The organism is Arthrobacter sp. 01N444, assembly GCF_056399305.1.
The window spans coordinates 1-57671 of the sequence record NZ_JBFTRB010000006.1; the positions used below are offsets into that span (position 1 = coordinate 1).

A 57671-nucleotide genomic window follows, 5' to 3' on the forward strand; every position below is an offset into this window, starting at 1 on the left:
CGGTACGCGGCGGCCCGGGCCGCGGCGACCAGGGACCGGTCACCGGCCCCGGCGAACGTCCCGGCGTCGGCGGCGAGGTCGGCGTCGACGGCGGCCCGGTCCGCGGCGCTCAGGCACGCGGTTTCGCGCACGAGCAGGGTGGCGCGCCATTCGTTCAGCTGCCCGGTTTCCAGGGCGGTGAGGGTGTGCGGCATCTCGGTGACGAGGGCTTTGGCCAGGCCCAGGAGCCGGCCGCCCCTGGCGGGGGATTCGTGCCGGGCCAGGGCGATCTGCGCGCCGATCCCGGCGCCGAGATTCTCGGGCGGGACCCCGAGCCGGGCTTGTTCGCGGCGTTGGAGCAGGTCGAAGGCCACGGCGAGCCGGGCCTGTTCCGCGGACGCGGCGGATTTCCAGTCTTCCAGTTCCCGGATCCGGTCAATGATCCCGGCACTGTCCGTGGGCGGACAGCCTAAGCCCACGGGCCCGGCGGCCGCGCCGCTCCCGGCGCGACTCAGGCCACCGTCGCCGTGTCCTGCCGAAGCCACTTCGGGCCCCTGATTGCCGTCCATGAATCCAGTGTTTCAGGGACCCCCGACAATAATGGCCACAGAGGTCCGCCCCGGGTGCCAACTGCCCGGCGGCGGCCAATTCGTTAGCGAATGATGGAGGCTGTCGGTGCGGAAGTCTTGGACGCAGTTGAGTGTCCGGCCTTCCGGCCGGTTGCTCGGACGGCGTCCCCAGGGTGCCCCCGGTTCGTTGACGCTCGACCAGTTGGGCAACGTGCCCGACCTGAACGACGAGCCCTCGCCAGCGAGCCACCCCAAAGTGGAATACATCCCGGGACCGGGGGTAGCGTCAACGTATGACACCTGGACGTCCCGTACCCCCGCCCCTTGCCAAGCCGTTGCCGGATTTGAACACCACAGACACCAAATCCGCCACCGCGGACAGCGCCGCGCAGAACGCCGGCCCCACACTCGCTGCTGCGTATGGTGCCACCTCACCGGACAGCGGGCTCGTTCCCTTGACCGTGTCCCGACGGGCGCCGAAGGCGGACGACGTCGAGATCGCCGTCGAATTCTGCGGACTGTGCCACTCGGACGTGCACGCCACCCGGGGCGAATGGGGCGGCGACACCTACCCGTTGATCCCGGGCCACGAGATCGTCGGCCGGGTCACCCGGCTCGGTTCCGCCGTCGACGACTTCACGGTGGGTGAGCGCGTGGGCGTGGGCTGCATCGTGGACTCCTGCCGCGAGTGCGACAGCTGCCTGGACGGCCTCGAGCAGTACTGCGAAAACGCCGCGGTGGGAACCTACGGGGCGAAGGATGCCCGCAACGACGGCGCCATCACCCAGGGTGGGTATGCCACGTCGATCGTGGTGGACCGCCACTATGTCCTGCGGGTGCCGGAAGCACTGGACCCCGCCGCCGCGGCGCCCCTGCTGTGCGCCGGCATCACCACATATTCGCCCCTGAACCACTTCGAAGTCGAGGAAGGCGACGTCGTCGGCGTCGTCGGACTGGGCGGTCTCGGCCATATGGCCGTCAAGATCGCCAAGGCCATGGGGGCCGAGGTCAAGGTCTTCACGACGTCGGAGAACAAGTTCGCCGCAGCGCGCGAGCTGGGCGCCGACGACGTCATCCTCTCCACCGACCCGGCCGCGATGGAAGCCGCGAACCGCAGTATCGACGTCATCATCGACACCGTCGCCGCACCGCACGACCTCAACCCCTACTTCCGCACGCTGGGCCTGGACGGTGTGCTGTTCCAGCTGGGCCTGCCCGCCGAAGCGATGCCGCCCGTCAACCCCGGGGTGCTGATCCGGCGCAGGATCGCCTATGCGGGTTCGCTGATCGGCGGCATCGCCGAGACGCAGGAGATGCTGGACTTCTGCGCCGAGCACGGCGTGGTGTCCGACGTTGAGGTGGTCGGCGCGGACCAGCTCAACGAAGCCTACGACCGCATGGTGGCAGGCGACGTCAAGTACCGTTTTGTCCTGGACGTCAGTACCCTGGGGTCCCCGGCAGAAAAGGCGGACGCATGAGCACTCTCTTCACCAAAATCATCAACGGCGAGATCCCGGGCCGCTTCGTCTGGCGCGAGGACGGCGTCGTGGCGTTCCTGACCATGGGCCCGCTGGCCGACGGCCACACCCTCGTGGTGCCCACCGAGGAAGTGGACCGCTGGACGGATGCCTCGCCCGAGGTCCTCGGCCGGGTCATGGAGGTTGCCCGCAAGATCGGCGCGGTCCAGGTGGAGGTGTTCGACGCCGCCCGGGCCGGGCTGATCGTGGCCGGCTACGAAATCAACCACATGCACGTCCACGTGTGGCCATCGAACTCAATGGCGGACTTTGATTTCGGCTCCGTGGACCAGCACCCGGATCCGGCCAGGCTGGACGCCAACGCGGAGAAGCTCCGCGAAGGCCTCCGCACGGCCGGCCACGCGGAGCACGTCCCGGCCGCCTAGGTCCCGCCCGGACAGGCCCGGCCGCCAGTGCTGGCGCCGGCGCAGCACCCTCAGGGGTCTACGCCGGCGCCAGCACTTTGTTAAGGGCGGCCCGGATACGCTTTTCGGACACCGAATAGGCGGTCCCGAGTTCGACGGCGAAGAGGCTCACCCGCAGTTCCTCGATCATCCAGCGCACGTGGGTTAACTCCGCGCCCGCCCGCCGCCCGGGCAGCAGCGCGGACACGGCGTCGTCGTAGTCGTCCTCCAGGGCCTGGACCGCGGCCATGTGCTGGGCGTCCCGCTGCACGTTGCCCGGCAGCTTCTCGAGGCGCTTTTCGATGGCCGTGAGGTAGCGGGGCAGCTGGCTGAGCTGGGCGTAGCCCGTGCGTGCCACGAAACCCGGGTACACCAGCTGCTCGAGCTGGCTCTTGACGTCGTTGAGCGCGCTGATCAGGGCCAGGCTCGTGGTGCCCTTGAGCTGCTTTTCGATCCGCCGGGTGCTGGCCAGGATGCGTTCGACGACGGCGGTGACAGTAAAGACGGTGTCGATCAGCTCCGCCCGGACGCTCTCGTAGAGCGCCTTGAACGATCCCTCGTCCCACGGCAGCGGGGCCGGCGTGAGTTTGTCGATGGCGGCCAGGGCGCAGTCGGCGATCAGCGCGGCCACGGAACCATGCGGGTTCTGGCTGAACGTCAGTTTCTCGGTGTTGTTCAGGTGCTCCAGGACATAGCGGTCCGGCGGCGGCACTTTCAGGGCCAGGAGCCGGATGACCCCGCCGCGCATGGCTTCCTGCTGTTCCGACGGCGTCTGGAACAGCCGCAGCGCCACGGACGTTCCCTCGTCCACCAGGGCCGGATAGCCGGTGACGGTGTGCCCGCCAACGGTTCCCTGGACCTGGCGTTGGACGGTTCCAAAGGTCCAGTCCTTGAGCCCGGACATTTCGGTGAAGCCGCCCGGCGCCGCGGCTGCGGCAGCGGCCAGGGCCGCCGACGGGGACGCGCCGGCCCGTGATGAACGCGCGCCATCCTTGCCGTTCGCGCCGGCTTTCGCCTTCGCCGCTGCATTTCCCTTGGATTGGGGTCCCGTGGTGCCCGGGGTGGCACCGAGGGATTCCGCGATGGCCCGGCGGGTGGCCGGGGCCAGCCGCTCCTGCAGCGCGGTCAGGTCCTTGCCCTCATCCAGCAACTTGCCGCGGGAATCCACCACGCGGAAGCTGACCCGCAAATGCGACGGGACGGCGTCCCAGTTCCAGGAGCCCGGCGGAATGACCTGTCCGCGGATCCGGCGCAGCACCAGTTCCAGCGACGGTTCGAGCTCGTCCGTGGCGGGATCGAAGTCCGCTTCCAGTGCCGCGACGGCCTGGCGGGCCACGTCCGGGGCAGGAACAAAGTTCTTGCGGATCTGCTTCGGCAGCGACTTGATCAGCGCCGTGACGAGTTCCACGCGCTGCCCGGGGATCAGCCAGCGGAACGCGGCATCGTCGAGCTGGTTCAGGAACAGCACCGGCACCTCGGCGGTGACGCCGTCGGATGGATTTGGCGGCGAACCGGGCGCCACGGGGTGGAACTCGTAGCTCAGCGGCAGCTCGAAGCCCTTGTGCAACAAGGTCTTGGGATAGGCCGAATCGTCCAGGGCCGCGGCGTCCTCGCTGATCAGCAGGGACTGGTCGAAGTCGAGCAGCGTGGGATCCTGCTGCCGTGCGTCCTTCCACCACTTGTCGAAGTGCCGCTCCGAGACGACCTCCGCGCCGATCCGGGCGTCGTAGAACTCGAAGAGTGTCTCGTCGTCCACCAGGATGTCGCGGCGCCGCATCCGGGCCTCGAGTTCCTCGACTTCGTGCAGCAGCGCGCGGTTGCGGTGGAAGAACTTGTGGTGGGTCTGCCAGTCGCCTTCAACCAGGGCATGCCGGATGAAGAGCTCGCGGCAGAGCTCCGGATCCACCTTGCCGTAGTTGATCCGCCGGCTCGGGATGATGGGCACGCCGTACAGCGTGACCTTTTCGTGGGCCATCACCGCGCCCATCTTCTTGGACCAGCGCGGCTCGCTGTAACTGCGCTTGACCAGGTCGGGGGCCACCTGTTCGGCCCAGAGCGGATCGAACTTCGCCGCGACGCGGGCCCAGAGCCGGCTCGTCTCCACGAGCTCGGCGGCCATCACGAACGTGGGTGACTTCTTGAACAGTGCCGAACCCGGGAAAATCGCGAAGCGGCTGCCGCGGGCTCCGGCGTACTCGCGCTTGCGCTCGTCGAGGATGCCGACGTGGCTCAGCAGCCCCGAGAGCAGGCTGATGTGGATGCCGTCGTGGTTGCCCACCGGATCGGCAAGGCGCTTGTTGTCCAGGCTGATGCCCAGCGGGCGGGCCAGCTGGCGGAGCTGGGCGAACAGGTCCTGCCACTCCCTGACCCGCAGGTAGTTGATGAACTCGTTGCGGCAGAGCCGGCGGAACGCCGTGGAGGACAGTTCCTGCTGCTTCTCCTGCAGGTAGTTCCACAGGTTCAGGTAACCGGTGAAATCCGAGTTCTCGTCCCGGAAGCGGGCGTGCTTCTCCGCGGCGAGCTGCTGCTTGTCTGTTGGACGCTCGCGCGGGTCCTGGATGGTGAGCGCGGCGGCCAGGATCATGACCTCCCGGACACAGCCCCGCTTTCCGGACTCCACGATCATCCGGCCGAGCCTGGGGTCCACCGGCAGCTGGGCCAGCTGCTGCCCGACGGCGGTGAGCCCGCTTCCGGGACGGCCGGAACCGCGGCGCTGCCCGCCGTCGCGCTGCCCGCCGTCGTCCGTTGGCTCCTGCCGCGCGGCGGTCAGGGCGCCGAGCTCGCGCAGGAGACTGACGCCGTCGTTGATGGCGCGCGAATCCGGCGGCTCGACGAACGGGAAGTTCTCCACGTCCTTCGGTCCACGGGCCACGCCCATGGCGGTCATCTGCAGGATGACGGCCGCGAGGTTGGTGCGCAGGATCTCCGGATCCGTGAACAGCGGCCGCGACTCGAAGTCCTCCTCGGAGTACAGCCGGATCGCGATACCGTCGGAAACGCGGCCGCAGCGGCCCGAGCGCTGGTTGGCCGAAGCCTGGGAGACGCGCTCAATCGGCAGGCGCTGGACCTTGGTCCGGTGCGAGTAGCGCGAGATCCGGGCCGTGCCGGTGTCGATCACGTACTTGATGCCGGGGACCGTCAGCGAGGTTTCGGCGACGTTGGTGGCAAGTACGATCCGGCGCTTGCTGCCGGGGTGGAAAACCTTGTGCTGCTCCTGCAGGCTCAACCGGGCGAAGAGGGGAAGGACCTCGGTGCCCGCGAGGCGCCGGTTGGACTGGATGCGGGCGTTGAGGGCCTCCGCCGCGTCGCGGATTTCGCGCTCGCCGGAGAAGAAGATCAGGATGTCGCCGTGGGCTTCCAAGGCGAGCTCGTCGACGGCGTCGCACACCGCATCGAGCGGGTCGCGGTCCTCCTCGAGTTCGTCGTCCGCCGCGGCACCTTCTCCGGCTCCATCTTCGGCGCCGCCGGCCGGCTGGGAAAGCGGCCGGTAGCGGATTTCCACCGGAAAGGTCCGGCCCGACACCTCGATGATGGGGGAGGGCTCCTCGTCGCTGCCGAAGTGCTTGGCGAAGCGCTCCGGATCGATGGTGGCCGAGGTGATGATGATCTTCAGGTCCGGGCGCTGCGGCAGGATGCGCTTGAGGTAGCCGAGGATGAAGTCGATGTTGAGGCTGCGCTCGTGCGCCTCGTCAATGATGATGGCGTTGTACTTCCGCAGCAGCCTGTCGCGCTGGATCTCCGCCAGCAGGATGCCGTCGGTCATGAGTTTGACCTTGGTGGACCGGCTGACCTCACCGGTGAAGCGGACCTGGAAACCGACTTCCTGGCCGATTTCGACGCCGAGTTCCTCCGCGATGCGCTCGGCCACGGTGCGGGCAGCGAGACGGCGGGGCTGGGTGTGGCCGATCAGCCCGTTCTCGCCCAGGCCGAGCTCAAGGCACATCTTGGGGATCTGGGTGGTCTTACCCGAGCCGGTCTCGCCGGCGATGATGGTCACCTGGTTGGCCGCGATGGCGGCCATAAGATCTTCGCGGCGCTCGGAGACCGGCAGCTCGGCGGGGTAGGAAATATGCAATGTCATGGCTGGAGACAGTCTACTGGGGTGGACTGTCCGCTGGGGTGGCGGCGGCTGTGCGGTCCTACTATCGGGTCCGGTTGCTGCAGCCGGGCTGTTCCGTTGCTGCTTCAGGCCCGGCGCATAGTGAGGGCCCGGCTTGATGAGCCGGGCCCGATGGGCGTGTGGGCAAAACGTGCGCGGACTTAGAAGTTCCGCAGGGTGTAGTTGACGCTCGGCAGGTCCCGGGCCATCCAGTACTCTTCCGAGCGGACGGGCGGGGTGTGACCGAGGCCGTCCTTCCGCAGGGCGGAGATGGTGGCTGCGAGGCCGGCGATGATCAGGACGATGACGGCGATTCCGAGGAGTTCCATACCTCTATGGTTCTCCGGTCCAAGAACTAAAAGAAGTGGCAGAAATGCCCAAAAAGCTATAATTTCTGCCACTGTTCTGTCAGGATGAAATCATGATCAAATCAGTGGCAATGATCGTGGTTCCCAACTTCTCGATCTTCGAGTTCGCGACGGCTTTCGAGGTCTTCGGCATCGACCGCTCGGACCGCGGAAACGGCGTGCCCGCGTTCGATTTCCGCGTCTGCGCGCCCGAGCCGGGCGACGTCCCGCTCAAGTCCGGCCTGTCCATGCACGTCGGTCTCGGGCTGGAAGCAACTGCCGACGCCGACCTGGTGGTGATGGCGCCGTACGGCCGGGACGAGGACGTTCCCGAATCCGTCTTGGAGGCGCTGCGGGCGGCCCATGCCCGGGGCGCCTGGGTGATGTCCATTTGTTCCGGTGCCTTTGCCCTGGCCCGGGCAGGCCTGCTCGATGGCCGCCGATGCACCACGCACTGGCATTACTCCCAGGAACTGGCCAGCCGATACCCGGCCGTGCTGGTGGATGAAAATGTCCTCTACGTCGAGGACGGCCGGATCATCACGAGTGCCGGCACGGCCGCGGGGATCGATGCCTGCCTGCACCTGGTCCGCGTGGAGTTCGGCGCCAAGGTGGCCGCCGCCATCGCCCGGGACATGGTGGTCCCTCCGCACCGGGACGGCGGCCAGGCCCAATACATCGACCGGCCCATTCCGCAGTGCGGCTCGGAACCCATGGAGCAGCTGCTGCAGTGGATGGTCCGGCACCTGGACGAGGAACACGCAGTCAACGAGCTGGCGGCCAGGGTCCATATGTCGCCGCGGACATTTGCGCGGCGCTTCCGTGCGGAAACGGGGGCCACCCCGGCGGCCTGGCTCAATTCCCAACGGGTGCTCCGTGCCCAGGAGCTGCTGGAAACCACGGAGCTCAATATCGACGAAATCGCGAGGGAATCCGGCTTCGGACATTCGGTCCTGTTGCGGCACCACTTTACGAAGGCGCTGGACACCAGCCCGCAGTCCTACCGGCGCACGTTCCGCGGGCACCTGGCCACGGCGTAGCGGGCCCCGGCCCGGCAGGAGCGTCTAGGCAAAGCCCGGCGGCGCCGATTCCTCGGCCGCGGCCCGTGCGCATTCGACGAGGTCGCGCCACGGGCCCGTCAGTTCACGCTCGGGCAGGACCGCCCGCCGTTGATCGGCCCGGATGCTGTACATGAACCGGTCCGGCTGGCCGGATGTCCCGCTGGTCCCGGCGACGTCGTCCCAGGGGCAGGCCTCAATCAGCGGCTGCCACCGGTCGGTGTCCTCGGGCGGCTCGGGCCGGACGGTCCACGTCCTTTTCATTCCGGCCACGCCGCCACTGCGCTGGACAGTTATCTTCATCGGACTCGGACCTTCATCGGACTCGGATCTGCAGGGGCCTGGGCTTATCGTCGGGCTCCCGGGAGCTTGACCTTCACAGTTTCCCACGCGGAGCGCACGGCGTCATGTTCCTTGGAATCCTCGCCGAAAAGCTCCTTGGCAGAGGCGGCTGTTGCCTTGGCGAAGGCACCGAACGTGGCGGTGGGGGACAGCTTGCCGCCCGTCAGGGTCTCGTACCAGATCTGTGCCGGTGCGTCCCAGGCATTGCCGCCGAGGGCGGTGGCCACCAGGCAGAACGCGCGGTTGGGGATGCCGGAGTTGATGTGCACGCCGCCGTTGTCCGCGCTTGTGCGCACGTAGCCGTCCATCGAGTCCGGCTGCGGGTCTTTGCCGAGCACGTCGTCGTCGTATGCCGTTCCCGGAGCCTTCATGGAACGCAAGGCGGCCCCCTGCACCTGGTCCGTGAAGAGGCCTTCACCGATCAGCCAGCTGGCCTCCGCCGTCGACTGCTTCCGCACGTACTGCTCAACGAGGGCACCGAAGACATCGGACATCGATTCGTTCAGGGCGCCGGCCTGGTTGCGGTAGACCAGCCCGGCCGAGTACTGGGTCACGCCGTGGGTGAGCTCGTGGCCAATGACGCTCAGGGATTTCGTGAACCGCCCGAAGACCTGGCCGTCACCGTCGCCGAAGACCATTTGCTGGCCGTCCCAGAATGCGTTGTCGTACAGGCGGCCGTAGTGGACCGTGGCATCAAGGTGCAGGCCTTTGCCGTCGATCGAATTGCGTCCGAAGGCCTCGGCGTAGAGGCGGTGGGTGTGCCCCAGCCCGTCATAGGCCTCGTCGGCGGCGGGATCGCCGGTGGGCGGTTCGCCTTCTTTGCGGACCACGCTGCCGGGCAGCTTCTCGGTGGACTTGGCGTCGTAGACCGTCCGTTCCGGCGGGGACGGCTTGAGCTCCCGCAGGCCCGGGCGGCTGCCGGGCCCGGGCACTGCGCGGGAGGCCTGGAACCCCGGGACGTGTTGCAGGGCCTGCTTTGCCCCGTGGGCGGCCCTGGAGAGCTCCGGCTTTTGCTGTGCGGCCAGCCTGCGGAGCAAATAGGGCGGAACGATGGAACAGGACGGAGTTGGATAGAACATGTGAGACCCCCTTCACGCTTCGGAGCCGGCAGGGTAGCCCGCCACCGATGAAAACAGCCTACGAGGGAGCACCGACAATCGGCAGGGGCAAAGCCGCTGGATTTCCGCGGTCTTTTGGCGGGATTCAGGGCACAAAAAAACCCCGCCGTTTCAATGAAACAGCGGGGTTTGCCGGCGATGCCGGTATTTTGTGCCCTCGATTGGAATCGAACCAACGACCTTCTGCTCCGGAGGCAGACGCTCTATCCCCTGAGCTACGAGGGCAGTCAGGGTTCCTGCCGTTACCGGCGGGACGTCCTAGAGCTTAGCAGGAAGGTGGCCTCCAACGGAAAACCATGGAAAACGGTCGCTCATTTGTGGAGTCAAGTGGCGGTCCAACGCGGCCTATGTGCGGGGTCCTCAGCTTGGCCGATCCCGCGGATTGGCCGGTCCGCTCAGTAGCGGCGTCAGTAGCCGGTGAACGTATCCACATGGACCCGGCGGGCGCCCGCGCCACGCGCCGCGGCCCGCAGCGAACGCACGCTGGCGGGCGAGCCGGAGATGAAGACTTCCCGGCCGCCGATGTCCGGCACCAGGTCCTTGAGGGCCGCCGCGTCAATTCTTCCGGCGCCTGCGTCCTCCATGTTGGCCGGCGGCGCCGAACCGTCGGCCAGCCGGGCCACGATGCGCGCCCCCGAGCGCTGGAGCTCCTCGGCGTAGCCCAGTTCGGCGGCACTCTTGGCCAGGTACAGCAGGACAACGTCGCGGTCCCCGGCCGGGTTTCCGGCCGACGCCCCGGCCAGCTGGGCCACATACGGGGTGATCCCGATTCCGGCCGCGACGAGCAGCACGGGGGTGGCCGGGTCCCGGGGCAGGACGAAGTCGCCGCTCACCGTGGTGGCGGTGAGCCCGGCGCCGGGTGCCAGGGACAGCAGCGATCGCTTGGCTGAGGACACCGGCTCGGCCGTCCCCACCCCGATCGTCAGCAGGGAGGCTCCGGGTGCGCTGGTCAGGCTGAACACGCGCCGGATTCCCTTGCCATCACCCTTCCCATCGCCCCTGGCGGCGCCAGCGTCGCCGGCCGTGTCCGGGGGCAGGTGCAGCTCCAGGGCCTGTCCGGGAGCGAAGCGCACCGGACGTTCCGGGCGGAAGCTGAATTCCGTCGTCGTGGGCGTCAGCGGACGGCTCGCGACGAACGCCAGCCGGACCCCGCCCCGCTGTCCGACGGCGAAGGCAAGCGCGTTGCCCGCGAGCAGCGCCAGCTCGGGGGAGTTGGCCACAAACCCCAGGTTGTAGGGGACGGCAAACAGTGCCCCGACGACGGCGGCCAGCGCCAGCTGCTGCCAGCGCCGCGGGGGCAGGGTGAGCGGCTCGGTGAGCATGAACCCGACGAAGAACAGCACCGGCCGCTGCGCGAGCGTCTGCCACAGGGCCTCGGGGAGATTCATCCCGGCCTGGAGCAGATCGGCGGCCACGATGGACACGGCAACCACGGCGAATACGGCGGCCATGGCGAACTTCCGGGTCCGGTAGAGCACCAGCAGCACCCCTGGCAGCACCAGCCAGAGCATGGCCGGCGTCGCGGCCCACCAGGTGGCAATGTTGAGCCCGGTCAGCCCGGCCAGGAACGCGCCCGCCGCGGCCGGATTGAAGATGTGCCGGCCGCGCCAGGCCAGCGCATACTTCGAGGCCGAGGCCAGTACGCAGGCCAGGGCGACGCCGGCGATCTCCGCCAGCTGGAGGCCCTGGGTTGGCTGGCTGGGCCAGAAAAGCTCGCTGGGCCAGAAAAGAAAGTACAGCAGCAGGCCGGTGATGAGTGAGGACTCCGTGTGCGGCCGCACACGGAACAGTGCGGCCAGCCCCTGGCTGGAGGCGTACGTCAGGCCAAGGCACAGGGCAAGGTGGGCCAGCATTTCCGGCAGCCCGAACGTCAGCCAGCCCAGCACATTGAGCAGCAGGCTGTAGCCGGCCAGGACGGCCAGGACCCACAGCACCAGCCGGTACATCGTGAGCCGGCCCAAGGCGGTGTCCAGCCTCGAACCGAGGGCGGTGGCGGTGATGGCAGTCATGAGAACAGGGCCCCTTCGAAGTCGGCTGAATATTCCGCGTGCCCGTCCGCATAAACCGTGAGCCAGGCGCAATCGAACTCCTGCTCCAGCCGCGGACCGTCGACAAAGAACAACGCAGTGGCCAGCGCATCCGCCACCATCGCGGTCCCGGCCATGGCCCAGCTGGCGACAACGGTACGCACCGGCGCTCCCGTGGTGCCGTCCAGGACATGATGGAACCCGTCGCCCCAGGCGCGCCGGTTGGCGGCGGAAGCGCACAGGGCACCGGCCCCCAGCTGGACGGTGCCGATTGCCCGGGTGGGATCGTAGGGGTGCTCGAGGGCAACCGCCACCGGATCCGGCCCCGGATTCAGCAGGTCCCCGCTGGCATCGATGAAATGCCCGGCGCAGCCGCCGTCCCGGAGCTGGGCGGAGAGCAGATCGGCCAGCTGGCCCTTTCCGGCCGCGCCGACGTCGATCACCACCGGAACCGTGGTGGTCAGCGCGGTGCCCTGCCAGTCCAGCGCATCCTCCCACCGGGGCGCGGGAAGCGGCGCACCGCCCGGGCGCAGGGTGTAGGTGGCGTCGTAGCCCAGGCGCTCCAGGCTCCCGCCGATGAGCGGGGTCATCGCACCCCCGGTGAGCCGGTACAGGGTGCCGTACAGCTCGCCCAGGGCGGCCCCTTCGGCGGGCAGCTCAAGGCGGCCAGGCGTCCGGGCTGCGTCGGCAACGAGCGCATCGGGGCGGAACCGGGACCACACGGCGTCGTACTCCGCCACCGTGGCGAGCAGGCCACGGCGGAGCTCGCCGGAGAGCCGGGACGGGGTGGAAATCTCCCAGCGGGTCCCGATCCCGTCAAAGCTGAAGTGCGCCCAGCCCGGATGCGCCACGATTCCTCTGTTCCCTTGTTGCGCTATTGGGCCTGTGACTTGATCTTCGCCACGGCCTGGTTGAAGCCGCCGCTGGTCAGCGAGGATCCGGCCACTTTGGAAACCTTGATCTCGTCGAGCTTCTTGCCAACAACCTGGGACTGGATGCCGCCGGCGAACTCGCCCTGGAACTTTCGGGTGTTCGGATTCGAGGGGTGCTGCGTGATCTTCACGTCGGACACGGCACCGCCGGCCAGCGTCAGCTCCACGCCCACGGTCTCAGTGCCGTTGGGGGAGGTGTAGTTCCCGTCGGCGCTGTACGTGCCGTCCTTGTAGGAACCGGCACCGGCGGTCCCGGAAGCTGCGGGCGGCGCGGCCTCTGCGGCCGGGGCCTGCGCAGAAGGGGCGCAGCCAGCCGCAGTTCCGGCCACGGAGAGGCCGGCAATGCCGACGAGGACGCTTTTGCGGAAGGCGGTATTCATGCGGGACTCGATTCTTTGCGGGGATCGGACAGCGAACAATGTGGAGGCACTGACACGGTTGCAGACGTTGAATTCAGGGTAACGGTTCACCCTTGGTGCGAGGCATCGAAGACCTTGGGTATTCCCGTAACCGGCCCCGCCGTCATGCCGGGTGCCAGATTCCGCCGCACTCCGGGCCCACCGGTAGGCTAGAACTGTGACCCCAGAAGAACTCTCCCTCGCCATATCCGCCTGCCTGAAGGACGCCGTTGCCGCCGGTGACATAGCCCTCTCCGCGGCCGACATCCCGGATGAGGTGCGCGTGGAGCGCCCCAAGAACAGGGACCACGGGGACTGGGCCACCAACGTCGCCCTCCAGCTGGCCAAAACGGCGGGCACCAACCCGCGGGAGTTCGCGTCCGTCCTGAGCGCCCGGCTCAAAACGATCGACGGCGTGTCCGCGGTGGACATCGCCGGCCCCGGCTTCCTGAACATCACGGTGGACGCCGCTGCCGCCGGTGCCCTCGCCAAGGCGATCGTCGAGGCCGGTGCGGCCTACGGCACCAACACCGCGCTCGCCGGGCACGTGGTCAACATGGAATTCGTCTCGGCCAACCCCACCGGCCCGCTGCACATCGGCCACACCCGCTGGGCCGCCCTCGGCGACGCGATCGCCCGCGTCCTCCGGGCCTCCGGTGCCGACGTCACTGCCGAGTACTACATCAACGACGCCGGTTCCCAGATGAACGTGTTCGCGAACTCCGTGTTCGCGAGGCTGCACGGCCTGGACGTGCCCCAGGGCGGCTACCCGGGCCAGTACATCGCGGACCTCGGCCACGAGGTGCTCACCGAGCACCCGGACATCCGCGAACTCACCGAAGTGGCGGCCCTGCCGGTGATCCGGGGCGCCGCCTACAAGGCGCAGATGCATGACATCAAGCAGACGCTGGCCGAGTTTGGCGTCGACTTCGATGTCTACTTCTCCGAGCAGGAGCTCCACGACGCCGGCGCGATCGAGGACGCCGTCGCCCGCCTGCGCGAACAGGGCCACGTGTTCGACGACGGCGGCGCGGTCTGGCTGCGCACCACCGACTTCGGCGATGACAAGGACCGCGTGATGGTCCGCGCAAACGGTGAGCCCACGTACTTCGCCGCCGACGCCGCCTATTATCTGTCCAAGAAGGACCGCGGCTACACCGAGAAGATCTACCTCCTCGGTGCCGACCACCACGGCTACATCAACCGGCTCAAGGCCATCGCGGCAGCCGCCGGGGACGACCCCGAGATCAACATCGAGGTCCTGATCGGCCAGCTGGTCTCCGTCAACGGCGCCAAGCTGTCCAAGCGCGCCGGCAACATCATCGAGCTCAAGGACCTCATTTCCTGGCTCGGCAAGGACGCCGTCCGGTACTCGCTGGCCCGGTTCCCCGCCGATTCGCCGCTGACGCTGGACCCGGAGCTGCTGAAGAAGCACAGCAACGAAAACCCGGTGTTCTACGTCCAGTACGCCCATGCCCGCTCCCGCGGCGCCGCCCGCAACGCCGTGGCCGCCGGCGTGGAGCGCCGCGTGGACGGCATAGACAGCTTCAACGCCGCCCTGCTGGAGCACCCCACCGAAAACGAGCTGCTCTCGCACCTGGGCAGCTATCCCTCGATCGTGGCCAAGGCCGCTGAGCTGCGCGAGCCGCACCGCGTGGCCCGCCACCTCGAAGTGATCGCCGGCGCCTACCACCGCTGGTATGACGCCTGCCGCGTGGCGCCGCAGGGCGAGGAACCCATCACCGACACCAACCGCACCAGGCTGTGGCTCAACGACGCCACCAGCCAGGTGCTGGCCAACGGACTGGAACTGCTGGGCGTCTCGGCGCCGGAACGGATGTAACCGCCATGACCGCAAATTCAGGACAGTCCCCGCTCGCCCCGGACTGGCTCGAGGTCCCCGCCGACCTCAATGCCCTCCACGAACCGCTGTGGGCGGGCGGTGTTGCGCGCAACGACGACGGCGAGCTCACCATCGAGGGGCTGACGGTCAGTGAGCTTCAGCGCCAGTACGGCACGCCGCTGTTCGTGCTGAGCGAGACCGACTTCCGGGCCCGGGCCCGGGCGTTCAGCGACGCCTTCAACGACGCCTTCGCCGATATTTGCGGGGGAGTGGACGTCTACTACGCCGGCAAGTCCTTCCTGTGCACCTCCGTGGTCCGCTGGGTCGAGGAAGAGGGGCTGCGCCTGGACACGGCGTCCGGCGGCGAACTCGCCGTGGCCTTCCGCGCCGGCATCCCCGGCGCCGACGTCGCCCTGCACGGGAACAACAAGTCCGACGGCGAAATCCACCGGGCGCTGGACATGCAGCTGGGACGGATCGTGGTGGACAGCCTCGATGAGCTCGAACGCGTCGCGGCGATCGCCGCCAACCGGGGCGACACCGCCAGGGTGATGCTGCGGCTGACCCCCGGAGTGCACGCCCACACCCACGAATTCATCGCCACGGCCCACGAGGACCAGAAATTCGGCCTGTCCATGGCCGGGGACTCCACGGACCAGGCCGGACTGTCCGCCGCAGAGGAAGCCGTGGCCGCGGCCACCGGGCACGCCAGCATCGAACTGCTGGGCCTGCACTGCCACATCGGCTCGCAGATCTTCGAACCGGACGGCTTCGCCCTCGCCGCCGAGCGGCTGCTGGACTTCCTGGCAGCGATGCAGTCGAAGTACTCCATCGTGCTGCCCGAGCTTGACCTCGGCGGCGGCTACGGCATCGCCTACACCCCCGTGGACACCCCGCGCCCGGCCGCCGAAATCGCGCAGGCGATGGCCGCCGTCGTCCGTTCCAAATGCGCTGCCCTCGGCATAACCGCCCCCCGGATTTCGATCGAACCGGGCCGCGCGATCGTCGGAAGCACCACCTTTACGCTGTATGAGGTCGGCACGCTCAAGACCGTCCGGGTGGATTCCCCGGCCACGGCTGGTGCCGCGGCCGGCGACGACGGAGCCGGGGACGTTACGCACCCCCGCCGCTATGTGTCGGTGGACGGCGGGATGAGCGACAACCCCCGGCCGGTGCTGTACGACGCGGATTATTCGGCGATTCTCGCCTCGCGGAGCTCCGACGCGGCGCCGCAGCTGTCCCGAGTGGTGGGCAAACATTGCGAGAGCGGCGACATAGTTGTTAGAGATGTATATCTGCCCGAGGACGTGGCAGCCGGTGATCTGCTTGCTGTACCGGGGACCGGCGCCTACTGCTGGGCCCTGTCAAGCAACTACAACTATCTGGCCCGGCCGGGCGTTATCGCTGTCAGCGACGGATCTGCCCGGCTCATTGTCCGCGGGGAAACCGAAGAAGATTTGCTCAACCGCGACATGGGAGTCTGAATGTCTGAATTGCGAACCCTGAAAGTGGCCCTCCTGGGCTGTGGCAACGTTGGGGCCCAGGTTGCGCGGATTCTCATTGACGACGCCGACGCCCTCGCCGCGCGCACCGGCGCCCGGCTGGAACTGCAGGGCATCGCGGTGCGCAACCCCGATGCCAAGCGCGACGTCGAGCTGCCGCAGGAGCTGTTCACCACTGACGCCGAAGTCCTCGTCAAGGACGCCGACCTCGTCATTGAACTCATGGGCGGCATTGAGCCGGCCCGGACCCTGATCCTGACCGCCATGCGGCACGGTGCCTGTGTTGTCAGCGGCAACAAGGCGCTCCTGGCCCAGGACGGCCCCACCCTGTACGAGGAAGCGGACAAGGCCGGGGTGCAGCTGTCCTACGAGGCCGCCGTGGCCGGCGCCATCCCCATCCTGCGGCCCATCCGCGACAGCCTGTCCGGCGACCGGATCACCCGGGTGCTCGGGATTGTCAACGGCACCACCAACTTCATCCTCGACCAGATGGACTCCACCGGCGCGCAATTCGCCGACGCGCTGGCCGAGGCCCAGCGCCTGGGCTACGCGGAAGCCGACCCCACGGCCGACATCGAAGGCTACGACGCCGCCGCCAAGGCCGCGATCCTCGCCTCACTGTCCTTCCACACGCGGTTCGCCCTGGAAGACGTCTCGTGCGAGGGCATCACGTCGGTCACCGCGGCGGACATCGCCGCCGCCAAGGAAGCCGGCTTTGTCATCAAGCTGTTGGCCATTGCCGAGAAACTGGTTGACGAGGACGGCAAAACCGGCGTCTCGGTCCGTGTCCACCCCACGCTCCTGCCCCGCGAGCACCCCCTCGCCGCTGTCCGCGGTGCCTTCAACGCCGTCTTCATCGAAGCCGAGAACGCCGGGGAGCTCATGTTCTACGGCCAGGGTGCCGGCGGCACCCCGACGGCGTCCGCCGTGCTGGGCGACCTCGTCTCCGCGGCCCGCCGCATTGTCCTGGGCGGCCCCGGCCGGACCGAAACGACCACGGGGCACGTGCCATCGCTGCCCATCGACGCGGCCGTCACCAGCTACTACATCGGACTCGACGTCGCGGACCAGCCCGGCGTCCTGGCCAGGATCGCGCAGCTCTTCGCGGAGCACGGCGTGTCCATCGAAATCATGCGGCAGACCATTCACCGCGACGCCGACTCCAACGTGGAATCGGCCGAGCTGCGGATCGTGACACACCGTGCACGCGAAGCCGCACTTGCAGCAACCGTCGAGGCCGTCAGGCGCCTGGACGTCATCAATTCCGTCACATCCGTACTCCGGGTAGAAGGAGTCTAAGTGGCTCACCAATGGCGCGGTGTCATCCGCGAATACGCCGACCGTCTTCCTGTCACGGAAGCGACCAAGGTCATCAGCCTGGGCGAGGGCGGCACCCCGCTCGTGCACGCCCGCCACCTCTCCGAGCTGACCGGCAGCACCGTATACCTCAAGGTCGAAGGCATGAACCCGACCGGTTCCTTCAAGGACCGCGGCATGACAATGGCCATGACGGCAGCTGTGGCTGCCGGCGCCAAGGCCGTGGTCTGCGCCTCCACCGGCAACACCTCCGCCTCCGCCGCGGCCTACGCGACGGCGGCCGGGCTGCAGTGCGCGGTGCTGGTCCCGGAGGGCAAGATCTCCATGGGCAAGCTCAGCCAGGCAGTCGCGCACGGGGCCACGCTGCTGCAGGTGGACGGCAACTTCGACGACTGCCTCGACATCGCCCGCAAGCTCGGCGAGTCCTACCCGGTGTTCCTGGTCAACTCCGTCAACCCGGCCCGGATCGAAGGCCAGAAGACCGGCGCCTTCGAAGTGGTGGATTCGCTCGGCGACGCCCCCGACTTCCACGTGCTCCCGGTGGGCAATGCCGGCAACATCAGCGCGTACTGGAAGGGCTACAAGGAATACGCTGCGGCGTTTGAGTCGCCCACCGCCGGGTCGCTGCCCGCCGTGTCCACCAAGACACCCGTCATGTGGGGCTTCCAGGCCGCAGGGGCGGCACCCTTCGTGGCCGGCCACCCCATCACCGAGCCCGACACCATTGCCACCGCCATCCGGATCGGCAACCCGGCCTCCTGGGACACCGCCGTGGCGGCCCGGGATGAATCCGGCGGCGTGATCGAGGCCGTCACGGACGAGGAAATCCTGTCCGCGCACCGGTGGCTCTCCGCCCGGGAAGGCGTTTTCGTGGAGCCCGGCTCCGCTGCCGGCGTCGCCGGGCTGATCAAGAAGCACGCGGCCGGGGAGGTGCCGGCAGGCAAGACGATCGTGATCACGGTGACCGGTCACGGCCTCAAGGACCCGCAGTGGGCCCTGCGCACCGAGGACGGCAGCGACGTGCAGCCGGTCAAGGTCTCCAACGACGTCGTCACCGTCGCCGCAGCACTGGGACTGGAAGAAAAATAACGTTGGAAACAACCCTCACCGTCCCGGCCGAATCAGCTGCCGGCTCCCCGGCTGTTCCGGCGGGCCAGCTGGTCACCGTGCGTGTCCCGGCCACGAGCGCCAACCTGGGCCCCGGGTACGACAGCCTCGGCCTGGCCCTCTCGCTGCATGACACGCTGACCGTGGAAACCCTGGCCAGCGGTGAACTTGAATTCGAGCTCAGCGGCGAGGGTGCCGAGTCCCTGCCCCGCGATGCGACGCACCTCGTGGTCAAGGCCCTGACCGAGGCCCTGCACCGCCTTGGGTTCCGGCACGAAGGCCTACGGATCACGGCGGACAACGTCAACCCGCACGGACGGGGCCTGGGCTCATCGGCCTCGGCCGTGGTGGCGGCCGTCAGCGCCGCCAATGCCCTGGTTCCGGAGGCCTCCCGGCGTGGCCGCGACTGGATCCTGCAGCTCACAAGCGAAATTGAAGGCCACCCGGACAACGTTGCACCCGCCATTTTCGGCGGACTGGCGCTGTCATGGCAGGACAGTGACCAGTACAGCAGCACGTGCGCGTCCGTGGCCGCCTCGGTGATCCCCGTGGTCGCTGTGCCCGACTACGAGCTCTCCACTGAGGCCGCCCGGGCCCTTTTGCCCGCCTCGGTGGGCCACCATGCCGCGGCCATGAACTCCGGCCGCGCCGCCCTGCTGATCCATGCCCTGACCACGAACCCGGAATTCCTGCTGCCCGGCACCGAGGACTACCTGCACCAGAGCTACCGCGCCGAGGCCATGCGGCCCAGCGCGGAACTGATCGGCGCGCTGCGCCGGGCAGGGCACGCCGCCGTCGTATCCGGCGCCGGACCCACCGTGCTGGTCCTGGCCAACGGCGAAGCGGAAGCCCGTGAGGTTGTGGACTTCATCGGCGCCCACACCGCGGGCAACACGCCGGAAGTGGGCTGGCGCGTGATGAAGCTGGCCGTGGACGTTGAAGGTGCTAAAGTGGAAGTGCACCGGCGGTAAATACGCAGGCGGTAAATTTTTAACCGTTGTAAGACCGCGATGTTGGCCACGTAGCCTCTCTCATCTTTCACTGCGCAATATTTTCCGGTGCCACCTGCTTTCGGTCTGACGCAGGAATCAGCAGAATTGATCTGCCCCCTGAAACTCAGCCCGCCGTTCCTCATTTCTCGGATCGTGCATGGTGAAGCAATATCCGGCCCTGCTGGCCGATATACATCCGGCAAGGCCGAAATCCCGGCTGCAGATCTGAACTGCAGCCCAGATCAAATCACCGCGTCCAGCTCTTAGCCTGGACGCCGTCGAGGGGGAAGGATCCTTCGTGACCGAAACCACTGAGCTGTCTCCGGCTGTGGATACATCTTCTGCTGCCGAATCAACGGCAGCACCCGCCAAGAGCAGCGGCCTTGCAGGCCTTAAGCTCGCCCAGCTCCAGGCCCTCGCCAGCCAGCTGGGCATTTCCGGCGGTTCCCGCATGCGCAAGGGTGATCTGGTCACGGCCATTTCCGCCCACCGCGCAGGCACCCCGGTAAGCAAGGCTCCGGCCCGCGCTGCCGAAAAGGCGAGCGACAACGGCACTGTGTCCCACGCAGCGGCCCCGGCAGCTGCGCCCGCAACAGCGCCCGCCGCCGATGACGCCCCCGCCCAGGAAAGCCCCCGCGCCCGCCGTGGCCGCAGCCGCCGCGCAGGCAGCGACGGAGTCGTCACGGCGCCCGTCGTTGAGGCACCCGCTGCCGCCCCGGCTGAAGCCCCCGCGGTTTCCACCGACTCCGGCGCCTCCGCCACTGCCGAATCCGGTTCTGCCGTTTCCGGGACCGAAGGCAGCGACCGCACGAGGCAGCCGCGCACCCGCAACCGCCGCCGCGGCGAAGCCGCAGCCCAGGCCACCGAGGCCGGCCAGACCGCCGTCGAGGCCCAGGCCGAACAGCCCGCCATTGAACAGCGTGAACAGCGCACTGAACAGCGCGAACAGCGCACTGAACAGCGCGAACAGCGCACTGAACAGCGCGAACAGCGTGAACAGCGCACCGAACAGCGCGAGCCCGGCAGCGAAGACGGCCAGCGCCGTGACACCCGCACCCGTGGCGGCCGCGACGACTCGGCCGGCACCCGCGAGAGCACCCGCGAAAACACCCGCGACAGCGATGATTCTGACGGCGGAAGCCGCCGGAACCGCCGCAACCGTCGTGACCGCAACGACCGCGGTGACCGCCAGGGCCAGCAGGACAGCCGCGACAACTCCTCGCGCAACGACCGCTTCCGCGACCGCAACGACCGCCGCCGCGGGCGTCAGCAGGGACCTGACGTCGACGACGTCGAGGTCACCGAGGACGATGTCCTGCTGCCGGTCGCCGGTATCCTCGACGTGCTCGAGAACTACGCGTTCATCCGCACCTCCGGTTACCTGCCGGGCCCGAACGACGTCTACGTCTCCCTCGCCCAGGTCAAGAAGTACAACCTGCGCAAGGGCGACGCCGTCGTCGGCGCCATCCGTGCACCGCGCGAAGGCGAATCCCAGCAGGGGAATCAGCAGCAGTCCGCCCGCCAGAAGTTCAACGCCCTGGTCCGCGTCACCTCGGTGAACGGCAAGACGCCGGAAGAGCTCAAGGACCGCGTCGAATTCGCGAAGCTCGTCCCGCTCTACCCCTCCGAACGCCTGCGCCTCGAGACGGACCCGAAGAAGATCGGCCCGCGCGTCATCGACCTCGTGGCCCCGATCGGCAAGGGCCAGCGCGGTCTGATCGTTTCGCCGCCGAAGGCCGGCAAGACGCTCATCCTGCAGTCCATCGCCAACGCCATCACCACCAACAATCCTGAGGTCCACCTCATGATGGTGCTCGTTGACGAACGTCCCGAAGAAGTCACGGACATGCAGCGCACCGTCAAGGGTGAGGTCATTGCCTCCACCTTCGACCGTCCCGCCGACGACCACACCACCGTGGCCGAGCTTTCCATCGAGCGCGCCAAGCGCCTCGTGGAAATGGGCATGGACGTTGTGGTGCTCCTGGACTCCATGACCCGCCTGGGCCGTGCCTACAACCTGGCAGCACCGGCCTCCGGCCGCATCCTGTCCGGTGGTGTGGACTCCGCAGCGCTGTACCCGCCGAAGCGCTTCTTCGGTGCAGCCCGCAACATCGAAAACGGCGGCTCGCTGACCATCCTGGCCACCGCGCTCGTCGAGACCGGTTCCAAGATGGACGAGGTCATCTTCGAAGAGTTCAAGGGCACCGGCAACATGGAACTGCGCCTGTCCCGCCAGCTCGCGGACAAGCGCATCTTCCCGGCCGTGGACGTCAACGCGTCCGGTACCCGCCGTGAGGAAAACCTGCTTTCCCCCGAGGAAGTCAAGATCATGTGGAAGCTGCGCCGCGTCCTGTCCGGACTCGAAACGCAGCAGAGCCTTGAGCTGCTGACCAACAAGATCCGGGAGACCCAGAGCAACGTCGAGTTCCTCATGCAGGTGCAGAAGACGACGCTTGGTGCGAAGTCCGATAACGACAAGTAGCTGGCTTTCGCCGCTCAAAATATGCCGGCCCCGCCCCTCCGCCGGGTGGCCAACGATCTGCGATCGTTAGCCACCCGGCTCCGGCAGGCCCGAAGCCACTCCCTGGCCGGCATATTTTGAGCGGCTTCTGGTTTAACTCACCACCCCCTGGCCGGAGCAACGCGGGGTCACCTACGGCCCATCAGGGCCGCCGGAATGGGCGGTAAGTGACCCCGCGTTGCAGTAACTAGACTTGAGAGAGTCGAAAGAGGTTTGAAAATGTTTGAGTCCGTACAGGGCCTGTTGGATGAGCACGACTCTATCCAGGCTCAGCTGGGGGATCCTGCTGTCTACGCTGACCAGCGGCTGGCCCGGAAGCTGGGGCGGCGTTCTGCCCAGTTGAACGGCATTGTGGAGGCCTACCACCGCTGGGAAGGCATCCGCGATGACCTGGCCGCTGCCAAGGAAATGGCGGACGAGGACCCCGAGTTTGCGGCCGAGGTACCCGAGCTGGAGGCCGCGCTGGAGCTGGCGGCGGCCAAGCTGCGCCGGCTGCTGATCCCGCGCGACCCGGACGACTCCCGCAACGTGATCCTCGAGGTCAAGGGCGGCGAAGGCGGCGACGAGGCAGCCCTCTTCGCCGCGGACCTGCTGCGGATGTACAGCCGTTACGCGGAATCCCGCGGCTGGAAGACCGAGATCATCTCCGCCACCGAGTCGGACCTCGGCGGGTACAAGGACGTCCAGATGGCCGTCAAGGGCAGCTCGAACGATCCGGCCGAAGGCGTGTACGCCCGGCTCAAGTTCGAAGGCGGCGTGCACCGGGTCCAGCGTGTGCCCGTCACCGAATCCCAGGGCCGCATCCACACCTCGGCCGCCGGCGTGCTGGTGCTGCCCGAAGTGGACGAGCCCGAGGAGCTCGAGATCAACCAGAACGATCTCAAGATCGACGTCTACCGCTCCTCCGGTCCCGGCGGGCAGTCGGTCAACACCACCGACTCCGCAGTGCGCATCACGCACCTTCCCACCGGAATCGTCGTCGCCATGCAGAACGAAAAATCGCAGCTGCAGAACCGTGAGGCCGGCATGCGCGTGCTGCGTGCCCGCATCCTGGCGCACCAGCAGGAGCTGATCGACGCCGAAAACTCGGCGCAGCGCAAGTCGCAGATCCGCACCATGGACCGCTCCGAGCGCATCCGTACCTATAACTACCCGGAAAACCGGATTGCGGACCACCGCACCGGTTACAAGGCCTACAACCTGGACCAGGTCATGAACGGCGACCTGGAACCGGTGATCCAGTCGGCCATCGAATTGGACGAGCAGTCCCGGCTCGACGCCATCGGCGAATAGGCGCGGGTCACTGGTGATGACTGCAGGTGATGGTCCGAGCCTCGCGGAGGCCGTCAGCGAGGCGACGGCGGTCCTCGCGGCGGCCGGCGTGCCCAGCCCGCGCGTGGACGCCGAGCTCCTGGCCGAGCACCTGCTCGGCATCGGACTGGGCCGGCTGCGCGCGCTGATGCTCGGGGACGCGCCGGCGCCGGAAGGCTACGCCGACCTGGTCGCCGAACGGGCGCAGCGGATCCCGCTGCAGCACATAACGGGCGTGGCGCACTTCCGCTACCTCGAACTCGCCGTCGGTCCCGGTGTGTTCATCCCGCGGCCGGAGACCGAATCCGTGGTGCAGCTGGTCCTGGACTGGCTCAGCGCTAGGAAACAACTGGACGGCCTGGCGCACCCCAAGGTCGTGGACCTGGGCACCGGGTCCGGTGCCATTGCAGGCTCGATCGCCCATGAGGTTCCCGGCGCGGAAGTCCATGCGGTCGAGTTCAGCGAATTCGCGCACGCGTGGGCGGCGAAAAACTTGGCTCCCCTGGGCGTCCACCTCATCCGCGGCGACCTGCGCGACGCGCTGGCCGAACACAACGGCACGTTCGACGTCGTCGTCTCCAACCCGCCCTACATCCCCGCCGAAGCGATCCCGAACGAACCCGAAGTGGCGCTGCACGACCCGCCCGAGGCGCTCTACGGCGGGGGAGCGGACGGGATGGAACTTCCGACGGCGGCGGCCGCCTCGGCTGCCCGCCTGCTGGTTCCCGGCGGCTACTTCGTGATGGAGCACGCCGAGGTCCAGTCGGAATGGATCGCCGCGATGCTCAAACGCGCCGGGGTGTTCGCCGAGGTGACAACGCACCGTGACCTCAACGGCAAGGACCGCGCCACCAGCGCCGTCCTGGCACCGTCAGGGCCTACGGCCGCGAAAAATCGTGTGACAAGTGATGAAAGAATAGGCCAGTGACGACTAGCTACGATTGCACGGCGGCCGAGCAGCGCGCTGCGGGACTTGAGCACGCCCAACGGGCCATCCGGGAGAACAAGTGCGTGGTCTTTCCCACGGACACGGTCTACGGGATTGCCGCCGACGCCTTTTCACCCCTTGCCGTGACCCTGCTGCTCGCGTCCAAAGGCCGGAGCCGGAAGATGCCGCCGCCCGTGCTGATCCCCAGGCTGAACGCCCTCGATGGCCTGGCCACGGACGTTCCGGCCGAGGCGCGGCAGCTGGCCGAGGCGTTCTGGCCCGGCGGCCTGACCCTGATCCTGCATGCCCAGCCGTCCTTGGACTGGGATCTCGGCGAGACCAAGGGCACGGTCGCCCTGCGGATCCCGGCCGACGAGATCGCCCAGGACCTGCTGACGCTCACCGGACCCCTCGCGGTGTCCTCCGCTAACCGCACCGGGCACGCCGCGGCGCAGACCGCCGCGGACGCCGAAGCCCAGCTGGCGGAATCCGTGGAGGTCTACCTTGAGGGCGGACCCCGGCCCGCCGACGGCGCCGAAGCCCTCGCCTCGACCATCGTCGACGCGACGGCGCTGCCCTTGCGCGTCGTCCGGCAGGGAGCCATCAGCCTCGACCGCCTGCGCGGCGTGGTGCCCGGCGTCCTGGACATCGACGGCAACGCCCCCGATGCTGCGGACGCTCCGGAGCCCGCCGCAAAGTCCGCCGCCGCAGAGTCCGCCGCCGCAGAGTCCGCCGCTGCGCCGGGCGACGCTGCCCCGGAGCCCGGTTCCGCATGACGCTGGAGCGTCAGCGCGTCCCTTTCCTCGACGTCGAAGCGACCCCCGTGACGGTGTCCGAGCTGACCGCGGTCCTCAGCACCTTCATGGCCGAGGGCAAGACCCGGATCGTGGTGGGGCACAACCTGCACAGCGTGACGCTGCTGCACTCCGATCCTGCCTTCCGCTCTTTCTATGAGCGCAGCGACGTGGTCCTGATCGACGGCGCACCGGTGCTCTGGCTCTGGGCGAAGACCGGCGAAGAGGACGACGGCAGGGAACCGGTGATGGACTACCGGCTGGGGTCGACCGACTGGATTCCCGCGCTCGGCAATGTCGCGGGACTGGAGCGCATTGCGGTCATCGGTGCAGGCGCCGTGGCCAACGCCGGTGCCGTGGCCAGGCTGCGGGAGATCGTCCCCGGGGCGCGGGTCGACGGCATGCCCGGCGAAGGCTGGAACAAGGAAGTTGAGGAAGCCGCGGTCGAATGGCTGAACCGGCTGCGCCCGCAGCTTGTGCTGCTGGGCCTCGGGATGCCGCTGCAGGAGCAGGTCATGGCCCGCCGGCTTGCCGCGCTTCCGCCTGCGGTCTACTGCACCGTCGGCGGCGCCATCGAACAGATTGCCGGTGTGCAGAAACTGGCGCCGCGCTGGATCGGCCGGCTCGGACTCGAATGGGCCTGGCGGCTCATGCTCCACCCGCAGCGGGTAGCCTACCGGGTGTTCGGCGAACCCTGGGTGCTGCTGGGCCTGCTGCTCCGCCGGCGCCTGCGCCGGCAGCCCTAGGCTGCCGGCGGGGCTGCCGGCGGAGGACCACGGTCAGAACTTCTGGTCCTCCAGCGGGCCGAAGCCCTTGCCGCGGAGCCCGGCAGAAAACGCGCGGAACCAGTCAGCGAGCCCGCGGAAGTCGCCGCTGCGCAGGAAGTAGCCGAGGTAGCCGCCCACATCCGCGATGAAGGACTTGACCCGGAAGTGGCGGCGGATCATGTACCCGCGGTTCCGGTAGTAGAAGTAGCGCTTGAAGGCGGAATCCGGAACGATCACGTGCCACCGCGCACCGAAGACGTGCTTGGTCTCAGCGAAGGCGTGCGGGTGCGTGATGGCGGCGGTGGTCACCGTGCCGAAGCGGATCCCGGCCTTCCTGAGCCTGAGCGTGAAGTCCACCTCGTCGCCACGGATGAAAAGGCGCATGTCCGGCAGGCCGACTTTGAAGAAGACATCGGAACGGATCAGGGCGCCGTTGAAGAAGTGCCCGTCGTCGGGCAGGAATCCGACCTTTTCCACCTCCGCGCGCTCATGCGTGACCTTGCCGCCCAGCCGGAAGAAAAAGGACAGCTGGTCCGGGTGGCCGGGGGCCACCACGAGGGGCACGACGGCGTCCAGACCACGTTCCTGGGCCTCACGGAGCAACGTGGCAAGGCAGTCGGGATCTGCCGGCTCGGCGTCGTCGTCCATCATCCAGATCCAGTCAGCCCCGCTGGCCACGGCCTTGAGGATGGCCAACGAGAATCCGCCGGCGCCGCCAAGGTTTGCCTCGGACCGGACATAGTCCACGTTGGCGTGCTGGCCGGCAACGTCCGTCGACGGCACGGTGCCACTGTCGACGAGGCAAATGGACTGTACTGGAGCGGTCTGGTTGTTGATGGCGTCCATCAGGACCGCCAGCTCCCTGGGACGGTCAAACGTCACGGCAGCGACTGCAACCGAGGGGGTCATCGCGGGGTCCTTTCAGCACGACCGTCAGTGGTTTTCCCGCCGGCAGAGGGCCGTGTGACGCGAAGACAGGTGGCCGTTGGCATTAGTATCTTGACTAGAGTCCACTGTAATACAGCCCTGTCAGGCACTACGCACTGCCTGCCCTGCGCACGGCGACGGAGAAGTTTCATTTTTCGAAAGACAGTTCCACCGCAATCGAATCCACCCCATTTCCGCAGCTCACCGGCGCGTCCGGTGCTGCGGGACGTGCCGGCGTGCGGTGCCTGTGCTGACGGTACTGACGGCGTTTGGCTGGTGGTCGTCCCGTGATCATGTACCTGCTCATGATGCTGACGGCAGCGATCGTGACCTACGCGGCGACATGGGGTGCCCGGCTCGCGGGCAACAAGCTGGAGCTGTATTCCCCGATCCGCAGCCGCGACATGCATTCCACCCCGATCTCCCGGCTCGGCGGCCTCGGCATCTTCGCGGGCGTGCTGGTTGCCCTGGTCACGGCGAGCAATTCGTTCTTCGTCAAGGACATCTTCCGGAACAACACGGCGCCATGGGGAATCCTGGCCGGGGCCGCGGTGATCGTCGTTGTCGGCGTGGCGGACGACCTGCTGGATCTGAGGTGGTGGGTCAAGCTGATCGGCCAAAGCGCCGCGGCACTGGTCGTGGCCACCTGGGGGGTCCGGATGACGATCATCCCGTTCATTCCCGAGCCGATCGTGATCCAGAACGAGGCCGTGAGCATTGTGCTGACGGCCGGGCTGATCGTCACCACCATGAATGCGTTCAATTTCATCGACGGACTGGACGGGCTCGCCGCGGGCGTGGCGATCATCGGCGGAGCGGCGTTCTTCCTCACGGCCTACTGGGTCCACCGCACGGCCGTCCTGCTGGACCGTTCGGACCTCGCCACCCTGCTGACCGCCGTCGTGGTCGGCAGCTGCGTCGGCTTCCTGCCGCACAACTGGTTCCCCTCCAAAATCTTCATGGGCGATTCCGGGGCCATGCTGATTGGCCTGCTGATGGCCTCGGCCGGCGTCGTCTCGACCGGCCAGATCAGCTCGGGCCTCTACGACCGGGCCAACGGCATCCCCACGATCATCCCCATCCTGTTGCCGTTCGCGGTGCTGTTCCTGCCGCTGCTGGACCTGTGCCTGGCGGTGGTGCGGCGGACAGCGCTGGGCCGGTCGCCGTGGTCGGCGGACCGCGGACACCTGCACCACAAACTCCTGGACATCGGATACTCGCACCGCGGCGCCGTCGTGCTGATGTACTTGTGGACCTGCATCCTTGCCTTCGGCGGCCTCGCTTTCGCGATCTTCCCCTGGCACATAGTCCTCGCCGTTGATCTGGCCGCCGCGGCAATCATGGCCGTGGCGACTGCCTGGCCGTACCTGCGCCAGCGCGGGCCGAGGCAGATGGCCCGCACTCCCGAATAGCCTGACCGGCATGCCCGGGGAACCCGCTCCGACGCGCTTTTCCGAATAATTTCTATCTAATGTAGAATTCAGGGGCGGTACTTCGCCGCCTGCCTTGACCAGCAATACGCCAGCGACGATTGGGATCTGATGACCTCCAACGCCGAACCGGAACCCGCTTCCGGCAACGGACCCGTTGGCGTCTCCGGCCCCACAAAATCCCTGTGGCTCAGGCTGCTGGCAATGAGTTCCGCGGCCTCCGCCGCAGCACTGGTGCTGACCGGCACGGCCGCCTTCATCTTTAACGGCGCCGTGGGGTTCTGGTCCGCCCTGTTCGGCGGCGCGCTGGTGATGGCCTTCTTTGCCATCAGCCTCGCGGTGGGCCACTTCGTCGGCCGCAACAACCCCTCGGGAGCGATCGGACTGTTCGTCGCGACGTACTTCGTCAAGGTTGTCGGCTTCGCCGTGGTCCTCTTCGTCATCGGGGCCCCGGCCTGGCTGCACGGCCGCTGGTTCCTGATCGGCGCCGTCGTCACCGTCGTGTTCTGGCAGGCAGCCGAAATTTACGGTTTCAGCAAGGCCAGGCTCCAGATTTACAACGATCCCGAAACGCGAAAAGGCGGCACCGATGTTTAGCCGCAAATCCGGCCGCAGGCCAGTTGCCGGACCACGTACCGGACCAGAAAACCAGCCAGCCAAATCACCCAAAACTACGTCCGGTGCCCCCGGTGTATCGACCGACGGAAGCGACGGCGGATACAACGCCGGAATCGCCGTCTTCAGCTACATTGTTGGCGGAATCATCGTCTGGAGTTTGATAGGGTGGGGACTGGATAATCTGTGGGGAACCCGCTGGATTGTGCTCGCAGGCGCTCTGCTTGGAGCTGCGGGAGGGTTCTATCTTTCTCATATGCACGGCCTCACCAGTAACAGAACTTCAGCTGATGACGGCACTGCTGCACGTGGCCCGTCCCAGGACGAGGAACAGTAATGCCAAATAATTTCACAGGGGGAGAGGCGGGCACCAATGTCGCCGGTCCCCGCCCAACGCCCAATGATGGACACTGCAGAGAGGAAACGCGTTGATCGCGCTTGCGCTCCCGGCCCAAGATTCAGGAACCTTCACGCCTCCTGGAATTGAAGAACTTCACCTGCCGGCTATCATCCCCTGGGGTGCTGCCGACGGATTTTCCAAGCAGATGCTGCTGGTAATCCTGTCGGTCGTCATTATCGGTACATTCTTTGTGATCGCTGCACGGAAGCAGCAGCTGGTTCCCGGCAAGCTGCAGTTCGCTGGCGAGGCCGCCTATAGCTTCGTCCGCAACAGCATCGCCAAGGACATTATCGGCGGCCGGGACTTCATGAAGTATGTCCCGCTGCTGTTCACGCTTTTCTTCTTCATCCTCGTGAACAACATCTACGGTGCAATCCCGCTGATCCAGCTTCCCACCTTCTCGCACGTTGGCGGTGCCTATGTGCTCGCCGCGATCGTGTACGTCACCTGGATCGCCGTCGGCATCCGGAAGAGCGGCCTGAAGTACTTCAAGCTGGCCACGGTTCCGTCCGGTGTGCCGTTCTACATTCTCCCGATCGTCGTACCGATCGAGATCATCTCCAACTTCCTGGTCCGCCCGGTCACGCACAGCCTCCGTCTGTTCGCCACCATGCTGGCCGGCCACCTGATCATCATGATCTCCGGTGCGGGCATCGAATACCTCGTGATGCAGGAAAACGTCCTCCTCAAGGGCGCGTCCGTACTCGTCCTTGGCGGTGCGATCGCCATGTACATGCTCGAAGCGCTGATCATGGTGCTGCAGGCCTACGTCTTCACGCTGTTGACCGCGATCTACATCGAAGGCGCGCTGCACGCCGACAGCCACTAGGCGAAGGCCTTCAGGCGCACACGCCAGAAGGCCAACCCCAGCCGGCACAACATAGTCTTCCCCTCACGGGGATGAAGCAACCCAAACAACCTGCCACATGGGTGGCATCTTGAAAGGAAGAAAAATGGAAGGCTCCATCAACGGCTCCCTCAACCTCATCGGCTACGGCCTCTCCGCCATCGGCGGTGGTATCGGTGTGGGTCTCGTGTTCGCCGCTTACATCAACGGTGTGGCACGTCAGCCGGAAGCCCAGCGCGTCCTGCAGCCGATCGCATTCCTCGGCCTCGCGCTGACTGAAGCCCTCGCCATCCTTGGCCTGGTCTTCGCGTTCGTTCTTAAGTAAACAGAACAACCGAACATCCAGAACCGAGTAGATAAGGACGGGTGAAATATGAATCAAGCGATCATCTCAGCCGCCACCGAAGGCGGTACTAACCCCCTCGTTCCCAATCCTTGGGAAATGCTTGTCGTCTTCGCCGGCTTTGCGCTCCTCTTGTTCATCGTGGTCAAGTACGTTGTCCCGATGTTCGAGAAGACCTTCGCAGAGCGGGCCGAAGCCATCGAGGGCGGTATCGCCAAGGCCGAAAAGGCCCAGGCCGAGGCCTCCGCAGCGCTCGAAGAGTACAAGGCGCAGCTCACGGAAGCCCGCACCGAAGCCAACCGCATCCGCGAGGAAGCACGCGCCGAAGGCGCCCAGATCCTTGCAGAGCTGAAGGAGAAGGCGGCTGCCGAGTCTGCCCGCATCACCGCGCAGGCCCACACGCAGATCGAATCCGAGCGCCAGGCGGCCGTTGTGTCGCTCCGCGCGGAGGTCGGCACGCTGGCCACGACGCTGGCGAGCCGCATCGTCGGCGAGGCACTGAGCGACGATGCACGGTCGGCCCGAGTGGTGGACCGCTTCCTGGCAGATCTGGAGAACCAGAACGCGGGTGTAGCTAAGTAATGGCAGGTGTATCGAGCGAATCGCTGGCCGCTGCGCTGGCGGCACTGGAGGCCAAGCTTCCCACCGCGTCGCTGCAGTTGGCAAAGGAACTCTTCGGAATCCTGGGAACCGTGGACAGCTCGGCCGGCTTGCGCCGTGCTTTGACTGACCCGTCCCGCAGCGGTGACGAAAAGTCGGCGCTGGTCAAGCAGCTCTTCGGCGGGAAAGTATCCGCTGACGCTGTTGAAATCGCAGCCGGACTGGCCAGCTCCCGCTGGGCATCGGCACGGGATATCGGCGATGCACTCGAGACTCTTGCCGCTTCGGTGGTCATCGCTGTTGCCGAGAACAAGTCGGCCGTCTCTGCCTCCGGGCTCAGCGGACTGGAATCGCTGGAGAACGATCTGTTCTCCTTCAACCAGGCCGTTGAGTCCAGCCACGAGGTCCAGCGTGCTCTGTCCGAGCCGCAGGCCAGCCCGGCCGCCAAGGTGTCCCTCGCCGACAAACTCGTACCCGGTGCGAGCGAGGACGCGAAAGTCCTGATCGGGCAGGCCGTCACGGCTCCGCGCGGGCTTAAGGTCACCAGGCTGGTCCGCCGTTTCGCCGAGCTTGCCGCCAAGCGCCAGCAGCGCTGGATTGCAACGGTCGACGTCACCCGTCCGCTGACGGAGACGCAGATCAGCCGCCTGCAGGCGGGGCTGAACGCCCTTTACGGGCGCGAGCTCAAGATCAACATGAATGTTGACCCGGCACTGATCGGTGGCATCCGGATCCAGGTAGGTGACGAAGTGGTTGACGCTTCGGTCGCCGGCCGCCTGGGCCAGCTCCAGCGTCAGCTTGCCGGCTAGCCGGACAAGCACAACCTAACGACAAGAAACCCCGGTCATCGTGAGCAACGATGATCACGAAAACAGGAGAGCAGGGACTGCAGATGGCCGAATTGACCATCAACGCCGACGACGTCCGTAATGCGTTGAACGAGTTCGCGGCGTCCTACGAACCCGGAAACGCAGAGCGCGTAGAGGTCGGCCGTGTAACAACCGCAGGTGACGGCATCGCCCGTGTTGAGGGCCTTCCCTCGGTCATGGCGAACGAGCTGCTTCGCTTCGAAGACGGCACGCTGGGCCTGGCCCAGAACCTCGACGTCCGCGAGATCGGCGTCATCATCCTCGGTGACTTCACCGGAATCGAAGAAGGCCAGGAAGTCCACCGCACCGGGCAGGTTCTGTCCGTGCCGGTTGGCGACGCCTTCCTCGGCCGCGTGGTTGACCCGCTGGGCCAGCCCATCGATGACCTCGGCGAGATCAAGGCCGAGACCACCCGTGCCCTGGAACTCCAGGCACCCGGCGTGACCCAGCGTAAGTCGGTCCACGAGCCGATGCAGACCGGACTCAAGGCTATCGACGCCATGATCCCGATCGGCCGCGGCCAGCGCCAGCTGATCATCGGTGACCGCCAGACCGGCAAGTCCGCCATTGCCATCGACACGATCATCAACCAGAAGGCCAACTGGGCTTCCGGCGACGTGAAGAAGCAGGTGCGCTGCATCTACGTGGCGATCGGCCAGAAGGCATCCACGATCGCAGCCGTCCGCCAGACCCTCGAGGACAACGGCGCCCTGGAATACACCACGATCGTGGCTTCCCCGGCGTCCGACCCCGCAGGCTTCAAGTACCTGGCACCGTACGCCGGCTCGGCCATCGGCCAGCACTGGATGTACGGCGGCAAGCACGTCCTCATCGTGTTCGATGACCTGTCCAAGCAGGCCGAGGCCTACCGTGCAGTGTCACTGCTGCTCCGCCGCCCGCCGGGACGCGAAGCCTACCCGGGCGACGTCTTCTACTTGCACTCCCGTCTGCTGGAGCGTTGTGCCAAGCTCTCCGACGAGCTCGGTGCAGGCTCGATGACCGGTCTGCCGCTGATCGAGACCAAGGCAAACGACGTTTCCGCCTACATCCCGACCAACGTGATCTCCATCACCGATGGCCAGATCTTCCTGCAGTCGGACCTCTTCAACGCCAACCAGCGCCCCGCTGTTGACGTCGGTGTGTCCGTCTCCCGTGTTGGTGGCGCCGCCCAGGTCAAGTCCATGAAGAAGGTCTCCGGTACCTTGAAGCTGGAACTGGCCCAGTACCGCGACATGCAGGCCTTCGCCATGTTTGCCTCGGACCTGGACGCCGCATCGCGCCAGCAGCTGACCCGCGGTGCACGCCTGATGGAGCTGCTCAAGCAGGGCCAGTACTCGCCGTTCCCGGTCGAGAACCAGGTCGTCTCCATCTGGGCCGGCACCAACGGCCACCTGGACGAGGTTCCGGTTGAAGACATCAACCGCTTCGAGACCGAGTTCCTGGAGCACCTCAAGCACAAGTCCTCCATCCTGACAACGCTGGCCCAGACCAACGTCATGGACGATGACACCGCTGAAGCACTGAAGACCGCAATCGTGGACTTCAAGAAGGGCTTCTTCGGCGAGGGAGACAACCTCCTGGTCGGTGCGGGGCACGAGGAGCACGCCCCCATCGGCGAGGATCAGGTCGACCAGGAAAAAATCGTCAAGCAGAAGCGCTAGTTTCGCTGGCAGGGACTGCCGGGACCCGCACGGGTTCCGGCAGTCCCGGCCATCGGGATCTTAGGAAAGGATAAGTATGGGAGCCCAGATCCGGGTCTACCGCCAGAAGATCAGCTCGACGACGTCGATGCGCAAGATCTTCAAGGCGATGGAACTGATCGCTACCTCGCGCATCGGCAAGGCCCGCGCACGCGTAGCAGCTTCACTGCCTTACGCGAACGCGATCACGCGTGCCGTTTCTGCTGTCGCAAGCCAGAGCGAAATCGACCACCCCCTGGTCACCGAGCCGGCGCAGATCCGCCGGGCCGCCGTCCTGGTCATCACCTCGGACCGTGGCCTCGCGGGATCTTACTCGGCGAGTGTCCTCAAGCAGGCCGAAGGCCTCAACGAGCTGCTCCACGGGGAAGGCAAGGAAGTCAAGACGTTCCTGGTCGGCCGCAAGGCGCAGGCGTACTTCGACTTCCGGAACCGTGAATACGCTCGCGTATGGACCGGCAACACGGATGCACCGGAGTTTGCGACCGCGCGCGAAGTCAGTGAAGCACTGCTGGCCGAATTCGCTAACGCCTACGAAGAGGGCGGCGTCGACGAAATCCACGTCGTCTACACCCGCTTCAAGTCGATGGTGACCCAGGAGCCGACGGTCGTCCGTCTGCTGCCGCTCGAGGTTGTCGAAGAGAAAGCCGCGTCCGAATCGGACCTGCTGCCCCTCTACGAATTCGAGCCGGAAACGGAGCAGGTTCTCGATGCCCTGCTGCCGCGCTACATCGAATCACGTATCTTCGCCGCCATGTTGCAGGCAGCAGCTTCCGAGCTCGCAGCCCGCCAGCGTGCGATGAAGTCCGCCGGCGACAACGCGACGGATCTCATCAAGAAGTACACGCGTCTGCGCAACACTGCCCGTCAGGCTGAAATTACGCAGGAGCTTTCCGAAATCGTTGCCGGTGCCGACGCGTTGTCCGCGTCCTAGCCAGCACGAGCCCGGATCCAGCTGTACCTGCACCAAAAGATAAACTTAACCCCACGCCATCTACTGAGTGAAGTGAGAGAGATGACTGCCACTGCTACCGATCACGTAGCCGCAACGTCCGGTGCTACCGGTCGTATTGCACGTGTTATTGGCCCGGTTGTCGACGTCGAATTCCCGGCTGACGCAATCCCCTCGATTTACAACGCACTCACCACCGAGATCACTCTCAACGGTGAGACCCGAACCATCACGTTCGAGGTTGCCCTGCACCTGGGTGACAACCTGATCCGTGCCATCTCCCTCCAGGCCACCGACGGACTTGTCCGCGGTACCAACGTGGTGGACACCGGTGCCCCGATCTCCGTGCCCGTGGGCGACGGCGTCAAGGGCCACATCTTCAACGTGCTGGGCCAGCCCCTCGACGTTGCCGAGTCCGAACTCCAGATCAGCGAACGCTGGCCTATCCACCGCAAGGCTCCGGCCTTCGCGACCCTGGAAGGCTCCACCGAGATGCTGGAAACCGGCATCAAGGTGATCGACCTCCTCACCCCGTACATCAAGGGTGGCAAGATCGGCCTGTTCGGTGGTGCCGGAGTCGGCAAGACCGTGCTGATCCAGGAAATGATCACCCGTGTTGCCCGCAACTTCGGCGGCACCTCGGTGTTCGCCGGTGTCGGCGAGCGTACCCGTGAAGGTAACGACCTCTGGGTCGAAATGGAAGAGGCCGGCGTCCTCAAGGACACCGCCCTTGTGTTCGGCCAGATGGACGAGCCGCCGGGAACGCGTCTGCGCGTTGCACTGTCCGCCCTGACCATGGCGGAGTACTTCCGCGATGTGCAGAACCAGGACGTGCTGCTCTTCATCGACAACATCTTCCGCTTCACCCAGGCAGGCTCCGAGGTTTCCACCCTCCTCGGCCGCATGCCGTCGGCCGTGGGCTACCAGCCCAACCTGGCTGACGAGATGGGCCTCCTCCAGGAGCGCATCACGTCCACCAAGGGCCACTCCATCACCTCGATGCAGGCCATCTACGTTCCCGCAGATGACTACACCGACCCGGCTCCGGCCACGACCTTCGCACACCTCGACGCGACCACGGAACTTTCCCGTGAAATCGCTTCCCGTGGTCTGTACCCGGCCGTTGACCCGCTGACGTCGACCTCACGCATCCTGGATCCGCAGTACATCGGCCACGACCACTACAACACGGCCGTCCGCGTCAAGCAGATCCTGCAGAAGAACAAGGAACTTCAGGACATCATCGCCATCCTTGGCGTTGACGAACTCTCTGAAGAAGACAAGATCGTCGTGTCCCGTGCACGCCGCATCCAGCAGTTCCTCTCGCAGAACACCTACACCGCCAAGCAGTTCACCGGCGTCGAGGGCTCCACCGTGTCCATCAAGGACACTGTGGAAGGCTTCACCGCTATCTGCGACGGCGACCTTGACCACGTTGCAGAGCAGGCGTTCTTCAACGTCGGTGGCTTGGACGACGTCGAGCGCCAGTGGGCCAAGATCCAGGAACAGACCAAGTAATATGGCTGAGCTTGAGGTTGAGATTGTCGCAGCGGACCACTTTGTGTGGTCCGGAGCGGCCAAGATGGTCAAGGCCCGCACCAGCGATGGTGAAATCGGAATCCTGCCCGGCCACTCGCCCCTGCTGGCGATTCTGGCCGAAGGTGAACTGGCAATCGAGCCGGTATCCGGTGACCGCATCGCTGTAGTTGTTGACGGGGGATTCTTCTCTGTCGACAACAACAGGGTGGTCATTGTTGCTGACAACGCCCAAATGGGCGAAGCGGCTACTGCGGGGATCCGCTAGCACGACCTTGATGAACGATATTGGTTTGCCGTTCATCGTCCTGGCAACTGCGTTTGGGTTGCTGGTATTTGCACTGTGCCTTTCGGGGGTGCGCCGCTTCAATCTGCGGCGCGCCCTGGGCACGGTGGACGCCTCCATCTGCACGGCTGGAAACAGCTGGCAGATGGGGGTTTGTCGTTATCAGGACAACGACCTCGAATGGTTCCGCCTGGTCTCACTCAGCGTCCGCCCCAAGCACACCTTCCGGCGCAGTTCGCTGGAGCTGCTTGGCCGGCGCAAGCCGACCGAATCCGAGCTCCTCAAGGTCCAGCCCGACGCCGTCATCGTGGAGCTCCGCTACGAGGGCCAGCAGGTCCTCCTGGCCATGCGATTCGATGCCTACACAGGGTTGTCATCCTGGCTTGAGGCCGGACCCGTCATCGGCGTCGGCACCTGGCGCTAGCCCCGGTGGACTACCTCGATGGCCTTAGCCTGGTCGACGGCCCGGTGGTGTGGATCGTGTGGGCAGCCGCCGCGGCGGGCCTGGCCTACCTCCTGACTCACGTTGCCCTCCGGCACACGGGTTTCCGGCGCACGGGCCGCCGCGCTCCCGGCGCGGCCGTGGCCGTCGCGGCTGCCATGACCCTGCTCGCCGCGGCGCTCGTCGCGGCCGTGCACTGGTTCCTGCTCTACGCCGTCACCGTCTTCCCTGCCGAACTGCCGTGGGAGACCCTGGCCTGGTCCGTTGCCGGCGTCCTCGCCCTGCTGCTGTGGCTCATGCGCCTGCTTGGACTCTGGGGCCGCGGACGGACCGGCACTAATCCGACCGGCACTAATCCGACCGGTACTAATCCGGGCCGTAGCCGTCGCTGGCGTTCAGGCGCAGCAGCCACGGCCGCCTTCCTGGCCGTCCTCGCGCTGTCCGCCGTCCAGATCAACATCTACTTCGGCCTGAACCACACTGTCGGCGACCTCACCGGAGCGGCCGCAGCCCGGATCCAGCCGCTCGAGGCCGGCCTGACGCGCGCCGCCGGCGCCCCTGCCGCCACCGGGCTCACCAACTGGCAGGCGCCGGACCACCTTCCCGACGGCGTCATCCGCAAGGCGGTCATCCCGGGCACCGTCTCCGGCTTCCAGAGCCGGGACGCCTACGTCTATCTCCCTCCGGCCTACCTGGGTTCCCCCCGGCCTGCGCTGCCGGTGCTGGTCCTCTTTTCCGGCCAGCCGGGCGGTCCTGCCGACTGGCTGACTGGCGGCGCACTCCGGAGCCGGCTCGACCGGTTCGCCGCGGAGCACGCCGGGGTGGCGCCCGTAACGGTGGTGGTCGATCCCAACGGCTCGGCGTCGGGAAACACGCTGTGCATGGACAGCCGGATTGCCCAGGCGGACACCTTCCTGGCGCGGGACGTTCCGGACTGGATCAAGCGCACGCTCGACGTCGACCCGGATCCCCGCCGGTGGGCCGCGGGCGGTTTCTCCTTCGGCGGCACGTGCGCCATGCAGATGGTCACGAGGCATCCCGGCGTCTACAGCGCGGCGCTGGCCTTCTCCAGCGAGGAGGAGCCGGCCCTCGCGAAGGTGCGGGCCAAGACCATTGAGGCCTCCTTCGGCGCCGACGCCGCGGCCTTCGACCAGCTGACCCCGCTGCGCGTCATGGCGGAACACCGCTTCGACGGCCACGGCGTGTATTTCGCCGCCGGAGACCGCGATCCGCAGTTCACCGGCTACATGGACGTGCTCTCCGAGGCGGCACGCCGTGCCGGGTTCAGCGTTGAAACACACCGGATCGCCAACGCTGGGCACTCCTGGGACGTGGCATCCGGCGGCCTTCCCGGCGGCCTGGACTTCCTGGCCCGACGCTGGGGGATCGCGCCATGAGCCAGGCCAAGACCGGGAGTAACCGGACCGCGGCGGGCCCAGGGCCGGAGATCCCGCCGTTGCAGGGTGTCTGGCGCCAGGGCTTGCGCCGGACGCTGGCGCACTTCCGTGCCGTACCCTTCACGCTCGCGGTCCTCGCGGCCTTCCTCGGTGTCGGGGCCGTGACGGGCAGCTTCCTGTCGGGCCCGCCCGACGCCCTGTTGCCTGTAGCGTCCGTCAACGCTTCGGGGCTGAAAGCGGGGCATTGGTGGTCCTTGTTCACCTCGCTGTTCTTCGCCACCAACCTGCTGGCCTACCTGGCCGCATCACTGATGATCCTCCTGCTTCTGGGTCTCGCTGAACGGCATCTGGGGACCCTGCGGACGGCCGTATTCTTCTTTGTAGGCCAGTTCGCTGCTGTGACGGTGTTCCTGCTGGTTACCCAGCTGGCCCGGTATATCGGCGACGGCTGGCTGGGGCTCATGGTCAACGCCCGGCTGATTGGCCCCTACGCCGCCGTCCTGGCCGTGGCCCTGGCCGCCAGCGGCCTGCTGCCCACGCTGTGGCAACGCAGGCTGCGGACCGCCGGCCTGTCCGCGTCCCTGCTGCTGGTGCTCTACGTCGGGCATCCGGAGACAGTGGTTGGGCTCGCCGGTGCCCTTGCCGGCCTGGCCGCGGGCTGGTGGATCCAGGGCGACCGGGGGACCCTGCACCGGCACCGTTCAACCGGACGCGAGACCCGCAACCTGCTGGCCCTCACGGTCGCGATCTTCGCGGTGGGGCCGATCCTCACGGCCGCCGTCAGCAGCCCCACCGGGCCCCTGGCCCTGTTGCGCGACGTCGTGCTGAACCCGCTGCCCACGCTGGGCCAGCTGGAGGAAAACTGCGGCGGGACGGTGGACGTCAGCTGCCTGGAGGCCGGCCGCGCCGGACTCGCCGGTCCGCTGGGCCTTGCGCTGGCGGTTGTCCCGGTGGTCCTGCTGTTGATCTGTGCGGACGGCATGCGGCAGGGCCGCCGCCTGGCCCTGCGGATCGCGATCATCGTCCAGCTTGGCGTGACAGCCCTGGCCGCCGTGTACCTGGCCCTGTTCGCCCGGATTCCGCACTACGCCAGCCAGCCGCACACGGCCGTGATGGGCTCCGGCTTCGTCCGCGTCCTTCCGCTCGTGGCCGTCCCGTTGCTGCTCGTTGTGCTGCTCTGGCTTAACCGCCGGCAGTTCCGGGTCGAGACTGCTCCGCGGGCCAGGCGGATCCTGGGCATCGTGGTCGGGGGCACGTGGCTGGTGCTCGCCGGGGCCTATTCGGTGGCCTGGCTCGCCGCCGGCGGGATGGACCGCGACGGGGGAGTGCTGGGCCTCGCGGCGGAACTCGCCCGGCAGTACCTGCCGCTGCCCATTCCGGGCGCCTACAGCAGGTTGTTCCAGAACCGCAACGCCGTCGAGTCATTTCTGTTCGCTTATGCCGGCATCATCTTCTGGGGGGTGGCCCTGGCGGCGGTCTGGCTGGTGCTGCGGCGGCGGCTGCACGGTACCGGACACAGCACCGACGTCGGCTCCGGGGACCGGGACACGGCCCGTGACCTGATCCGCCAAGGCGGGGACTCACTGTCCTGGATGGCGCTCTGGGAACCGAACAAATACTGGTTTACGCCGGACCGGCGCGGCGGCGTGGCCTATCAGCAGCACGGCAACGTGGCCCTGACGCTGGCGGGCCCGTTCGGATCCGCCGCCCTCCACGAGGAGACCGCGGCGGGTTTCATGCGCTACTGCGCCGAACACGCCCTGATCCCGTGTTTCTACTCCTGCACCGCCGGCCTCTGGCCTATGCTCCGGGCCCGCGGATTCCGCCGCGTGGCCGTGGCCCAGGAAACCAGGCTCGCCGTGCGCGAACTCGAGTTCAAGGGCAAGGAATGGCAAAACGTCCGCACCGCCCTGAACCGTGCCGCGAAGACCGGTGTCCAGACCGTATGGGGGCGCTACAGCGAATTCCCGGCCCCGCTGCGGACCCAGCTCAGCGAGGTCTCCGAAGAATGGGCGGCGCAAAAGCACGTGCCGGAGATGGGCTTCACGCTCGGCAGCATCGACGAGCTCGACGACGACGAGGTGCTGTGCTGCCTGGCGGTGGACGCTTCCGGACGCGTGCAGGGCGTTACGAGCTGGCTGCCGGTGTACGCGGACGGACAGCTCGTGAGCTGGACCCTGGACTTCATGCGCCGGCGCGGCGACGCGTTCCCCGGTGTCATGGAGTTCCTCATTGCTTCCGCCGTGCTGGAGCTCAAGCGCACGGTTGAGGTGATCTCCCTATCCGGCTCGCCGCTGGCGAAGGACCGTGACGGAGACAGTGCCGGCGGCGGCGACTCCGGAGGCGATTCCGGCAGCGACTCCGGCGGCAGCGACGCCGGGCCGGAGGGGCTGGCCGGGATCCTGGACGTGGTGGGCAGGGCCCTGGAACCCGTCTACGGCTTCCGCTCGCTGGCAACCTTCAAGTCGCGTTTCAAACCGGACTACCGCACGCTGTACCTCTACTACCAGGATCCGTTGCAATTGCCGGCGATGGGCCGGGCCCTGAGCCGCGCGTACCTTCCCGGGTTGTCCGTCCGGCAAAGTGCCCGCCTGCTGCGCACTTTGGTGCGTTAGGCAGGGCCCGGCGGGTTAGTGCCCGGGGTTAGTGCGGAATTCGGCTGAAGAATGCATCCGGGCCAATGCGGACAAGCTGAAACGCCGCGCCCAAGAATGCACAAAAAAATGATCCCCGGCACAAATGCCGGGGATCATTCCTGGTGCCGGAAATGCCCTAAAGCACTTCCCGACGGCAGACTAGACCAGCGTTACGCCGGTGGCCTGGGGGCCCTTGGCGCCCTGGCCGATCTCGAACTGAACACGCTGGTTCTCGTCGAGGGTCTTGAAGCCACCGGTCTGGATCTCGGAGTAGTGAACGAAGACATCGCCATCGGAGTCATCCGGGGTGATGAAGCCGAAGCCCTTTTCTGCGTTGAACCACTTGACGGTTCCCTGAGCCATTTGTTTCTCCTCATTGTGGATCTTGAATAAATCCGGCGCACTTCGCACCGGACTTGGTCACTCTGCGAGAAGAACCTTTGGCAACGGAACCGGATTCACGGACCGTGGCGGCAGGAGCTTCACGCTCGCAACATGTCTTGCGAGCATGAAAAAACACCTACACAAAGACTCGTATAAGAATTTCATGACACTTGCGTCAGGTCAACGGGCGAACGGAAGAATTGCATAAAAATTGTGCAAAGAACGTCTTAACGCGAATCGCCGCCACGGAAAGCCTGCCGCGGGGTGCTTAGAAGAGCCGGGATTCGCTGTCGTCAACGCCGCGCATGGCGTCGTAGTCCAGGGTCACGCAGTCGATTCCGCGGTCCTTGGCGAGGACCTTGGCCTGCGGCTTGATCTGCTGGGCTGCGAAGATTCCCCGGACCGGGGCCAGCAGCGGGTCCCGGTTCAGCAGTTCCAGGTACCGGGTGAGCTGCTCGACGCCGTCGATGTCGCCCCGGCGCTTGAGCTCAATGGCCACGGTGGCGCCGTCCGCGTCCCGGGCCAGGATGTCCACGGGGCCGATCGCGGTGAAGTACTCCCGGCGGATCAGCGAGAACCCGGTGCCCAGCAGTTCGATCTGGGCGGCCAGGAGCCGCTGGAGGTCCGCCTCGACGCCGTCCTTGATCAGGCCGGGGTCCTGGCCCAGTTCGTGGGAGGTATCGTGCAGCTGCTCGTGGATGTTGATGATGAGCCGGTCATCGGTCTTGGCCGACTGGACCGTCCACTGTTCGACGACGCCGACCTCGACGTCGACCTCATCCGGTGTGGAGACCCGCAGGGACGCAGGAGGGCTCATCCAGTTCAGCGGCTTGTAGGACCCGCCGTCGGAATGGACCAGGACCGAACCGTCGGCCTTGACCAGCAACAGCCTGGTGGCCAGCGGCAGGTGGGCTTTGAGGCGGCCGACGTAATCAACGGAGCAGCGGGCTATGACTAAACGCACCCGGTCAACTCTACCGCCTGCGCGGGCGGCGGCCTGGCGGGGCGGCAATGAGCGGCAGCCGGACTGGGGCAGAATGGAGGCATGCCCCGTTCCAACCGACCCCGCCGCGCCGGTTCTGCGAAGACAGGCTCCGGCAAGGGCACAGTGCCCGGCAAGAGCAAAGCCGCCGGAGCCAAGCACGGCCCGGCACCGGAACTTGACCTGGAGCGCGCCCGCTCGGGTTTCGCCCGCCGGGAGAGCGCACCGGACGGCGAATGGATGGTCCGCCCCATCACCGCGGGCCGCGCCGAGAAGACCTACATCTGCCCGGGCTGCTCAACCGCCGTTCTGCCGGGAATCGCCCACCTGGTGGTCTGGTCCGAGGACCACCTCTTTGGCGCCGCCGCGGGTCTCGCCGAGCGGCGGCACTGGCACAGCAACTGCTGGACTTCGCGGAGCTACCGGTATCGCTAAGCTGGTCAGCATGAGCTTTGATCCCGCGTCGTACGTCTTCACCCAGCCCTCTGCTCCCACTGCCATCCGTGCCTCCACGGTCCTGCCGGCCCGCCGCGAGAACGTCGAACTCCGCACGTCGGACGGGCACCGGCTGGTGGGCGAGCTCGCCGTCCCGGAAACCGGCGGAATCAAGGCAACACTCATCACGCTGCACCCGCTGCCGACGCACGGCGGCTTTATGGATTCGCACGTCTACCGCAAGGCCTCCTACCGGCTGCCCGCCCTCGCGGGAATCGCCGTCCTGCGCTTCAACACACGCGGCACCTCATCGCCGCGGGGAACCAGCGGGGGAGCCTTCGAGGAAGGCATAGGCGAGCGTCTCGACGTCGAGGCCGCGGTGCAGTTCGCCGTGGACCGCGGCCTGCCGAACCGGTGGCTGGTCGGCTGGTCCTTCGGCACCGAGCTGGCCCTGATGTACGGCGCCGCCGAGCCCGTCGCCTCGGAAATCGAGGGGGCTGTGCTGCTCTCGCCCCCGCTGCACCGGGCCACAGACGTGCACCTGAAGGAATGGGCCGAGGCCGGCAAGCCGCTGAAGGTCCTGGTCCCCGAGCACGACGACTACCTGCAGCCGGCGGCTGCGGCCGCGAGGTTCGCGCTGGTGCCGCAGGCGCAGGTGGTGGGGGTCGACGGCGCCAAACACCTGTGGGTGGGGGAGAAGTACGCCGGGCGGGTTCTCAACGAAATCGTGGACGAGGTCATCCCCGGCGGCGCCACAGGGGGTGCCCGAACGGTGCTGCCGCAGGAATGGGACGGGCCGGTCGCCACGGCACACGCCTGAGCCGCCAACGGCGCGAAGAGAGAAAACCGCACCGAAACAGGACAGCCGCACCGTGGACCACGGTGCGGCTGTCCTGTTTCAGTGCGAAAACCCGACCGGGAGCCCCGTCAGCGGCTGTCCTGGCGCGCGATGAGGATTTCCTTGACCAGCAGCATGATGGCCGCCGCAGTGGGAATGGCGATCAAGGCTCCGAGGACGCCCAGGAGGCTGCCGCCCGCGATCACAGAGATGACGGCGACGGCGCCCGGCACCGCCACGGCCTTCTGCATGATCCGCGGAGAGATGAAGTAGGCCTCGAACTGGAGGTACGCGAAATAGCAGATAGCGAAGACGAGCGCGGTCTGCCAGCCGGCGGTTAGGGCAACGAGCGTCACCAGGCACCCGGCAATCATGCCGCCCACGAGGGGGATGAAGGCCAGCAGGGCCACCACGAACGCCAGCAGCGTTGCAAAAGGCACTCCGATGATCGACATCACAATGAACGCGAACGTCGCGTTCAGCACTGCCACGGCGGCCTGGCCGATCACGTAGTTGCCCACCGAACCGGTGATTTCCTCGGACAGGGCTTCTACCCGGGCCCGCCGTGAGCGCGGCGCGAGCCGGTAGCCCCATTTCTTCATCGCAGGGAGGGCGCCGAGGAAGTACAGGCTCAGGACCAGCACGATCAGTGCGCCGAAGATCCCGTTTGCCACGGTGGAGCCGAAGCCCACAACGCCGCCGAAGATGCCGCCCATGGCGTCCGGGTTGTTGACGAACTTCTCCAGCTCCTGGCTGATGCGGTCCCGGATGCCGAACTGGCTGTCAATGCTCCGGAAGAAGTCCGAGTCAATGAAGTCCTGGACCCACTTGGGCGCCTGCTGCACGATCTGCGTCACCTGCTGCACGATCGTGGGGATCAGGGTGGCGAAAAATGCGGCGACGCCCAGTGCCAGGGTGGACACGGACAGGAGGATGCCGGCGGCGCGGGGGACATTCCGGTGTTCGAGCCACCGCACTACCGGGTCCAGGCCGAGGGTGATGAAGAGCGCCGTGATGATCCACAAAAGCAGCTGCGTCGTATTTGATCCGATCCAGTAGACCAGGAGGGCGAAGCCGACGCCGACCGTGCCCATGAAGCCCATGTACAAGGGGTGCTGGGCCGACATGCGCGGACCGGGACTGCCGAAGCGGGCATCGGCCGCGGACGTCTCCGCGTCCCCGGCCTCATGCTCCGGGGGCATCTCGAAGCGGATTCTCGGCTGGGCTCCGGGCAGGGGCTGGCGCAGGCGCCGGGCCGCGGACAGAAGGACATTTGCCGCGGCAATCCGGGGCCGGGAGGTTGTAGGCCGGGGACTGGAAACGGGTTGTTCGGGGCCGGGTTCCTGGCTGTCGGATTCCTGCGCTTCTTCTGGTCCGGCGGAGGACGAATCCGTATGTTCAGTCACTGCGTTAAATGCCCTTAATTCCTTGCTGCGCCACACTGGCGGCACTGGTGTGATGATCACCGCAAACACTATCAGCAGGCTTGTCACCAGAGGGGAAGAACGCCCCCGCGGGCACCGCCGCCGGGGGCCGTCCGGGTCCCCGATCTGACTCGCGGGTAACAAAATGGTTACTATTGAAGCTAACTGTCCGCTGATGATAGGTAGTATTTTGCGTTTCAAGACTGCAGTCGCCCTGGTGCTGCTTGGCCTCCTGACACTCCTGGCCGGGATTGGCCAGAAGACGTTCTGGGCTCCCCCGGAGACGATTACGGCCACCGCTCCGACCGGCACCGCCGCGCCGCTGACCGTCTTCGACCAGAAGCTGAAGACTCTGCACCCCGGGACCGTGAAGATCACGGTCAAGGGTGAAGGGGCCTTCTTGCTGGCCGCGGGACGCCCGGACGACGTCGACGCCTGGGTGGGTAAGACGGCCCACAACACCGTCGCCGGCGTCTCCGAGGACGGCAAGGCGCTGCAGCTGACGCATACCGACGGCGAAGCTACCGCGCCGTCGCCCGCCGGATCGGATCTTTGGGTCACCACCGAGAACGCCACCGGCGAAATGGACTACTCGTGGAACGCGCCGGCCGACGGCGACTGGTCGCTGCTCCTCGCCGCGGACGGCACCAAGACCGCCCCGGGCTCCATCACGATGACTTTCCCGAACGACACCTCCACGCCCTGGGCCATTCCGCTCATGGTGCTCGGCGGCCTGCTGATCATCGCCGGCGGGGCGCTGCTGGTCCTCAAGCCGAAGTCAGGCAACCGCACCGGGGGCGGCACCGGCGGCGGCAGCACGTTCGCCCGCCGCGCGCAGGCCAAGGCAGCGGCACGCCGCGGGGACAACGGCTCGACGGAAAGCACCCAGGATCCTGCCGCACCCGGCACACCCGCACCCGAGACTGCACCGCAGCCGGCCACGCCGGAGAAAACAGGCCCGGAAAAAACAGCGCCGGAGAAAGCAGCGGCCGGCCAGAAGAAGGGCTCCGGCACGGTGCGCCGTTCCGGCATCGTGGTGGCAGTGCTGACCGCCGCCGCCGTCGCCGGAACGTCAGTGGCCGCCCAGGCAAGCCAGACGCCCGCGCCGTCGCCCAGTGCCCCGGCCTCCGACGCCGCGACCCCGGGCAGTGAGGGCCAGACCGGCGATGCGCCGGTGCTGCTGGACGCGCAGTTCCGCCGCGTCCTGGAACAGGTTGCCGGTGCCGTCGATGCAGGAGACGCTGCCAAGGACGCCGCCAAGCTGGCGCCGCGGGTGGCCAAGTCCGAACTCCAGGTGCGCACACAGAACTACAAGATCCGCTCGCAGGTCGGTTCCTACGAGGCCCGCATGCCTGTCCGCTCCACCAAGCTGCTGACCACGGTGGTCACCAACAAGCGCAGCTGGCCGCGCTCGGTCATGGCCGTGACGCAGGGCGAGGGCAACGTCGTCCCTCAGCTGCTGACCCTGACCCAGGACTCCCCGCGGGATAACTACAAGCTGATCAGCAGCACCCCGCTGCAGCCGGGTGCCACCTTCCCGGGGATCGGCCGGGCCGGTACGGATACGCTGGCGCCCGCGGACAAGACCGGGCTCGCGTACAGCGGCGACGAAGCCCTCGCCGGGCTCGGTGACCGCCTGACCAAGGCCGACTCCACCTTCAAGGACAAGCTCGTCGAAGGCCAGTCCTCCCCGTACATCGCGGACACCCTCGCCTACCAGGCCGACGTCGTCAAATCTGGCGTCAACGGCACCTTCGCCTTCACGCACAAGGCGGCCGCGGACAACACTGTCGTGTTCCGAACCGCTGACGGCGGGGCCTTGGTCCTGGGACGGCTGAACTTCTCGTTCGACGGCACTCCGAAGGCTGACGGGGACAAGCTCACCATCGGCGACGACGCGGCCGCCCTGGCCGGCGGCAAGGAGACCAGCACCGGCATGGTGCTGGACTTCGCAGAGTCCGTGGCTGTCTATGTTCCGCCGGCCGGTTCCACGGACCCGATGAAGCTCGTGGCCGCCACCCGCGGCCTGGTCGGGGCGTCCTTCAAGTAGCCTTCGCCGGCGGGCATGGTGGCGCCGGGCGGGACTTCAATGGCTAGAGTGGAGCTATGACTACGCCAGCTTCCCGCCCGGTCCCGCCAGTTGCCGCCAGCCCGCTGAACCTGCGCGGCGCCGTCGATCTCTCCGCCCTGAAACAGCGGCCGGCACCGAGTTCTCCGGGACCTGCCCGTCCCGGCGCCGCAGCCCCGGGCCCGGCGGGCTCCGCCGGTTCTGCCGGTGCCCCGGCGGCCCCGGCATCCGGCCCGGCCGACCACGCAGGCCGGCCGTTGCGCGTGGATGTGACCGAGGGCAACTTCCAGGAGCTCGTGGACCTCTCGGCCCAGGTGCCTGTGGTGATCGCCCTCTGGGCCTCCTATTCGCCAGGCTCCGGCCAGCTGGTGGACGTCCTCGAAGGCATCGTCGAGAGCTACGACGGCCGGCTGGTCCTCGGGGCCGCGGACATCGATGTGTTCCCGGAACTTGCCCAGGCTTTCCAGGTGCAGGCCGTGCCGACCGCCGTCGCGGTGGTCAAAGGCCAGCCCGTGCCGCTCTTCCAGGGAGGCGCGGACGAACAGCAGGTACGCAGCCTGTTCGATGAACTTCTCAAGGTCGCGGCCACCAACGGCGTGACCGGACGGATCGGCGCCGGCGGCCCGGTTGGCGCGGAACCGGAGGCGCCGCCGCTGCCGCCGCTGCACCAGGCGGCGTTCGATGCGATCGAGGCCGGCGACTACGCGGCCGCGGCCGCCGCCTACCGGCAGGCCCTGAACGAGATGCCCGCCGACGCGGAGGCCAAGGCCGGCCTGGCGCAGGTGGAACTGATGGATCGCCTGCAGGCCCTCTCCGGGCCCGAGGCAGATGCCCTGCGCCGGCTCGCGGCCGACGAACCGGACAACCTCGAGGCCCAGCTCGGGGTTGCGGACCTGGATATCGCCGGCGGCCACATCGAGGACGGCCTTGGCCGGATCGTGACGTTCATTGGCCGCAACTTCGGCCCGGAACGGGAGACCGCCCGGGTCCGGCTGCTTGAACTCTTCGACGTCGTCGGCACCGGCGACGAGCGCGTCGCCAAGGCCCGCCAGGGGCTGGCCCGGGTGCTGTTCTAGTGGGATCGGCACTCTTTGCGCCGCTGGATCTAAGGTCACTGCGGCTGCAGCACCGTGGCTGGGTGTCCCCGATGTGCCAGTACAGCTGCGACCCCGAAACGGGCGAGGGCGTGCCCACAGACTGGCACCTGATGCATCTGGGCTCCTTTGCCACCGGGGGAGCGGCCCTGGTCCTCACCGAGGCCAACGCCGTCAACGCCGCGGGCAGGATCAGCCCCCGCGACGCCGGACTCTACAACGACGACCAGGCCGCGGCCTGGGAACGCATCACCGCCTTCGTGCACCGCCACGGCACCGCGGAGACCAAGATCGGCACCCAGCTGGCGCACGCCGGCCGGAAAGCGTCCTCCTACTGGCCGTTCTCCGGCAAGGTGGGCAGCGTGCCGGCGTCCGAGGGCGGCTGGGACACCGTGGGTCCTGGCACCGGCGCATTCGACGGCTACGCGCCGCCGTCGGCCATGACGGAAGCGCAGATCGACGGCGTGATCGCCGATTTCGCCGCGTCCGCCGTGCGGGCCGTCGATGCCGGGTTCGACACGATCGAAATCCATGGCGCGCACGGCTACCTGCTGCACCAGTTCCAAAGCCCGCTGGTCAACGACCGCACGGACCGCTGGGGCGGGGACGAGGCGGGCCGGAACCGATTGACGCTTGCCGTGGTGGACGCCGTCCGCGCCGTCATCCCGGACTCCATGCCCCTGCTGCTGCGGATCTCGGCCTCGGACTGGGCGCCGGGCGGGATCGAGGCCGACGCCTCGGTCCGGATGGCTGCTGCCGCCGCCGAGCGCGGGGTGGACCTGGTGGACGTTTCCAGCGGCGGGGCCGTGGCCCACCAGCAGATTCCCGTAGGCCCGGGCTACCAGACCGGGTTCTCCGCACGGATCCGGCGCGAAACCGGGGTCAGGACCGGCACGGTGGGACTCCTGACGTCCGCCGGGCAGGCCGAACACGCGGTGGCCACCGGCCAGGCGGACGGCGTGTTCATCGCCCGTGCCGCCCTGCGGGATCCGCACTGGTGGCTGCGGGCCGCGTTTGAGCTCGGCCATGACCTGGCGTGGCCGCCGCAGTACGAGCGCGCCATGCCCCGGCATTCGTTCTAGAACCGGCATCCATTCCAGAACCGGCATTCATTCCAGAACCGGCATTTATTCCAGAAACAGCTACGCGGTTCCCGCGAGTGAAAACGTACGCCTTGCGGACTATCCTTTTCGCGCCGTCCGGCGGTTAGTCTGGCGTCATGACATTCCAACCCCCTGGCCAGCAGGGACAGCCAGCCCCGCCCGGTCCGTCTTCGCCGCCGGCGGCTGTCCTGCAGGTGCCTGCCTTGTCCCTGCTTGGCCTCGCCAAGCGCTTCGGCGACAAAATCGCCGTCGATGGCATCAGCCTGGACGTTCCGGCCGGGTCCTTCTACGGGGTGGTCGGGCCCAACGGCGCCGGTAAGACCACCACCTTGTCGATGGCGACCGGCCTGCTGCGCCCGGACTTCGGCACCGCGCTGGTCCATGGCATCGACGTCTGGCAGCATCCGCTGGAGGCCAAGAAGCTGATGGGGATCCTGCCCGACGGCGTCCGGCTGTTCGACCGCCTCAGCGGCGAGCAGCTGGTCACCTATGCCGGCCTGCTGCGCGGGATGGACCGGGAGATGGTGGCGTCGCGGGTGGCGGAACTGCTCGCTGCCCTGGACCTGGCCAATGACGCCGGCACACTGGTGGTGGACTACTCCGCCGGCATGACCAAGAAGATCGCGCTGGCCTCGGCGCTGATCCACGCCCCGCGGCTGCTGGTCCTCGACGAGCCGTTCGAATCGGTGGACCCGATCTCCGCGGCGAACATCCGCGACATCCTGGACCGCTACGTTTCCTCGGGCGGAACGGTCATCGTCTCCAGCCACGTCATGGACCTGGTCCAGCGCATGTGCGACCACGTCGCCGTCGTCGCGGGCGGCCGGGTCCTCGCCGCCGGGACTGTCGAGGAAGTCCGCGCCGGCGCCAGCCTCGAGGACCGCTTCGTGCAGCTCGTGGGCGGCCGGAACCACACGGAAGGGCTGGAATGGTTGCGCACCTTCTGAGGCTCAAGCTGACCCTGCTGCGCAACAGCGTCCGGCGCAGCCCGTGGCAGCTGGTGGGCCTCGGGATCGGCGCCCTGTATGCCCTGGGAATCGTGGCTGTTTGCGTGGCCGGGCTGTTCGTCCTGCGCGGGGTGGAGATTGAACTCGCCCAGACCGTGGTGGTCCTGGGCGGCGCCACGGCGCTGCTGGGCTGGGCCATCATTCCCGTCGCTGTCTCCGCCGCGGACCTGACGCTGGACCCTGCCCGGTTCACCACCTTTGCCGTGCCCATGCCGAAGCTGCTGGCCGGGCTGGCGCTCGGCGGCCTGATCGGCATACCGGGTCTCGCAACCTCACTCGTTGCGCTCGCCACGGTGGGCACCTGGTCCCGCAGCCTGCCGGCCGCAGCCGGCGCCCTCGTCGGTGCCGTGCTGGGCGTGCTGAGCTGCATCGTTCTCTCCAAGGTCGTGACCACGGCCACGGCCGGACTGGCAAGCTCCCGGCGCTTCAAGGACATCAGCTCCGTCGCCTTCCTCATCCCGCTCGTGCTCACGGGGCCCATTGTGGCGGGCATCGCGAGGGGAATCGCCGGTTCCGGCGATTTCCTGACCGGCCTGGCCCGGGCCCTGTCCTGGACGCCGGCCGGGGCGGCCTTCTCGCTCGGCGGCGAGCTGGCTGCCGGCAGCTACGCGGCCGCGGCCGTGAAATTCCTCATCGCCGCGGCCACCCTGGCGGGCCTGGCCCTGGCGTGGAAACTCCTGCTGCAGCGCGCCCTGGTGACCCCGCCCTATGCCGGGACATCCAAGCGGCGGACCGGCGGCACGGGCCTGTTCGGGCTGCTCCCGGCGACACCGGCCGCCGCCGTCGCCGCGAGGTCCCTGTACTACTGGCTGCGCGATCCCCGCTACGCCGGCGCGCTCGTGGTCGTTCCGCTCCTGCCGGTGCTGTTCCTCTTCCAGGGCAGCCAGAGCGGGTTTTACGGCCCGTTCCAGTTCGTCGGGCCGCTGACGGCCTTCCTCCTGGCCTGGTCGATCTCCACGGATGTCTCCTATGACAGCACCGCCTTCGCCCTGCACGTGGCAACGGGGGTGCGCGGCGCCGACGACCGGCTCGGCCGTGCGCTGGCGTGCCTGAGCTTCGCGCTGCCGGTGGCGGTCCTTTTCAGCGTGGGGCCGTTCTTCTTCACCGGCGACTGGGACAAGCTGCCCGCGGTCCTGGGCCTCAGCCTCGGCGTCCTCTTCACCGGCCTGGGCCTGGCCTCGGTGATCTCGGCGCGCTACACGGTGAGCGTCCCGCTCCCGGGGGACAGCCCGTTCAAGAAGCCGCCGGGCAACGTGGCCCAGACCCTCGCCGTGCAGTTCGGCGGCATGGCCGTGCTGCTGGTCCTCGTGGCGCCCGAGGCGGCGCTCGTGGCCGCGCAGTTCATCACCGGCAGCTCCGTGCCGGGCTGGATCACGCTGGCCCTCGGACCCGTGCTCGGTCTCACGCTCTTCGCCGTCGGTGTCCGGACCGGCGGAGCATGGCTGGACCGGCGGGCGCCGGAGCTGCTGGCACAACTGGCCGTCAACCGCTGACGGGTGCATGCTGGGAGTGCGCAGACTCGGACACCAGGCAGGCCAGTAAAGGCAGGATCATGGAAGTTGTCATCCTTCCCGGCAGCAAACGGATCGCGTCGCTTGCCGCGGATGCGGTGGAAGCCCTTCTCCGCCGCAAGCCCGACGCCGTCCTGGGCCTGGCGACCGGTTCCACGCCCCTGCCGGTGTATGTCGAACTGGCGGCGCGGCACGAGCGCGCCGGACTGGATTTCAGCCGGGTCCGCGCCTTCGCCCTGGACGAGTACGTGGGGCTGCCGGCCGGCCACCCGGAGTCCTACCGCGAGGTGATCGCCCGCGAATTCACCGCACGGGTGAACATCAGTCCGGCCAACGTCCACGTGCCCGACGGCGCGGCGGCGGACATCCCCGCGGCCTGCCGGGCCTATGAAGACGCCATCCGCGACGCCGGGGGAGTGGACCTTCAGCTCCTCGGCGTCGGAACGGACGGCCACATCGGGTTCAACGAACCGGGCTCGTCGCTGGCGTCCCGGACGCGGATCAAGACCCTGATCGAGCAGACACGCCGGGACAACGCACGGTTTTTCGGCAGCCTGGCCGACGTGCCGCACCACGTCCTGACCCAAGGCCTGGGCACCATCCTGGATGCCCGCCACGTGATCCTGATCGCCACCGGTGCGCAAAAAGCCCAGGCCGTCCGGGACCTCGCGGAGGGCCCCGTCGCCGCCATCTGTGCGGCCTCCGTGCTGCAGTTGCACCCGCACGCCACCATCCTCCTGGACGAGGCGGCGGCGTCGTCGCTGCGGCTGGCGGATTACTACCGCCACAGCTACGACCACAAACCCGCCTGGCAGGGCCTCTAGGCCCCGCCGCCGGCACCCCGCAGGTCCGGCAGCGCCCTTCCAACGGCTAAGATGGGTGTCATGACTAGCATGACCGATCCTCTCGAAAACGATCCGATGCGCGAGCTCTCCGGAGCCGGGACGTCAACGGCCACGATCGAGCGCGAGGAACTGCGCCAGGAAGTTGAGCCCGGTGACCGGGAGCGCTTCTCGCACTACGTGCGCAAGGAAAAGATCATGGAATCCGCGCTGACCGGTGAACCGGTGATCGCGCTCTGCGGCAAGGTCTGGACTCCGGGCCGGGATCCGCAGAAGTTCCCCGTCTGCCCCGAATGCAAGGAAGTCTACGAGGGCCTGCGCCCCGGAAACGACGGCGGCAAGGGCTCCGGCGACAAGTAAGGGCAATCAATGGAACCAACAGGTTCCGTTAGCCGCCTTCGGACGGCGCTTCCCTATGGCGGCGCGTCGTCGCGCCCCTGATTTTCTGCTTTCCTGATTGCCGGTCCATGCTGTCCGGGTACTGCCTTACGGTCCATCCAAAAAGATTGGTGTTTTTGTGCTTAATTGGGTTTCTCCGTCGGCTGCAGCCATGCGCGGATGGAGGGCGCCTTAATGACGGAGACACTTTTCGGCGGACCCACGCTTCCCCCCGCCTATCCCGAGCGGGCCGCCTGGGGCACCGCCCCCAAGCTGCGCGCCTGGCAGCAGGAGGCGCTGGACAGCTACTTCAGCACCCACCCCAAGGATTTCCTCGCCGTCGCAACCCCCGGCGCGGGTAAGACCACCTTCGCCCTGCGCGTGGCGTCCATGCTCATCGATTCCGGGGTGGTCAACCGCGTGACCATCGTGGCGCCCACCGACCACCTCAAGCGCCAGTGGGCCGACGCCGCTGCCCGGGTGGGCATCGCGATCGACCCGAACTTCAAGAATGCCGACGGCCAGCACGGCCGCGGGTTCATCGGCGTCGCCGTGACCTATGCCCAGGTGGCCAGCAAGCCCATGCTGCACCGGGCCAAGACCGAAGCCGCCCGCACGCTGGTGATCCTGGACGAAATCCACCACGGCGGCGAGGCCCTGTCCTGGGGTGACGGCCTCCGTGAGGCGTTCGACCCGGCGGCCCGGCGGCTCTCCCTGACGGGCACCCCGTTCCGCTCGGACACCTCGCCCATCCCGTTCGTGGAGTACGCCGAGGACCGGGACGGGATCCGGCGCTCCAAGGCCGACTACACCTACGGCTACGGCAAGGCACTGCGCGACCACGTGGTCCGCCCGGTGATGTTCATGGCGTACTCCGGCCAAATGCGCTGGCGCACCAGCGCGGGGGACGAGATGGCCGCCTCGCTCGGGGAGTCGGCCGTCACGAAGGACATCACATCCCAGGCCTGGCGCACCGCGCTGAACCCGGCCGGCGAATGGATCCCCGCCGTCCTGGCCGGCGCGGACAAACGTCTCAGCGAGGTCCGGCGCAGCGTCCCGGATGCCGGCGGCCTGGTCATTGCCACCGACCACGAGGACGCCCGCGCGTATGCCGGCCAGCTGAAGAAGATCACCGGCGAATCGCCCACCGTCATCCTCTCCGACGACGCCAAGGCCTCCAGCAAGATCGAGGAATTCACCGCCAGCGAGAAGCGCTGGATGGTGGCCGTCCGGATGGTCTCCGAAGGCGTCGACGTTCCGCGGCTGTCCGTCGGCGTCTACGCCACCTCGACCTCCACCCCGCTGTTCTTCGCCCAGGCCGTGGGGCGCTTCGTGCGTGCCCGCAAGCGCGGCGAGACGGCGTCGGTATTTCTGCCCTCGGTGCCGCAGCTGATGGCCCTGGCCAACTCGATGGAGGCCGAGCGCGACCACGCCCTGGACCGCCCGGAGAAGGAAGACAGCGACGGCCTCTTCAATCCCGAGGATTCGCTCATGGACGAGGCGAACCGCGAGGAGAAGGCTTCCGATTCCCTGATGAAGGGCAAGTTCGAGGCCCTCGACTCCCAGGCGTCCTTTGACCGGGTGCTCTTCGACGGCGGCGAATTCGGCACCGGCGGCGAGGTGGGCTCGGAGGACGAGCTCGACTTCCTCGGGATCCCGGGACTGCTGGACGCTGAACAGGTCGGCACGCTGTTGCGCCAGCGCCAGCACGAGCAGCTGAACCGGAAGAACAGGCGCTCCCCGCAGACTGAGGCAGCCGCGGCTGCGGCCCCGGCCGTGCCGGACCACCGGATGCTCATGGACCTGCGCACCGAGCTGGCCAAAAACGTCGCGGCCTGGTCGGCCCGCACCGGGACCCCGCACGGCGTCATCCACACCAAGCTCCGGACCGTCTGCGGCGGCCCGGCCGTCGCCCAGGCCAACGAGGAACAGCTGCAGACCCGTCTGCGCAAGCTCCAGGACTGGTTCATCGGCCGGAAGTAGCCCCGCGCAGGCGGTTATGGGCACGGGGTTATGGGCCCGGGGGTTATGGGCCCGGGGTTATGGGCTCAGGCCAATAGGCGCCGGGCAACAGCAGAGGGACCAGTTCACTGTGAACTGGTCCCTCTGCTGTTTACTCTGCTGTGAACTTTGCTTCGGCTACTGGCCGGCGCCGCAGACCTGGCCGTAGGTCTGGCCTGCGGCGGTGTAGTCGGCCTTCATGTCCTCGAGCTTGGCGGTGTCCGGGGAGGGCTTGGCCGATTCGTCGAAGTATTCGATGATGGTCTGCAGCGGGGCCCGCAGGTCCTCGGATGCCGCCGCCTTGATGGGCCGCAGCTGGTTGGCGACCCGGGTCATGCCGGTCTTGTCCGATGTGGCCGACTGGGCGGAGACCACGGTCTTGACCCGGGCGCAGGTTTCCTCGTTGGTCAGCTGCGGCGTGGCAGAGCAGCCGGCCGCGCCGAGCAGCGCTCCGGCGGCAATCAGGACGGTCAGGGTCTTCTTCATGGTGTACTCCGGGGTTCTACGGGTCTGTCAATATGGCAAGACTGGCGATGGGGCAAGGATTTCGAGTCTACTGGCTCAGAGGACATCGACGCCGCCGAGCTCCATCTCGGCCACGGCATCGTCCAGGTCTTCGGCAATGCCGACCGTCAGGCCGCGCAGCACCGTGACGGAGTAGCCGGCCTGGACGGCATCCAGGGCGGTCGCTTTGACGCAGTAGTCCGTGGCGATGCCCACCACCACGATGTCCTCGACGTCGTGGCTCTGCAGCCAGTCGTCCAGTCCGATCGCGTCCTCGCCGGCGGCGAAATCACTGCCGGCGAAGGAACTCACTGTGTTGTCGGAGTCTGCGGAGTCTCCGGCGTTTTCGGAGTCGCCGGAGCCTCCGGCGCCGGTAACGGGCATGGCGCCGGGCTGGCGGTCGCCGGTGGGGATTTCGTCCTCGGGGGCCAGCAGCCCTTCGAAGCCGGAGTACGCCGCGGCGAACTGGCCCTTGCGGAAGTACGCCTGGATGTGTTCGGGATCGAGATCGGGATGCAGCTCGGCCCCGCGGGTGCCCGCCACGCAGTGCCGCGGCCAGCTGTCCACGAGATCGGGTTTATCCGAGAAGTGCTCACCCGGATCGATGTGCCAGTCCTGGGTGGCCACGACGTGGTCAAACTGGCCGTGGTGGGCGTCAACGTACTCGCTGATTTCCCCGGCCAGGCTTGCCCCGCCGGGGACGGCCAGGGCACCTCCCTCACAGAAATCGTTTTGGACGTCAACGATGATCAGGGCGCGGGACATTCAGTCCTCCTCGTAGATGGTGGGGATGGCCGCCTCGCCGCGCTGGAGCCGGTTGACCACCGCGGGAAGCTCCCGCATGGTTTCCGCGTGGCGCCGGCGCGCGCGCTGGACCCCCTCCGGGCCCGTCCACCCGGGGAGGAGCTCGCCGTTCTTGACGAACTGCTGCAGCAGCGGACGGTCGTTGCCGTCGTCCTCCGGGTGATGGCCGACGCCGACGATTTCGGCCGTGGCGGTCCCGCGCTCGTTGAGCTTGCGCAGCGCGTACTTCCGGCCGCCCTTGCTGGCCTTGTTCTTGGCGGCCTTGGCGACGGAGATGAAATCGCCGGCGTCGTCGGTGCGGCTGACGAGCTTGTAGACCATGCTCGCCGTCGGGGCCCCGGACCCGGTCACGAGCGAGGTGCCCACGCCGTAGGAGTCCACCGGCGCGGACGCCAGCGCCGCGATGGCGAATTCGTCGAGGTCTGAGGTCACCACGATCTTGGTGTGGTCGTTGCCGAGCTCGTCGAGCAGCCGGCGCACCCACTGGGCCTGGGCCACGAGGTCGCCCGAGTCCAGCCGGACAGCGCCCAGCTTGTCCCCGGCGAGATCGACGGCGGTGCGGACGGCCGTTTCGACGTCGTACGTGTCCACCAGCAGGGAGGTGTCCGGCCCAAAGGCGGCAATCTGGGCCTCGAAGGCCTCCCGCTCGGTGTCATGGAGGAGCGTGAAGGAATGGGCGGCCGTGCCCACCGTCTTCAGCCCGTAGCGCAATCCGGCCTCCAGGTTCGAGGTGCTGTCGAACCCGGCAATGACCGCGGCCCGGGCAGCGGCGGCCGCCGATTCCTCGTGCGTCCGGCGCGATCCCATTTCGATGCACGGGCGGGTCCCGGCCGCGGAGATCATCCGGGAGGCGGCAGAGGCGATGGCGCAGTCGTGGTTGAGCACGGAGAGCAGGTAGGTCTCCAGGATGCAGGCCTCGGCGAACGTGGACTCAACGATCAGCACGGGGGAGTTCGGGAAGTACGCCTCACCCTCCGGATAGCCCCAGATGTCGCCGGAAAAGCTGTAGCCGGCCAGGTACTCCAGTGTCTGGTCGTTGACCACCTTGGTCCGGCGCAGGTAGTCCAGTTCCGGCTCGCCGAAGCGGAAGTTCGCGATCCCTTCCAGCAGGCGGCCGGTGCCTGCCACGATGCCGTAGCGGCGCCCGTCCGGGAGCCGCCGGGCGAAGGCCTCGAAGACCGATTTGCGGTGCGCCGCGCCGGACTGCAGGGCGCCCTGCAGCATGGTCAGCTCGTAGTGGTCTGTGTACAGGGACGTGCGGGGACGGTCCCAGCCAGCGGAGGTACTCACAAATTCACTCTAGTGTGCATCCCCATAGAATGGACAGATGACCCTCAGCGTTGCGCTCGGCCCCGACACACGGGAGAGTACCCAGACCGGAACAGTGACGTCCGGCGACGTCCTGACCGCCCCGGACGTCCCCTGGAACCTCGTGATCTGGAACGAT

51 protein-coding genes, 1 tRNA gene and 2 pseudogenes (1 of these 54 running past the window's edge) are annotated in these 57671 nt (G+C 67.4%); 38 read left to right on the top strand and 16 right to left on the bottom strand.

Going from position 1 to position 57671, the window contains the following annotated elements:
* Positions 1 to 548, bottom strand: a pseudogene (locus tag AC1DKN_RS08975) (HNH endonuclease); the annotation flags it as partial.
* A gap of 293 nt (positions 549 to 841) precedes the next feature.
* Here AC1DKN_RS08975 and AC1DKN_RS08980 point away from each other — a divergent pair.
* Together AC1DKN_RS08980 and AC1DKN_RS08985 are read left to right on the top strand one after the other, a co-directional pair.
* Positions 842 to 2026, top strand: coding sequence for an NAD(P)-dependent alcohol dehydrogenase (locus AC1DKN_RS08980; protein WP_476871065.1), 1185 nt, complete (start codon positions 842 to 844; stop codon positions 2024 to 2026).
* A complete protein-coding gene (locus AC1DKN_RS08985) occupies positions 2023 to 2451 on the top strand; it encodes an HIT family protein (protein ID WP_476858844.1) in 429 nt (142 codons plus the stop codon). Before AC1DKN_RS08980 ends, AC1DKN_RS08985 begins: the two co-directional genes overlap by 4 nt.
* Positions 2452 to 2509: 58 nt before the next feature.
* On the opposite strand, the gene hrpA is transcribed toward AC1DKN_RS08985, so the two are convergent.
* Complete coding sequence (gene hrpA, locus AC1DKN_RS08990; RefSeq protein WP_476871066.1) at positions 2510 to 6550, bottom strand: ATP-dependent RNA helicase HrpA; 4041 nt, start codon at positions 6548 to 6550, stop codon at positions 2510 to 2512.
* A gap of 179 nt (positions 6551 to 6729) precedes the next feature.
* The gene (locus tag AC1DKN_RS08995) at positions 6730 to 6897 is read right to left on the bottom strand and encodes a hypothetical protein (RefSeq protein WP_230007826.1); all 168 of its coding nucleotides are present in this window, start codon (positions 6895 to 6897) and stop codon (positions 6730 to 6732) included.
* Between the two features lie 92 nt (positions 6898 to 6989).
* On the opposite strand from AC1DKN_RS08995, the gene AC1DKN_RS09000 reads away from it, so the two are divergent.
* Positions 6990 to 7955 (top strand): GlxA family transcriptional regulator, encoded by a 966-nt coding sequence (locus AC1DKN_RS09000; protein ID WP_079554497.1) that lies wholly within the window; start codon positions 6990 to 6992, stop codon positions 7953 to 7955.
* Positions 7956 to 7979: 24 nt separating this feature from the next.
* Here AC1DKN_RS09000 and AC1DKN_RS09005 read toward each other — a convergent pair whose 3' ends face one another.
* The 6 genes from AC1DKN_RS09005 to AC1DKN_RS09030 all read right to left on the bottom strand — a co-directional run bounded on the left by AC1DKN_RS09005 (position 7980) and on the right by AC1DKN_RS09030 (position 12772).
* Entirely contained in the window at positions 7980 to 8276 is a 297-nt protein-coding gene (locus tag AC1DKN_RS09005; protein WP_230007827.1) for a protealysin inhibitor emfourin, read from the bottom strand.
* A gap of 44 nt (positions 8277 to 8320) precedes the next feature.
* On the bottom strand, positions 8321 to 9394 hold the full coding sequence (locus tag AC1DKN_RS09010) for a M4 family metallopeptidase (RefSeq protein ID WP_476871067.1): 1074 nt from the start codon (positions 9392 to 9394) through the stop codon (positions 8321 to 8323).
* 191 nt (positions 9395 to 9585) lie between these two features.
* A tRNA-Arg gene (locus tag AC1DKN_RS09015) sits at positions 9586 to 9658 on the bottom strand.
* A 182-nt stretch (positions 9659 to 9840) separates the two neighbouring features.
* Positions 9841 to 11442, bottom strand: a complete 1602-nt coding sequence (locus AC1DKN_RS09020; RefSeq protein WP_476871068.1) for an FAD-dependent oxidoreductase — start codon at positions 11440 to 11442, stop codon at positions 9841 to 9843.
* Positions 11439 to 12311, bottom strand: coding sequence for an FAD:protein FMN transferase (locus AC1DKN_RS09025; protein ID WP_476871069.1), 873 nt, complete (start codon positions 12309 to 12311; stop codon positions 11439 to 11441). Before AC1DKN_RS09025 ends, AC1DKN_RS09020 begins: the two co-directional genes overlap by 4 nt.
* A 23-nt stretch (positions 12312 to 12334) precedes the next feature.
* Positions 12335 to 12772 carry an FMN-binding protein gene (locus tag AC1DKN_RS09030; protein ID WP_476871070.1) on the bottom strand — a complete coding sequence of 146 codons (438 nt, stop codon included), beginning with the start codon at positions 12770 to 12772 and terminating at the stop codon, positions 12335 to 12337.
* A 196-nt stretch (positions 12773 to 12968) separates the two neighbouring features.
* On the opposite strand from AC1DKN_RS09030, the gene argS reads away from it, so the two are divergent.
* The 10 genes from argS to AC1DKN_RS09080 all read left to right on the top strand — a co-directional run bounded on the left by argS (position 12969) and on the right by AC1DKN_RS09080 (position 25851).
* Positions 12969 to 14633, top strand: coding sequence for an arginine--tRNA ligase (gene argS, locus AC1DKN_RS09035; RefSeq protein WP_476871071.1), 1665 nt, complete (start codon positions 12969 to 12971; stop codon positions 14631 to 14633).
* A gap of 5 nt (positions 14634 to 14638) precedes the next feature.
* Positions 14639 to 16117 (top strand): diaminopimelate decarboxylase, encoded by a 1479-nt coding sequence (lysA, locus tag AC1DKN_RS09040; protein WP_476871072.1) that lies wholly within the window; start codon positions 14639 to 14641, stop codon positions 16115 to 16117.
* Positions 16118 to 17434, top strand: a complete 1317-nt coding sequence (locus AC1DKN_RS09045; RefSeq protein WP_476871073.1) for a homoserine dehydrogenase — start codon at positions 16118 to 16120, stop codon at positions 17432 to 17434.
* The gene (gene thrC / locus AC1DKN_RS09050) at positions 17435 to 18541 is read left to right on the top strand and encodes a threonine synthase (protein ID WP_028276075.1); all 1107 of its coding nucleotides are present in this window, start codon (positions 17435 to 17437) and stop codon (positions 18539 to 18541) included. It abuts the gene before it with no gap.
* 2 nt (positions 18542 to 18543) lie between these two features.
* Positions 18544 to 19530: a homoserine kinase gene (thrB, locus tag AC1DKN_RS09055; protein WP_223916043.1), complete on the top strand. Its 987-nt coding sequence runs from the start codon at positions 18544 to 18546 to the stop codon at positions 19528 to 19530.
* A gap of 319 nt (positions 19531 to 19849) precedes the next feature.
* Positions 19850 to 22033, top strand: a complete 2184-nt coding sequence (gene rho / locus AC1DKN_RS09060; protein ID WP_476871074.1) for a transcription termination factor Rho — start codon at positions 19850 to 19852, stop codon at positions 22031 to 22033.
* Positions 22034 to 22291: 258 nt separating this feature from the next.
* Complete coding sequence (gene prfA / locus AC1DKN_RS09065; RefSeq protein WP_079554478.1) at positions 22292 to 23365, top strand: peptide chain release factor 1; 1074 nt, start codon at positions 22292 to 22294, stop codon at positions 23363 to 23365.
* 16 nt (positions 23366 to 23381) lie between these two features.
* On the top strand, positions 23382 to 24311 hold the full coding sequence (gene prmC / locus AC1DKN_RS09070; protein WP_476871075.1) for a peptide chain release factor N(5)-glutamine methyltransferase: 930 nt from the start codon (positions 23382 to 23384) through the stop codon (positions 24309 to 24311).
* A complete protein-coding gene (locus tag AC1DKN_RS09075; protein WP_476871076.1) occupies positions 24308 to 25087 on the top strand; it encodes an L-threonylcarbamoyladenylate synthase in 780 nt (259 codons plus the stop codon). The genes prmC and AC1DKN_RS09075 overlap by 4 nt, the downstream gene beginning before the upstream one ends.
* On the top strand, positions 25084 to 25851 hold the full coding sequence (locus AC1DKN_RS09080; RefSeq protein WP_223916033.1) for a WecB/TagA/CpsF family glycosyltransferase: 768 nt from the start codon (positions 25084 to 25086) through the stop codon (positions 25849 to 25851). The genes AC1DKN_RS09075 and AC1DKN_RS09080 overlap by 4 nt, the downstream gene beginning before the upstream one ends.
* Positions 25852 to 25884: 33 nt before the next feature.
* Here AC1DKN_RS09080 and AC1DKN_RS09085 read toward each other — a convergent pair whose 3' ends face one another.
* A complete protein-coding gene (locus AC1DKN_RS09085) occupies positions 25885 to 26781 on the bottom strand; it encodes a glycosyltransferase (protein ID WP_476857517.1) in 897 nt (298 codons plus the stop codon).
* 305 nt (positions 26782 to 27086) lie between these two features.
* On the opposite strand from AC1DKN_RS09085, the gene AC1DKN_RS09090 reads away from it, so the two are divergent.
* The 14 genes and pseudogenes from AC1DKN_RS09090 (at position 27087) to AC1DKN_RS09155 (ending at position 40828) form a co-directional block, all read left to right on the top strand.
* A complete protein-coding gene (locus tag AC1DKN_RS09090; RefSeq protein WP_476848847.1) occupies positions 27087 to 28211 on the top strand; it encodes an MraY family glycosyltransferase in 1125 nt (374 codons plus the stop codon).
* Between the two features lie 129 nt (positions 28212 to 28340).
* Positions 28341 to 28826 carry a hypothetical protein gene (locus tag AC1DKN_RS09095; RefSeq protein ID WP_476871077.1) on the top strand — a complete coding sequence of 162 codons (486 nt, stop codon included), beginning with the start codon at positions 28341 to 28343 and terminating at the stop codon, positions 28824 to 28826.
* Positions 28819 to 29191, top strand: a pseudogene (locus AC1DKN_RS09100) (hypothetical protein). The gene AC1DKN_RS09095 and the pseudogene AC1DKN_RS09100 overlap by 8 nt, the downstream one beginning before the upstream one ends.
* 81 nt (positions 29192 to 29272) lie before the next feature.
* Positions 29273 to 30073, top strand: a complete 801-nt coding sequence (gene atpB / locus AC1DKN_RS09105; protein ID WP_223916023.1) for a F0F1 ATP synthase subunit A — start codon at positions 29273 to 29275, stop codon at positions 30071 to 30073.
* 124 nt (positions 30074 to 30197) lie between these two features.
* Positions 30198 to 30416, top strand: coding sequence for an ATP synthase F0 subunit C (gene atpE, locus AC1DKN_RS09110; RefSeq protein WP_003804776.1), 219 nt, complete (start codon positions 30198 to 30200; stop codon positions 30414 to 30416).
* Between the two features lie 48 nt (positions 30417 to 30464).
* Positions 30465 to 31016: a F0F1 ATP synthase subunit B gene (locus AC1DKN_RS09115; RefSeq protein ID WP_223916021.1), complete on the top strand. Its 552-nt coding sequence runs from the start codon at positions 30465 to 30467 to the stop codon at positions 31014 to 31016.
* The gene (locus tag AC1DKN_RS09120; protein ID WP_230008751.1) at positions 31016 to 31843 is read left to right on the top strand and encodes a F0F1 ATP synthase subunit delta; all 828 of its coding nucleotides are present in this window, start codon (positions 31016 to 31018) and stop codon (positions 31841 to 31843) included. Before AC1DKN_RS09115 ends, AC1DKN_RS09120 begins: the two co-directional genes overlap by 1 nt.
* Before the next feature lie 83 nt (positions 31844 to 31926).
* Complete coding sequence (atpA, locus tag AC1DKN_RS09125; RefSeq protein WP_026266817.1) at positions 31927 to 33564, top strand: F0F1 ATP synthase subunit alpha; 1638 nt, start codon at positions 31927 to 31929, stop codon at positions 33562 to 33564.
* 76 nt (positions 33565 to 33640) lie between these two features.
* Positions 33641 to 34534 (top strand): F0F1 ATP synthase subunit gamma, encoded by an 894-nt coding sequence (locus tag AC1DKN_RS09130; RefSeq protein WP_028276063.1) that lies wholly within the window; start codon positions 33641 to 33643, stop codon positions 34532 to 34534.
* An 81-nt stretch (positions 34535 to 34615) separates the two neighbouring features.
* Positions 34616 to 36070, top strand: coding sequence for a F0F1 ATP synthase subunit beta (gene atpD, locus AC1DKN_RS09135; protein ID WP_018775710.1), 1455 nt, complete (start codon positions 34616 to 34618; stop codon positions 36068 to 36070).
* 1 nt (position 36071) lies between these two features.
* Positions 36072 to 36356 carry a F0F1 ATP synthase subunit epsilon gene (locus tag AC1DKN_RS09140; RefSeq protein WP_018775711.1) on the top strand — a complete coding sequence of 95 codons (285 nt, stop codon included), beginning with the start codon at positions 36072 to 36074 and terminating at the stop codon, positions 36354 to 36356.
* Positions 36357 to 36366: 10 nt separating this feature from the next.
* Complete coding sequence (locus AC1DKN_RS09145; RefSeq protein ID WP_223916017.1) at positions 36367 to 36798, top strand: DUF2550 domain-containing protein; 432 nt, start codon at positions 36367 to 36369, stop codon at positions 36796 to 36798.
* Positions 36799 to 36803: 5 nt separating this feature from the next.
* Positions 36804 to 38213 (top strand): alpha/beta hydrolase, encoded by a 1410-nt coding sequence (locus AC1DKN_RS09150; protein WP_476858831.1) that lies wholly within the window; start codon positions 36804 to 36806, stop codon positions 38211 to 38213.
* Entirely contained in the window at positions 38210 to 40828 is a 2619-nt protein-coding gene (locus AC1DKN_RS09155; RefSeq protein WP_476871078.1) for a bifunctional lysylphosphatidylglycerol flippase/synthetase MprF, read from the top strand. Before AC1DKN_RS09150 ends, AC1DKN_RS09155 begins: the two co-directional genes overlap by 4 nt.
* Before the next feature lie 180 nt (positions 40829 to 41008).
* On the opposite strand, the gene AC1DKN_RS09160 is transcribed toward AC1DKN_RS09155, so the two are convergent.
* Together AC1DKN_RS09160 and nucS are read right to left on the bottom strand one after the other, a co-directional pair.
* A complete protein-coding gene (locus tag AC1DKN_RS09160; protein WP_011692441.1) occupies positions 41009 to 41212 on the bottom strand; it encodes a cold-shock protein in 204 nt (67 codons plus the stop codon).
* Positions 41213 to 41501: 289 nt separating this feature from the next.
* Positions 41502 to 42197, bottom strand: coding sequence for an endonuclease NucS (gene nucS / locus AC1DKN_RS09165; RefSeq protein WP_026266819.1), 696 nt, complete (start codon positions 42195 to 42197; stop codon positions 41502 to 41504).
* Positions 42198 to 42278: 81 nt separating this feature from the next.
* On the opposite strand from nucS, the gene AC1DKN_RS09170 reads away from it, so the two are divergent.
* Together AC1DKN_RS09170 and AC1DKN_RS09175 are read left to right on the top strand one after the other, a co-directional pair.
* Entirely contained in the window at positions 42279 to 42650 is a 372-nt protein-coding gene (locus AC1DKN_RS09170) for an ATP/GTP-binding protein (RefSeq protein WP_476848852.1), read from the top strand.
* Between the two features lie 10 nt (positions 42651 to 42660).
* A complete protein-coding gene (locus AC1DKN_RS09175; RefSeq protein ID WP_476858829.1) occupies positions 42661 to 43470 on the top strand; it encodes an alpha/beta hydrolase in 810 nt (269 codons plus the stop codon).
* 107 nt (positions 43471 to 43577) lie between these two features.
* Here AC1DKN_RS09175 and AC1DKN_RS09180 read toward each other — a convergent pair whose 3' ends face one another.
* Positions 43578 to 44894 carry an AI-2E family transporter gene (locus tag AC1DKN_RS09180; RefSeq protein WP_374706739.1) on the bottom strand — a complete coding sequence of 439 codons (1317 nt, stop codon included), beginning with the start codon at positions 44892 to 44894 and terminating at the stop codon, positions 43578 to 43580.
* A gap of 193 nt (positions 44895 to 45087) precedes the next feature.
* Here AC1DKN_RS09180 and AC1DKN_RS09185 point away from each other — a divergent pair, with 193 nt between their 5' ends.
* The 8 genes from AC1DKN_RS09185 to AC1DKN_RS09220 all read left to right on the top strand — a co-directional run bounded on the left by AC1DKN_RS09185 (position 45088) and on the right by AC1DKN_RS09220 (position 54898).
* A complete protein-coding gene (locus tag AC1DKN_RS09185; RefSeq protein WP_476871079.1) occupies positions 45088 to 46962 on the top strand; it encodes a hypothetical protein in 1875 nt (624 codons plus the stop codon).
* 56 nt (positions 46963 to 47018) lie between these two features.
* A complete protein-coding gene (locus AC1DKN_RS09190; protein WP_476848855.1) occupies positions 47019 to 48056 on the top strand; it encodes a co-chaperone YbbN in 1038 nt (345 codons plus the stop codon).
* Entirely contained in the window at positions 48056 to 49156 is a 1101-nt protein-coding gene (locus AC1DKN_RS09195) for an NADH:flavin oxidoreductase/NADH oxidase (RefSeq protein ID WP_230008676.1), read from the top strand. The genes AC1DKN_RS09190 and AC1DKN_RS09195 overlap by 1 nt, the downstream gene beginning before the upstream one ends.
* 137 nt (positions 49157 to 49293) lie before the next feature.
* Positions 49294 to 50124 (top strand): ABC transporter ATP-binding protein, encoded by an 831-nt coding sequence (locus AC1DKN_RS09200; protein WP_476848856.1) that lies wholly within the window; start codon positions 49294 to 49296, stop codon positions 50122 to 50124.
* A complete protein-coding gene (locus AC1DKN_RS09205) occupies positions 50106 to 51677 on the top strand; it encodes a transporter (protein WP_476871080.1) in 1572 nt (523 codons plus the stop codon). The genes AC1DKN_RS09200 and AC1DKN_RS09205 overlap by 19 nt, the downstream gene beginning before the upstream one ends.
* Before the next feature lie 59 nt (positions 51678 to 51736).
* Positions 51737 to 52519, top strand: coding sequence for a glucosamine-6-phosphate deaminase (gene nagB / locus AC1DKN_RS09210; protein ID WP_230008509.1), 783 nt, complete (start codon positions 51737 to 51739; stop codon positions 52517 to 52519).
* A gap of 60 nt (positions 52520 to 52579) precedes the next feature.
* Positions 52580 to 52897: a DUF3039 domain-containing protein gene (locus tag AC1DKN_RS09215; protein ID WP_370122952.1), complete on the top strand. Its 318-nt coding sequence runs from the start codon at positions 52580 to 52582 to the stop codon at positions 52895 to 52897.
* Between the two features lie 213 nt (positions 52898 to 53110).
* A complete protein-coding gene (locus tag AC1DKN_RS09220) occupies positions 53111 to 54898 on the top strand; it encodes a DEAD/DEAH box helicase (RefSeq protein ID WP_079554437.1) in 1788 nt (595 codons plus the stop codon).
* A 156-nt stretch (positions 54899 to 55054) separates the two neighbouring features.
* On the opposite strand, the gene AC1DKN_RS09225 is transcribed toward AC1DKN_RS09220, so the two are convergent.
* From AC1DKN_RS09225 to AC1DKN_RS09235, 3 genes are all read right to left on the bottom strand, one after another.
* Positions 55055 to 55402, bottom strand: coding sequence for a hypothetical protein (locus AC1DKN_RS09225; RefSeq protein ID WP_223915998.1), 348 nt, complete (start codon positions 55400 to 55402; stop codon positions 55055 to 55057).
* Positions 55403 to 55477: 75 nt separating this feature from the next.
* Positions 55478 to 56185 carry an isochorismatase family protein gene (locus tag AC1DKN_RS09230; protein WP_476871081.1) on the bottom strand — a complete coding sequence of 236 codons (708 nt, stop codon included), beginning with the start codon at positions 56183 to 56185 and terminating at the stop codon, positions 55478 to 55480.
* Complete coding sequence (locus AC1DKN_RS09235; RefSeq protein ID WP_459385190.1) at positions 56186 to 57514, bottom strand: nicotinate phosphoribosyltransferase; 1329 nt, start codon at positions 57512 to 57514, stop codon at positions 56186 to 56188.
* Positions 57515 to 57551: 37 nt separating this feature from the next.
* Here AC1DKN_RS09235 and clpS point away from each other — a divergent pair, with 37 nt between their 5' ends.
* A protein-coding gene (gene clpS / locus AC1DKN_RS09240) for an ATP-dependent Clp protease adapter ClpS (protein WP_018775730.1) crosses the window boundary here: on the top strand, positions 57552 to 57671 show its 5' portion. Its footprint extends 246 nt past the window's final position; 120 of the gene's 366 nt are visible here — the first part of the coding sequence; the start codon lies at positions 57552 to 57554; its stop codon lies off the right edge, out of view.

Coding starts and splice junctions, on each gene's coding strand:
- AC1DKN_RS09225 (WP_223915998.1), bottom strand. CDS start 55,402: ATGAAGAAGACCCTGACCGTCCTGATTGCCGCCGGAGCGCTGCTCGGC.
- AC1DKN_RS09155 (WP_476871078.1), top strand. CDS start 38,210: ATGAGCCAGGCCAAGACCGGGAGTAACCGGACCGCGGCGGGCCCAGGG.
- AC1DKN_RS08980 (WP_476871065.1), top strand. CDS start 842: ATGACACCTGGACGTCCCGTACCCCCGCCCCTTGCCAAGCCGTTGCCG.
- AC1DKN_RS09080 (WP_223916033.1), top strand. CDS start 25,084: ATGACGCTGGAGCGTCAGCGCGTCCCTTTCCTCGACGTCGAAGCGACC.
- AC1DKN_RS09005 (WP_230007827.1), bottom strand. CDS start 8,276: ATGAAGATAACTGTCCAGCGCAGTGGCGGCGTGGCCGGAATGAAAAGG.
- AC1DKN_RS09130 (WP_028276063.1), top strand. CDS start 33,641: ATGGGAGCCCAGATCCGGGTCTACCGCCAGAAGATCAGCTCGACGACG.
- AC1DKN_RS09115 (WP_223916021.1), top strand. CDS start 30,465: ATGAATCAAGCGATCATCTCAGCCGCCACCGAAGGCGGTACTAACCCC.
- AC1DKN_RS09205 (WP_476871080.1), top strand. CDS start 50,106: ATGGTTGCGCACCTTCTGAGGCTCAAGCTGACCCTGCTGCGCAACAGC.
- lysA (WP_476871072.1), top strand. CDS start 14,639: ATGACCGCAAATTCAGGACAGTCCCCGCTCGCCCCGGACTGGCTCGAG.
- prfA (WP_079554478.1), top strand. CDS start 22,292: ATGTTTGAGTCCGTACAGGGCCTGTTGGATGAGCACGACTCTATCCAG.
- AC1DKN_RS09140 (WP_018775711.1), top strand. CDS start 36,072: ATGGCTGAGCTTGAGGTTGAGATTGTCGCAGCGGACCACTTTGTGTGG.
- atpD (WP_018775710.1), top strand. CDS start 34,616: ATGACTGCCACTGCTACCGATCACGTAGCCGCAACGTCCGGTGCTACC.
- AC1DKN_RS09085 (WP_476857517.1), bottom strand. CDS start 26,781: ATGACCCCCTCGGTTGCAGTCGCTGCCGTGACGTTTGACCGTCCCAGG.
- prmC (WP_476871075.1), top strand. CDS start 23,382: ATGACTGCAGGTGATGGTCCGAGCCTCGCGGAGGCCGTCAGCGAGGCG.
- AC1DKN_RS09145 (WP_223916017.1), top strand. CDS start 36,367: ATGAACGATATTGGTTTGCCGTTCATCGTCCTGGCAACTGCGTTTGGG.
- AC1DKN_RS08985 (WP_476858844.1), top strand. CDS start 2,023: ATGAGCACTCTCTTCACCAAAATCATCAACGGCGAGATCCCGGGCCGC.
- AC1DKN_RS09160 (WP_011692441.1), bottom strand. CDS start 41,212: ATGGCTCAGGGAACCGTCAAGTGGTTCAACGCAGAAAAGGGCTTCGGC.
- atpE (WP_003804776.1), top strand. CDS start 30,198: ATGGAAGGCTCCATCAACGGCTCCCTCAACCTCATCGGCTACGGCCTC.
- AC1DKN_RS09170 (WP_476848852.1), top strand. CDS start 42,279: ATGCCCCGTTCCAACCGACCCCGCCGCGCCGGTTCTGCGAAGACAGGC.
- AC1DKN_RS09095 (WP_476871077.1), top strand. CDS start 28,341: ATGACCTCCAACGCCGAACCGGAACCCGCTTCCGGCAACGGACCCGTT.
- AC1DKN_RS09000 (WP_079554497.1), top strand. CDS start 6,990: ATGATCAAATCAGTGGCAATGATCGTGGTTCCCAACTTCTCGATCTTC.
- AC1DKN_RS09190 (WP_476848855.1), top strand. CDS start 47,019: ATGACTACGCCAGCTTCCCGCCCGGTCCCGCCAGTTGCCGCCAGCCCG.
- AC1DKN_RS08995 (WP_230007826.1), bottom strand. CDS start 6,897: ATGGAACTCCTCGGAATCGCCGTCATCGTCCTGATCATCGCCGGCCTC.
- AC1DKN_RS09010 (WP_476871067.1), bottom strand. CDS start 9,394: ATGTTCTATCCAACTCCGTCCTGTTCCATCGTTCCGCCCTATTTGCTC.
- AC1DKN_RS09175 (WP_476858829.1), top strand. CDS start 42,661: ATGAGCTTTGATCCCGCGTCGTACGTCTTCACCCAGCCCTCTGCTCCC.
- AC1DKN_RS09185 (WP_476871079.1), top strand. CDS start 45,088: ATGATAGGTAGTATTTTGCGTTTCAAGACTGCAGTCGCCCTGGTGCTG.
- AC1DKN_RS09045 (WP_476871073.1), top strand. CDS start 16,118: ATGTCTGAATTGCGAACCCTGAAAGTGGCCCTCCTGGGCTGTGGCAAC.
- AC1DKN_RS09120 (WP_230008751.1), top strand. CDS start 31,016: ATGGCAGGTGTATCGAGCGAATCGCTGGCCGCTGCGCTGGCGGCACTG.
- AC1DKN_RS09230 (WP_476871081.1), bottom strand. CDS start 56,185: ATGTCCCGCGCCCTGATCATCGTTGACGTCCAAAACGATTTCTGTGAG.
- AC1DKN_RS09030 (WP_476871070.1), bottom strand. CDS start 12,772: ATGAATACCGCCTTCCGCAAAAGCGTCCTCGTCGGCATTGCCGGCCTC.
- nagB (WP_230008509.1), top strand. CDS start 51,737: ATGGAAGTTGTCATCCTTCCCGGCAGCAAACGGATCGCGTCGCTTGCC.
- AC1DKN_RS09215 (WP_370122952.1), top strand. CDS start 52,580: ATGACTAGCATGACCGATCCTCTCGAAAACGATCCGATGCGCGAGCTC.
- atpA (WP_026266817.1), top strand. CDS start 31,927: ATGGCCGAATTGACCATCAACGCCGACGACGTCCGTAATGCGTTGAAC.
- hrpA (WP_476871066.1), bottom strand. CDS start 6,550: ATGACATTGCATATTTCCTACCCCGCCGAGCTGCCGGTCTCCGAGCGC.
- AC1DKN_RS09200 (WP_476848856.1), top strand. CDS start 49,294: ATGACATTCCAACCCCCTGGCCAGCAGGGACAGCCAGCCCCGCCCGGT.
- AC1DKN_RS09020 (WP_476871068.1), bottom strand. CDS start 11,442: ATGACTGCCATCACCGCCACCGCCCTCGGTTCGAGGCTGGACACCGCC.
- AC1DKN_RS09220 (WP_079554437.1), top strand. CDS start 53,111: ATGACGGAGACACTTTTCGGCGGACCCACGCTTCCCCCCGCCTATCCC.